Annotated in this window: 43 protein-coding genes (2 of these 43 cut by a window edge); 2 read left to right on the plus strand and 41 right to left on the minus strand. The window is 52.2% G+C overall.

Features of this window, described 5'->3' with window-relative positions:
- The 6 genes from BM412_RS19505 to BM412_RS19535 all read right to left on the minus strand — a co-directional run.
- Window positions 1–2,686: the 5' portion of a beta-galactosidase, LacZ type gene (locus BM412_RS19505; RefSeq protein ID WP_177245938.1), read on the minus strand. The gene continues 434 nt to the left of window position 1, outside the view; 2,686 of the gene's 3,120 nt are visible here — the first part of the coding sequence; it begins with the start codon at window positions 2,684–2,686; its stop codon lies off the left edge, out of view.
- Between the two features lie 154 nt (window positions 2,687–2,840).
- Window positions 2,841–4,013 (minus strand): ABC transporter permease, encoded by a 1,173-nt coding sequence (locus BM412_RS19510; RefSeq protein WP_091222043.1) that lies wholly within the window; start codon window positions 4,011–4,013, stop codon window positions 2,841–2,843.
- Entirely contained in the window at window positions 3,979–4,710 is a 732-nt protein-coding gene (locus BM412_RS19515; protein ID WP_091222046.1) for an ABC transporter ATP-binding protein, read from the minus strand. Before BM412_RS19515 ends, BM412_RS19510 begins: the two co-directional genes overlap by 35 nt.
- Window positions 4,710–6,131, minus strand: a complete 1,422-nt coding sequence (locus BM412_RS32185) for an efflux RND transporter periplasmic adaptor subunit (protein ID WP_091222048.1) — start codon at window positions 6,129–6,131, stop codon at window positions 4,710–4,712. Before BM412_RS32185 ends, BM412_RS19515 begins: the two co-directional genes overlap by 1 nt.
- Complete coding sequence (locus BM412_RS19525) at window positions 6,128–6,844, minus strand: hypothetical protein (RefSeq protein WP_091222051.1); 717 nt, start codon at window positions 6,842–6,844, stop codon at window positions 6,128–6,130. Before BM412_RS19525 ends, BM412_RS32185 begins: the two co-directional genes overlap by 4 nt.
- Before the next feature lie 1,164 nt (window positions 6,845–8,008).
- A complete protein-coding gene (locus BM412_RS19535) occupies window positions 8,009–8,788 on the minus strand; it encodes a phytanoyl-CoA dioxygenase family protein (RefSeq protein ID WP_091222056.1) in 780 nt (259 codons plus the stop codon).
- A 143-nt stretch (window positions 8,789–8,931) separates the two neighbouring features.
- Here BM412_RS19535 and BM412_RS19540 point away from each other — a divergent pair, with 143 nt between their 5' ends.
- Window positions 8,932–9,816 carry an AraC family transcriptional regulator gene (locus BM412_RS19540; protein ID WP_091222058.1) on the plus strand — a complete coding sequence of 295 codons (885 nt, stop codon included), beginning with the start codon at window positions 8,932–8,934 and terminating at the stop codon, window positions 9,814–9,816.
- A gap of 57 nt (window positions 9,817–9,873) precedes the next feature.
- On the opposite strand, the gene BM412_RS19545 is transcribed toward BM412_RS19540, so the two are convergent.
- The 4 genes from BM412_RS19545 to BM412_RS19560 form a co-directional block, all read right to left on the minus strand.
- Window positions 9,874–10,626, minus strand: a complete 753-nt coding sequence (locus BM412_RS19545; RefSeq protein WP_091222061.1) for a response regulator transcription factor — start codon at window positions 10,624–10,626, stop codon at window positions 9,874–9,876.
- Window positions 10,627–10,658: 32 nt separating this feature from the next.
- Window positions 10,659–11,489, minus strand: a complete 831-nt coding sequence (locus tag BM412_RS19550) for a carbohydrate ABC transporter permease (protein WP_091222064.1) — start codon at window positions 11,487–11,489, stop codon at window positions 10,659–10,661.
- A gap of 3 nt (window positions 11,490–11,492) precedes the next feature.
- Entirely contained in the window at window positions 11,493–12,377 is an 885-nt protein-coding gene (locus tag BM412_RS19555; protein ID WP_091222066.1) for a carbohydrate ABC transporter permease, read from the minus strand.
- A 94-nt stretch (window positions 12,378–12,471) separates the two neighbouring features.
- The gene (locus tag BM412_RS19560) at window positions 12,472–13,830 is read right to left on the minus strand and encodes an ABC transporter substrate-binding protein (RefSeq protein WP_091222069.1); all 1,359 of its coding nucleotides are present in this window, start codon (window positions 13,828–13,830) and stop codon (window positions 12,472–12,474) included.
- Window positions 13,831–14,059: 229 nt separating this feature from the next.
- Between BM412_RS19560 and BM412_RS19565 the strand changes: the two genes are divergently transcribed.
- Window positions 14,060–15,004: a glycoside hydrolase family 113 gene (locus BM412_RS19565; RefSeq protein ID WP_091222957.1), complete on the plus strand. Its 945-nt coding sequence runs from the start codon at window positions 14,060–14,062 to the stop codon at window positions 15,002–15,004.
- 48 nt (window positions 15,005–15,052) lie between these two features.
- Here BM412_RS19565 and BM412_RS19570 read toward each other — a convergent pair whose 3' ends face one another.
- From BM412_RS19570 to BM412_RS19720, 31 genes are all read right to left on the minus strand, one after another.
- Entirely contained in the window at window positions 15,053–16,444 is a 1,392-nt protein-coding gene (locus tag BM412_RS19570) for a sugar phosphate nucleotidyltransferase (RefSeq protein ID WP_177245939.1), read from the minus strand.
- 46 nt (window positions 16,445–16,490) lie between these two features.
- Complete coding sequence (locus BM412_RS19575) at window positions 16,491–17,612, minus strand: glycosyltransferase (RefSeq protein WP_091222074.1); 1,122 nt, start codon at window positions 17,610–17,612, stop codon at window positions 16,491–16,493.
- A complete protein-coding gene (locus BM412_RS19580; protein WP_091222077.1) occupies window positions 17,609–18,424 on the minus strand; it encodes a DUF6492 family protein in 816 nt (271 codons plus the stop codon). The genes BM412_RS19575 and BM412_RS19580 overlap by 4 nt, the downstream gene beginning before the upstream one ends.
- Before the next feature lie 156 nt (window positions 18,425–18,580).
- Complete coding sequence (locus BM412_RS19585; protein WP_177245940.1) at window positions 18,581–22,219, minus strand: glycosyl hydrolase; 3,639 nt, start codon at window positions 22,217–22,219, stop codon at window positions 18,581–18,583.
- 52 nt (window positions 22,220–22,271) lie between these two features.
- Complete coding sequence (locus BM412_RS19590; RefSeq protein WP_177245941.1) at window positions 22,272–23,117, minus strand: carbohydrate ABC transporter permease; 846 nt, start codon at window positions 23,115–23,117, stop codon at window positions 22,272–22,274.
- Window positions 23,107–24,039 (minus strand): carbohydrate ABC transporter permease, encoded by a 933-nt coding sequence (locus tag BM412_RS19595; RefSeq protein ID WP_091222084.1) that lies wholly within the window; start codon window positions 24,037–24,039, stop codon window positions 23,107–23,109. The genes BM412_RS19590 and BM412_RS19595 overlap by 11 nt, the downstream gene beginning before the upstream one ends.
- A 106-nt stretch (window positions 24,040–24,145) precedes the next feature.
- Window positions 24,146–25,471: an ABC transporter substrate-binding protein gene (locus BM412_RS19600; protein WP_091222086.1), complete on the minus strand. Its 1,326-nt coding sequence runs from the start codon at window positions 25,469–25,471 to the stop codon at window positions 24,146–24,148.
- Between the two features lie 124 nt (window positions 25,472–25,595).
- A complete protein-coding gene (locus tag BM412_RS19605; protein WP_091222089.1) occupies window positions 25,596–26,378 on the minus strand; it encodes a response regulator in 783 nt (260 codons plus the stop codon).
- On the minus strand, window positions 26,375–28,210 hold the full coding sequence (locus BM412_RS19610; protein WP_091222091.1) for a sensor histidine kinase: 1,836 nt from the start codon (window positions 28,208–28,210) through the stop codon (window positions 26,375–26,377). The genes BM412_RS19605 and BM412_RS19610 overlap by 4 nt, the downstream gene beginning before the upstream one ends.
- A gap of 160 nt (window positions 28,211–28,370) precedes the next feature.
- Window positions 28,371–29,198, minus strand: a complete 828-nt coding sequence (locus tag BM412_RS19615; RefSeq protein ID WP_091222094.1) for an ATP-binding cassette domain-containing protein — start codon at window positions 29,196–29,198, stop codon at window positions 28,371–28,373.
- Complete coding sequence (locus tag BM412_RS19620; RefSeq protein WP_091222097.1) at window positions 29,168–29,965, minus strand: ABC transporter permease subunit; 798 nt, start codon at window positions 29,963–29,965, stop codon at window positions 29,168–29,170. The genes BM412_RS19615 and BM412_RS19620 overlap by 31 nt, the downstream gene beginning before the upstream one ends.
- A 12-nt stretch (window positions 29,966–29,977) precedes the next feature.
- Complete coding sequence (ssuD, locus tag BM412_RS19625; RefSeq protein WP_091222100.1) at window positions 29,978–31,123, minus strand: FMNH2-dependent alkanesulfonate monooxygenase; 1,146 nt, start codon at window positions 31,121–31,123, stop codon at window positions 29,978–29,980.
- A 35-nt stretch (window positions 31,124–31,158) separates the two neighbouring features.
- Window positions 31,159–32,187, minus strand: a complete 1,029-nt coding sequence (locus BM412_RS19630) for a sulfonate ABC transporter substrate-binding protein (protein WP_091222102.1) — start codon at window positions 32,185–32,187, stop codon at window positions 31,159–31,161.
- A gap of 1,009 nt (window positions 32,188–33,196) precedes the next feature.
- Window positions 33,197–34,972, minus strand: coding sequence for an alpha-L-fucosidase (locus BM412_RS19635; protein ID WP_177245942.1), 1,776 nt, complete (start codon window positions 34,970–34,972; stop codon window positions 33,197–33,199).
- A gap of 78 nt (window positions 34,973–35,050) precedes the next feature.
- On the minus strand, window positions 35,051–36,796 hold the full coding sequence (locus tag BM412_RS19640; protein WP_177245943.1) for a type 2 periplasmic-binding domain-containing protein: 1,746 nt from the start codon (window positions 36,794–36,796) through the stop codon (window positions 35,051–35,053).
- Between the two features lie 66 nt (window positions 36,797–36,862).
- The gene (locus BM412_RS19645; protein WP_143111662.1) at window positions 36,863–37,771 is read right to left on the minus strand and encodes a carbohydrate ABC transporter permease; all 909 of its coding nucleotides are present in this window, start codon (window positions 37,769–37,771) and stop codon (window positions 36,863–36,865) included.
- A 26-nt stretch (window positions 37,772–37,797) separates the two neighbouring features.
- A complete protein-coding gene (locus tag BM412_RS19650) occupies window positions 37,798–38,736 on the minus strand; it encodes an ABC transporter permease (RefSeq protein ID WP_091222110.1) in 939 nt (312 codons plus the stop codon).
- A 214-nt stretch (window positions 38,737–38,950) separates the two neighbouring features.
- Window positions 38,951–40,777, minus strand: coding sequence for a cache domain-containing sensor histidine kinase (locus tag BM412_RS19655; protein WP_091222113.1), 1,827 nt, complete (start codon window positions 40,775–40,777; stop codon window positions 38,951–38,953).
- On the minus strand, window positions 40,758–42,392 hold the full coding sequence (locus BM412_RS19660) for a response regulator transcription factor (RefSeq protein WP_143111663.1): 1,635 nt from the start codon (window positions 42,390–42,392) through the stop codon (window positions 40,758–40,760). Before BM412_RS19660 ends, BM412_RS19655 begins: the two co-directional genes overlap by 20 nt.
- A gap of 132 nt (window positions 42,393–42,524) precedes the next feature.
- On the minus strand, window positions 42,525–43,634 hold the full coding sequence (locus tag BM412_RS19665; protein ID WP_091222118.1) for a nucleotidyltransferase domain-containing protein: 1,110 nt from the start codon (window positions 43,632–43,634) through the stop codon (window positions 42,525–42,527).
- A gap of 16 nt (window positions 43,635–43,650) precedes the next feature.
- Entirely contained in the window at window positions 43,651–44,589 is a 939-nt protein-coding gene (locus BM412_RS19670) for a GNAT family N-acetyltransferase (RefSeq protein ID WP_091222121.1), read from the minus strand.
- Between the two features lie 400 nt (window positions 44,590–44,989).
- Window positions 44,990–46,378 (minus strand): ABC transporter substrate-binding protein, encoded by a 1,389-nt coding sequence (locus BM412_RS19675; protein WP_256256459.1) that lies wholly within the window; start codon window positions 46,376–46,378, stop codon window positions 44,990–44,992.
- Window positions 46,375–48,255 carry a cache domain-containing sensor histidine kinase gene (locus BM412_RS19680; protein ID WP_091222123.1) on the minus strand — a complete coding sequence of 627 codons (1,881 nt, stop codon included), beginning with the start codon at window positions 48,253–48,255 and terminating at the stop codon, window positions 46,375–46,377. The genes BM412_RS19675 and BM412_RS19680 overlap by 4 nt, the downstream gene beginning before the upstream one ends.
- Before the next feature lie 614 nt (window positions 48,256–48,869).
- Window positions 48,870–49,601, minus strand: coding sequence for a nucleoside phosphorylase (locus BM412_RS19685; protein WP_091222126.1), 732 nt, complete (start codon window positions 49,599–49,601; stop codon window positions 48,870–48,872).
- The gene (locus BM412_RS19690) at window positions 49,601–50,275 is read right to left on the minus strand and encodes a sulfite oxidase-like oxidoreductase (protein ID WP_091222129.1); all 675 of its coding nucleotides are present in this window, start codon (window positions 50,273–50,275) and stop codon (window positions 49,601–49,603) included. Before BM412_RS19690 ends, BM412_RS19685 begins: the two co-directional genes overlap by 1 nt.
- A 36-nt stretch (window positions 50,276–50,311) precedes the next feature.
- Window positions 50,312–51,235, minus strand: coding sequence for an ABC transporter permease (locus tag BM412_RS19695; protein ID WP_091222131.1), 924 nt, complete (start codon window positions 51,233–51,235; stop codon window positions 50,312–50,314).
- A complete protein-coding gene (locus BM412_RS19700; RefSeq protein WP_256256460.1) occupies window positions 51,219–52,289 on the minus strand; it encodes an ABC transporter permease in 1,071 nt (356 codons plus the stop codon). Before BM412_RS19700 ends, BM412_RS19695 begins: the two co-directional genes overlap by 17 nt.
- Window positions 52,286–53,782 (minus strand): ABC transporter ATP-binding protein, encoded by a 1,497-nt coding sequence (locus tag BM412_RS19705; protein WP_091222134.1) that lies wholly within the window; start codon window positions 53,780–53,782, stop codon window positions 52,286–52,288. The genes BM412_RS19700 and BM412_RS19705 overlap by 4 nt, the downstream gene beginning before the upstream one ends.
- A gap of 76 nt (window positions 53,783–53,858) precedes the next feature.
- The gene (locus tag BM412_RS19710) at window positions 53,859–54,911 is read right to left on the minus strand and encodes a BMP family lipoprotein (protein WP_091222136.1); all 1,053 of its coding nucleotides are present in this window, start codon (window positions 54,909–54,911) and stop codon (window positions 53,859–53,861) included.
- 286 nt (window positions 54,912–55,197) lie between these two features.
- Complete coding sequence (locus BM412_RS19715; protein ID WP_091222139.1) at window positions 55,198–55,800, minus strand: sigma-70 family RNA polymerase sigma factor; 603 nt, start codon at window positions 55,798–55,800, stop codon at window positions 55,198–55,200.
- Between the two features lie 107 nt (window positions 55,801–55,907).
- Window positions 55,908–57,671 carry the 3' portion of a discoidin domain-containing protein gene (locus BM412_RS19720; protein WP_177245945.1) on the minus strand. The gene runs 996 nt beyond the window's last position, so only the last 1,764 of its 2,760 coding nucleotides appear in the window; its start codon lies beyond the right edge, outside the window — the gene reads right to left on this strand; its stop codon occupies window positions 55,908–55,910.

Genomic DNA, 57,671 nt, shown 5'->3' on the forward strand with positions numbered 1-57,671 from the left:
TAACGAGCATCATGCCGATTTCCGGAATTTCCGGAAGGCCCTCCCCCGGCGCCAGCTGCTGCAGCACTTGAATCGCACCGTTGCCCATGACCGTGTACGTGATGGAGCAAGCCGATTCCACTGTCGTCGGCAGCAGATACTCCGCATGCACGATTACGCGGTCGGCCAGCGCCTCATAGCGAAGCGCATGCAGCACGCGTTCTTCGCCGGCACTCCGCCAAGTCGCGCAACGTTCATGATGCTTGTTGCCGCGATCATTGTCGGTGTACGCGCGCCAGAAGTTAGGCGCAAGCGCGCTCTTCAGCAGCTCCGTTCCACCAACCTTGTAGGATACGAGGCTGCCGGTTGTTTGATCGAAGCATGCAGAGAAACCGGCCCCTTTCACTTCCAACACATCATCGAGTTCTTTCACTTCCACAGCACCGCTGCTCTCCGCGCGTACAGAGCCCGCAAGCGCCTGCTTCGAAGCGGCAAGGACAAATTGCTCGAACGCCACTTCATGACCGGCAGCGGCCCATTCTGCAGCCGCTGTCGTGACGAAGCTGATCGTTAGGACAGCTTCCCCCGCTTGATTCTCACGAACCGGCAACGGAAGTGTAATCTCCCCAGCTTCGCCCGGCGCCACGGATACAATCAGGCTGCCCTCAGCTGAACGTACACCATCAATTGCAACCAACCACTGCAACGTATAGGCATCCAAATTCGTGAACAAGTTCTTGTTCTGAATCCGATACAGCCCTTGTTTGCCGTCCACTTCGGTAATAGCAATATTTTGGTAGCATTTCTTCACTTCCAGCAGTTTAGGCGAGATGGAACGATCCGCGAAAATCAACCCGTTGCCGCAGAAATTGCCGTCATGCGGCTGTTCTCCGAAATCTCCTCCATAAGCCATATAGGAGACGCCGTCTTCGCCGGTCGTCCAGATCGCTTGATCCACCCAGTCCCAAATAAATCCGCCTTGCAGCACCGGATGCTTGTCGAACAGCTCCGTGTAAATATGCAAGCCGCCGCAGGAGTTGCCCATGGCATGACTGTATTCGCATAGAATATAAGGCTTCTTCGGACGGTGATCGTGAGCATACTCAGCCAGCTTATGCGGCTTCGCGTACATGAAGCTCTCCATATCCGTCGCATCTGCCGATTCTCTCCACATGGTTACGCCTTCATAATGAACAAGACGCGACGGATCTGCTTCGCGAAGGAAATCATGCATTTTGACAAAATTGTCGCCGCCGAAAGATTCGTTCCCGAGCGACCAAATGATGATGGACGGATGGTTCTTATCCCGCTGCATCATGGAGTTGGCCCGATCCAGCACATTGGCTGTCCATGCCGGGTTACTGGCCGGCACGTTGTGCGGCAGCAGCTCCATTTGATCGTATGCCCAGCTGCCGTGCGTTTCAAGATTCGTCTCGTCGATAACGTACAACCCATATTGATTGCACAGCTCATACCAGAGCGGATGGTTCGGATAATGCGAAGTGCGGACAGCATTGATATTATGAGTTTTCATCAATTTGACGTCCGTAATCATATCCTCCAGCCCCAGCGCACGGCCGGTATGACAAGAGAATTCATGACGATTGGTTCCTTTGAACACGATGCGCTGCCCGTTAATGAGCATGAGCCCATTCTTGATTTCAAACTTACGGAAGCCTGTTTGGGTGCTGATCGTCTCGAGCTGCTTCTGCTCGGCATCCTTCAGGCTGATGACAAGCGTGTATAGGTTCGGCTGCTCTGCGCTCCACTTGAGCGGATTGGCCACTTGCACGGAGGCTTCGATCTCGACTTCCGCTTCGCTGCTGCCAAGCGTTGTGGTTACCACGATAGGCTGTGCCAGAACCGGCTGTCGCTTGCTGTCATACAATTGCGCTTCGACCGTTACCGTCCCGAGATCCGCTTCCCAGTAGTTCATGATGGTTGCTTTCAGTTTCAGCTCGGCATCGCGGTACGCATCGTCAAGCTCTGTCGTGACGAAGAAGTCGTAGATATGCGCTTTCGGCGTCGTATACAAATATACTTCACGGAATATCCCGCTCATCCGCCAGAAATCCTGATCCTCGAGCCAGCTGGCATCGCACCAACGATACACTTCGACGGCCAGCTTGTTGTCGCCCGCACGCAGATAAGGCGTAAGATCGAACTCAGCAGGCGTAAACGTATCCTCGCTGTAACCGACCAGCTCGCCGTTCACCCAGACGTAGAAAGCCGATTCCACACCTTGGAAGCTGATAAATACAGGCTGGCCCTGCCATTCGTCAGGAACCGAAAAGCTGCGTACATAAGAGCCGACAGGATTATATTTGGTCGGGGCAAAAGGAGGCTTCAGGTCCGGCTCCGATACTTCCCACGGGTAACGGATATTCGTATACTGCGGGTAATCGTAGCCTTGCAGCTGCCAATGTCCCGGTACTGCGATTTCGTCCCAGCTGCTCGCGTCGTAGTTCTCTTCGTAGAAGTTGGCGATTCGCTTCTCGGGCGTTTCGGCGAAAGCGAATTTCCACTTGCCGTTCAGCGATAAGCTGCTGCGAGATGCATGGCGATCGCCGTTAAGTGCTTCTTCTATAGAATCGAAGGGCATCAGAGTAGCATGCGCCTTCATTCGGTTCAGTTCAAAAATTTCGGGATTATTGTTCCATTCGGGGTAACCGTTAGCCGGCGGTGTATAAGTGAATTTCGATTTCAACGCGAGCACCTCTTTCTAGTAGTAGACATCCATAAGGCTACTTTATCGGAGTTGAATCCCTATCGTAAATATAATAAATAGGACGGTGAGGATATAAAAAAGAGGAGCGCAGACGAGAAGGCTTCCCCTCACACCTGCGTACTCCTCTTGTGAGCTATTCAAATCGCAGTGCTTCAATCGGTCTAAGATTAGATGCTTTGTTCGCCGGAAACAGGCCGAACACCACGCCGATGAAGACCGAGAATCCGAATGCCAAGCCGATAATCGGCAGCGACAAGACGACCGTCATGCTCATCGCCTTGGATAACAGCTGCGAGGCTCCGACACCGATCCCCACACCCAGCAAACCGCCTAGACCACTTAAGGCGATGGCCTCGATCAGGAATTGAGTCAAGATATCCTTTTTCTTCGCGCCAATCGCTTTGCGTATGCCGATTTCCCGCGTCCGTTCGGTGACGGACACGAGCATAATATTCATGATGCCGATGCCGCCAACAAGCAGGGAAATGGCTGCAACGCCGCCAAGCGCGAGCGACAGCGTATCCGAGATGCTGCTGAAGGAATCAAGCAAATCCTGCTGGTTGAAGACGCGGAAGCTGTCCGTATCGCCGCGGAACTTCTTCGTCAGCGCAGTTTCGAGCTCCGTCACGACTGCATCCATTTTGTCCGCATCCGCCACTTGCACGTTGATCGTCTTGACCCCTTTGGACTTAAACAACCTCTCCGCCGTTGTAATCGGGATTACGACAACCTCATCGTTTGAGCCTGTCAGCGAGCTCCCCTTGGAAGCCAGCACGCCAACCACTTTGTACCTGACCCCGTTGATCAGAAACGTTTGGCCGACCGCGTTCGTCGTACCGAACAGATCCGTCGCCGTCGTCGATCCGAGCACCGCGATTTTCTGATAATAATCGAGGTCGATCTGCGCTACGAACCGTCCTGCCGCTACTTGATATTCCTTCACGTCCAGGTAGTCTTCCGTCGTGCCTACTACGCTGACCGACGTGCTTTCGCTACCGTTCTTAACGGTTGCGTTCGACTGATTAATCGGAGCGGCGAATGCAATGTCATCCTTCGCCGTAATCTCTTCCGCTTCCGTATAATCCACGGTCGTCTTGGAGCCTCGCCCCGTAATATTGACCGTGAGCAGGTTGGTGCCTAAGCTCTCCACCTGATCGGTGACCTGCTTCGTGGTCCCTTGGCCGACACCGACCAAGGCAATAACGGCCGCTACCCCGATAATGATGCCCAGCATCGTGAGCAGCGATCTCATTTTATTGGATAGGATGCTTTTAGCCGCCATTTTGAAGGCTTGACTGACGTTCACGTCTCTCACCGCCTTCTTCACTGATTTGACCATCTTGAATCCGCACAACCCGCCGCGCTTGCTGCGAAATCGCCGTATCATGCGTAATGAGGACAATGGTATGTCCTTGCTTGTTCAATTCCTTCATCAGCCCCATAACCTCGATCCCCGTACGGGTATCAAGTGCTCCGGTCGGCTCATCGGCCAGCAGAATCGGCGGGTTGCCCGCCAATGCTCTTGCAATGGCTACGCGCTGCTGTTGTCCGCCGGACAGCTCGCTTGGTTTATGCTTGACGCGCTCTTCGAGTCCCACCTTGGTGAGCGCCTCGATAGCCTGCTCCTTGCGCTGCTTGGCCGGAATGCCACGGTAGATGAGCGGAAGCTCCACATTTTCAAGCGCCGACAGCTTATTGAGCAAATTGAAGCCTTGAAAAATAAACCCGATCTTGCTGTTGCGAATTTCAGCGAGCCTGTTCTCCCGAAGCCGGCTGACTTCCTCGCCATCCAGCCAATACTTGCCTTCGGTCGGCGCATCCAAACAGCCGATAACGTTCATCAGCGTCGACTTGCCGGAACCCGATGGTCCGATGATGGCGATAAAATCGCCATAGTCGACCTTCAGCGAAATGTCGCTAAGTGCGTGGACGGTTTCCCCGCCCATTTTGTACAGTTTGGACAAGTTCTCGATATGAATGAGTGGCTCACGGTTTGCTTCCATTAGCGTGATCCTCCGCCGCCGGTGCCTCCACCGCCTCCGCCTTGCGTACCTCCGGCACGCGTCTGAGCTCCGCCTCCGCCTGCTGCGCGTTCGACTCGAACACCGCCGCCTCCGCCGAAGCCGCCTCCGCCGCCAAACCCGCCGAAGCCTCCTGCTGCACCTGCGAAGCCTGCTTGCGCCCCGGTTGTACCGGTTGAAGCTACAACGGTTGGTACCACAACTTTGTCTCCTTCTTTAAGTCCGGACAAAACTTCGATAAAGTCTTCATTATGAATGCCGACTTCAATCATTTGCGGAACGCCGTTGCCGAAGCGGCTGTTTGCGCCGTTTCTGCCGCCTGCGCGACCGGCGAACTGACCTCCGCCTGCTCCTGCTTGGCCGCTGAATTGGCCTCTGCCCTGACCTTGGCCCTGCGTTTGCTGATCGCCGCTAGTGCCCGCTTTATCCGTCGTCGCATCTGTTTTAACGTCGCTTGGCGGGGTTTGCCCGCCTGCAGCACCGGTACTTGCCGTTTGCGTTCCGGCCGGGAGCATAACCATGTAACGTTTGCCTAACGATTGAACGGCATCAATCGGCAGCATCAGCGTATTTTCTTTCTTCTCGATCTCGATGCTGGCTTCCGCGGACATGCCGCTCTTGAGATTTTGCGCTTTATCCAAGGCAACTGTAACGTCAAATGATGCTACTCCGTTGCTTGCCGTACCTTCGTCAGCGATTTTGACCACTTTGCCTGTGAAGGTCTGATCAGCCAATGCTTCAACGGATATTGTTGCGCTTTGGCCTGCTTTCACCTTGGCAATATCGAGCTCGTCGATGCCAACCACCATTTGCAAAGATGCATAATTCGCGATGGTTAGAACTTCGGTCGAAGGATTCAAAGAGTCCCCTGCGGCAATCGACAACGTTGTAACTGTGCCATCGATTGGCGCTGTCATGGTGCTTCCTTCTTGGCCATCCTCCAAGTCGGCAATCGATGTTCTGGATTGCTCGATCGCCAGCTGTTGTTTCTTCAAGCTCAGTTTAATGTTGGAAATGTCGGCTTCCTCTGTCGCTGTTTTCAGCTTGGACTGCGTATCCTCCAAGTCTAGCAGCTTGCTTTCGAGGTTGAGCTTTTCCGATTTGATTTTGTCGGAGTTGTCGACGCCTTCGATTGTGAGCAATACATCGCCTTTCTTGACGATGTCGCCTTCTTTCACGTTAACTTTATCGACCGTACCTTGCTCGGACGCTTTAACCGTTTGTTTGTCGAGCGGAGCCAAGCTGCCTGTTCCGCTCACATGGACCTCAATCGTACCTTTAACTACTTGGGTCGTGGATTGCACCTGTGCCAACGGCTTCTCCTTCGTTCCCATTTTCATATAAACCACTACTGCGGCCGCAACTAGCAGCACACCGATTCCGAGCAGCCACCATTTTCTCATTGCCCGTTTCCTGCCTTTCCTTGGGTTCCCGGATTGAACCGGAGCGTGATATACTGCGCCGTCTTGTTATCGGAGGACAGCCATACGGTAAGGATGTCGCCTTCTTTGAGATCAGCGGCTTTGAGCGCTTTGGTAGTCATGCCATCTTGACCGCGGCTCATCGTTACGATCTCCGTGTCGGCATCCACCGCTACCGTTGTCTGCGCATCTTCGAATTTCATTTGATCCATGAAGCCTGCGCCGCTTCCGAATCTGCCGCCTTGACGCTTGCCGCCTTGTGCGCCGTCTGCGCCGGCGTTGCCTTGAGGGGCATCAGCCGGGGCATCGCCTTGCGATGCGGTGCCGTTGCCGGCTGGGGGAGCTTCCCCCTCAGGTGCCGTGCCGTTGCCTTCTCGGCCTTCGCCGGATTGGGCTTGCCCGTCCCGATTCGGACGTTGGCCAACGCCGCCTCCGAACCCGCCACCGCCGCGCGGCATATCCGCCGGAGATAACGTTGATTTCTGCACGATAATCGATTCGCCTGACACCTTCACCACTTTAGCCAAAAAGTCCGCCGTCCGATCCGGCTGATTCACACCGCCGCCATTAAATCCGCCGACAGCCGCTTGTCCGTTATTAGTCGGCTGCTGCTCGTCGTTTTGCGCGCCGCATCCCGTCAGCATCGCCGTCAGCAGCATTGCTGCGGCCATTAATTTCAAACTGGAACGATCCATAAGGTTAGGATTCCACCTCTCTATTTGTTCTCCGCTATTCACAATAGCACGCATAAATGAAGTCCATGTGAAGAGACATGAACTGGTGGTGGCGCGTTGGGGGATGGTTTCCGGACTCTCGGTCACGGCTTGCATGCGCGGAATGGGTTGGTTTGGTTGCTGAGAGTTCTGTTTTGAAACTTTCAGCTTCTCTTTCGAGTGTTCTTGCTGTTGAGAGTTCGGTTTTCGCACTCTCAGCATTCAACGAGCACGGCATTCGGTTAGTTTGGTTGCTGAGAGACGGATTTCCCGACTCTCAGCTTGTTTTTGCAGCGGATTTGGCACTAAGAGTCGGGTTTTCCGACTCTCAGCCTCCGGCGCTGACAGGATTCAGTTAGTTTGGTTGCTGAGAGACGGATTTCCCGACTCTCAGCTTGTTTTTGCAGCGGATTTGCCGCTGAGAGTCGGGTTTTCCGACTCTCAGCTTGTTTTTGCAGCGGATTTGCCGCTGAGAGTCGGGTTTTCCGACTCTCGCGAAGAAATAACCTCGAGAATGGAGCGAATCTGGCAATATTGCGGGACTGTTAGCGGTATATCCGCTTTCGAACTCAAGACGTGTTAGTTTGATCTCAAAATGCGCTATATTCGCTTATTGGAGTGAAAAATAGTAAGGCTAGAGTGAAATTGAAGGTTTATGAGGTCCGGTGTGCGGGGTGCGAGGTGCCGGATTGACGGAGGAAAACGGGAGTCACGAAGGTTTGCGGTCGGTGTGGATATTTGCTGCGATTGAAATGTTGGTGGGTGTGGTGGGTGTGGTGAGTGTGGTAGGTGTGGTGAGTGTGGTGAGTGTGGTGAGTGTGGTGGGTGTGGTGAGTGTGGTGGGTGTGGTGGGTGTGGTGAGTGTGGTGGTACGGATCTTGCTGAAGTTACGAAGGTTTGCGGTCGGTTCGAAGGTTTGCTGCAGTTGCAGTGTTGGTGGGTGCAGTTGGTGCAGTTGGTGCAGTTGGTGCAGTTGGTGCAGTTGGTGCAGTGAGTGTGGGTGTGAGTGCAGGTGTGCAGTCGGTGCGGATATTTGCTGCGGTTGCAGTGTTAGTGTTTGCGGGTATGTGTGGGTGCGGTCGGTGCAATAGGTACTGCGGAGGACACAAAAAAACCGGACAGGATTCCCTCCTGTCCGGCCGCTTATTAAATAGAAATAACCGAATATTCCGGTCTTGCTTTGTTGAAGTTCGGGTTCTCGCCGCATACCATGAGGCCCATGCCCCAGTTGATATGCTCTTGTTTGGATGGGAAGTCTGTCGCGCTGCGGTATTGGAACAGCACGTTGCGGCGAGTGCGCTCGCTGCGGTTGGCCGGTGAGCCGTGGATCGTCAAGTAGTTGAAGAACAGCACGTCGCCAGCTTCCGCCACACATGGCACGCCATCGGATACCGGATATTCCTTCGCATTCAGGTAATGTCTGCCCATGTGAGGCAGTTCGCCCCATTTGTGCGAGCCCGGCATAACGTGCAAGCAGCCATTTTCCAAGTCTGCATCGTCCAGGTGGACGCTTGCAGCCAGCATCGTGTGCTGCTCATGCGGGAAGTACGGGTGATCTTGGTGCATTGGGAACGCGGCACCGTTTTCCGGCGGCTTCACCAGCATTTTGGAATGGTGCAGCTGCACGTTCGGTCCGATGATTTGCGACAGCACATCCGTCATGTTCGGGTGCGACAAAGCGCGAAGGAAAGATGCATCATGGTAATGCACATCATGGAAGCCTTTCAGAACGAGCTTCTTCAATTCTTCGGCCGGCAGGAAGTCACCTTGCCACTGCGCATTGTGGTCCATATTCGCTCTTGCCGCGCGATCGATAATCCCGTCCACCGCTTTACGCATCTGTACGATTTCCTCTTTGTTGAATACGCCTTTCACTAGCAAATAACCATTTTCTTTGTAAAATTCTACATCCTGAGCTGTTATCATGCTACAATCCTCCTATGAATGAATTCGCTTTCCTATGACCTTATTGTAGTAGAATCAAGGGGTTTCGGTCTTTAGCCGTTGAAGCCAGCTTTTTGTCTTTTCACGCCATTCAATATCAACCTGTACGGAGGTGCCTGTTTGTCATGTATCTGTGGGAAGAAAGCGACACTTGGCTGAATCAATACGCCTTGCGGCTTAAAACAGCCGAAGCGACATTTACCGTTCATTACTGGGGCGTGCACGAGCGCCATACTTCCAATTTTCTGCATAAGCATTCTTTCTTCGAAATTTGCTATGTGCTTGGCGGTAAAGGCTCCTATCTCGACGACGGCATCACCTACCCGCTGCAGAAGGGGACGATGTTCTGCTCCCGCCCCGGCATCACGCACTTCATCCAAGGGGAGCCGGAGAACAGCTTGCTCTTCGTAGCCTTCGAGCTCGACGAGAAAGGAAGCTCTGATGCGATACGCGACGCTTTCCAAGCGCTTGCGGAAACGGAAACCTGCGTCGTCCAAAACACCGACGATATGCCTGCCGCCGAGCTGTGGCGGTCGCTGCTGAGACGCCCCGGAGATTCGCCCTCTTTGCCGGATTCGGTGCTCCCTCAGCTCGCGGCCTCGCTTCTGCTTGCCTTGCCCGGCGTATTCTGCAAGCCGTTAATGCAGCCCAACTTGCCGGCCATGCCGCGCCGAAGCTCTACAGCACTGCTGAAGCAGGCGAAGCTCTTCATCACCGATAACTTAAACGATGACGAGCTGTCGCTCGATAAGGTCGCAGCCCAGATCAATCTATCGCCGCGCCACCTGTCCCGCCTGTTCTCTTCAGGCGTCAACGAATCCTACACCAATTACGTCCGCCAGCAGCGCGTTCGCCGAGCAGCCGAGCTGTTGCGCTACTCCGAGCTGACGATCAAGGAAATCGCGGAACGGACCGGCTTCGGCTCTGTCCATTATTTCACGCGTACCTTCCACTCGCTCATGCATGTAACGCCGGCCAAATTCCGCGACGATTCACGCTCCCATGACTAAAGAAGGCTAGCCGAACTCAATCGTCCGGCTAGCCTCCACTAATCAAACATCGCTCCCCTATGGCCAGCGATGCTTGTCTTTATAATCCTTCGGCGTCACGCCGACCATTTTCTTAAACAGCTTATTGAAATAAACCGGATCGCTGTAACCGACGAGATGCGAAATCTCGTAATTTTTCAAATGCGGATGATCGGCCAGGAACTGCTTCGCCTTCTCAATGCGGAGCTGAATCAAATAGTCCGTAATCGTCATCGACGTCTTATGCTTGAACAGCCTGCTGATGTAGCTCGCATTCATCCCAACGCTGTCAGCCAGCCGCTCCAGCTCGAAGTTCTTATCATATTCCCGGTCCAGAATATCCTTCATCTGTTCAATAATATAATGGTCGCTTTCCAGCTGCGCACCGTCTTCCGCCGAAACCTCGCTCACAGCGCTCTTCTCCAAACGGATTTTCCCGAGCAAGTCGAACAACGCACTCTTATCCACCGGCTTCAGCAAGTAGTCTCTAACCCCAAACCGCAGCGCAGACCGGGCATATTCAAAATCGCTAAAACCGCTCAGAATAATAATGGTAATGTTCTTGTATTTCTCCCGCACAAGCTCGCTCAGCTTCAGCCCGTCCATCATCGGCATCTTAATATCCGTTATGAGCACATCCGGCTCTTGGCTCTCATGCCCAAGCAGGAAATTCCACGCCTCCTGACCGTTGCTGAAAGAGCCGATCACATCATGCGTTTCATCGCTCTTCGAAATGATTTTCTCGAGGCCAAGACGGATGAACTGCTCGTCGTCCACGATCATGATTTTCATGTCTTTTCCTCACCGCCCAAGCGAAAGTAGCCTTATTTTACCGCACCGCTCGTCACGCCGGCAAAAATATATTTCTGCAGGAACAAGTACAGCAGCGAAGTCGGAATCATGATGATGATAATGGCTGCCGAGATGCTCTGCCAATCCCCGCTGTTTACGCCGAAGAATCGCATCAATGAGGTCGATACAACGACCAACTCCGGCGTCGGCATATATAGGAATGGCGTGTAAATATCGTTATAAATGCTGATCGTCTTCAGAATCACGATCGTCGCCGTTGCAGGTGCCAGCAGCGGGAAAATAATCGTCGTATAGATTTTGAACAGTGACGCTCCTTCGATCATCGCACTTTCATCCAGCTCATACGGCACATTGCGAATGAACTGCAGATAGATGTAGATTTGCAAAATATCAGCGCCAATATAGATCAGCATCGGTCCCATCAGGTTATTCGTCAGATGAAGCGATTGAATCGTCTTGAAGTTGACGACCTGCGTCGTAATCGAAGGGATGACCGTCGCCATCAGAAACAGACCGACGAGGAAACCTTTGAACCTGAACGTGAACCGCCCAACCGCGTAACAGAACGCCGAGCCGAGCACGATATTCAGAATCAGCGTAACCGCAACAATAACCAGTGTATTGCCAAAAGCCTTCGTCATATTCGCCTGCTGGAACGCATGCACGAAATTGCCGAAATGGAAGAACGAATCCGGCAAGGACATCGTCGACTTCGTCTGGAACTCTTCCTTCGTCTTGAAGGCATTCACGATAATGACGTAAGGCGGGAATACGATTATGAAAGCCGCGAACAGCAGCGTCAAATATTTCACAGTGGATGCAACCGGATTGTGCGTGCGCATGCCCTAGTCCCCTCCTTTGCTGAAGAGCAGACGCTGAATCGATAGCACAAGCACTACTATTAATAGAAGCACGACGCTCATCGCCGATGCCAGGCCGTAATTATTGAATTGGAATGCCGTTGCAATGATTTTGAACACATAGGTCTCGCTCGCGCCTGCCGGTCCGCCGTTCGTCAACACAAACGGAAGGTCGAATACCTCAAGCGCTCCGGTGACGGTTAGGAACAGGTTAAGCTCGATGATTTTATAAATATTAGGCAAGGTAATGAACAGAAATTGTTTCCACGAGTTCGCCCCGTCGATTTGCGCCGCCTCGTACAGATCCGATGGAATGGACTGCAGCGCCGCCAAATAGATGACCATGTTAAAGCCCATAAACCGCCAGAAGCCGATCGAAGCCAGCGTGTAGTTGACGAAGGATTCGCTGCCGAGCCAGCTGGTTTCGCCGCTCAGGCCGATCGCAGCAAGCAGCGTATTAAGCGAGCCTTGCGTCGTGTCAAACACATAACCAAACAGGTATGCCACCGCCACGCCGTTTAGGATATATGGTAAAAAGAGCAGCAGTCTGAAGAAATACCGTCCCTTCAGCTTGCCGTTCAAGACGATTGCAAAGTAAATGGCCGCAATGTTCTGCACGATCCCTACGGCGAAATAGGCAAAATTGTGCTTAAACACGCCGAAGATATCGGGGTCGGTGAATACTTCCTTGTAATTGTCCCAGCCGATCCATTCTTTATCCGGGCTCAGCCCATCCCAGCTCGTGAAGCTAAGGTGAAACAGCTCCAAGGTCGGATAATACGAGAAAGTCAACAGCAGCAGCAGCGGTATGATCGTGAAGGATGTAATGATAATAATGCTCTGTTTCTTAAAAGAGAGGTTGCTTAGCATGATGCGATCATTCCTTTCCGCATTTCACCTTAGGCGGACGGCCCCCGACCTGCGAGAGCCGCTCCACCCAGGCAAAATCGCCCTAGCTTAACGATTATTTCACGATTTGTTTCTTCGCTTTCGCCCACTCTGCATTCACTTTATCCAGCACGGCTTGCGGGTTTTTGGAGAGTACGAACTCTTGAAGAACCGCATCCTGATCGATTTGCGCTTTATTCAAAATTTGCGTCGCTACGTCGTCGCCGGCTACAGCTTCAAAATAAGCCGGGCTGTACGTGTTGAATTCCGCCAGCTGCGCAAGCTTCGGTTGTTTGTCCTTCAAGGTCGGAATGAAGCCTGCGAACTCATCGTAGCCGGACTCCTCGATCATCCATTGCACGAACGCTTTAGCTGCTTCCACGTTGCCGTCTTTATTGACGCCATAGAACCAATCCGGGTTAAGAGGTGCTTTCGCTTGACCGGAGTTGTCGGCAGGGAATGGGAAGAAACCTACATCTTCCGCAGGTGCGCCGGCATCGATAACTTGGTTAATGACCCAGTTGCCAAGCAGGTACATCGCGAAGTTGCCTTGGGCTACATCCTTCTTGGACTGCTCCCAGTTCGTGGAGTTTACGTCCTTCTCAAGGAACCCTTTCTCTTTCAGCTCGCGGACGATGCTCCATGATTTGCCGTAAACGTTATCCATTGTGAATGGCGTGTCGGTGTCTTTACGTTTGTTCTGGTGATCTGCAGCCCCGCCGATAATCGTCGGTACATCGCCGGACCAAGCGCCAAGCGGCCATTTATCCTTGAAGTTCGATGCGAGCGGCACGATGCCGGCATCCTTCAGTTTCTGGCAGGCTGCCAGGAATTCATCGTAGGTTTTCGGTACTGCGGTAACGCCTGCTTTCTCGAAAGCTTTCTTGTTGTACACAATCCCCACCGTGCTGTTACCGGAGGAAATGCCGTATGATTTGCCTTCGAAGGATTTGAAATCTTTGAAGTAGATGTCGCCGGAGAACTTGATATCATCCAGCGGCGCAAAATATTTCGGGTAATCGGAGTTAGGAATCAATCCGCCGAGCAGCACGACATCCGGGTAAGTGCCGGAAGCGATGCGGATTTTCTCGTTTTTCTCATAGTCGGTAATGGCTTCGAATTGCAGGTCTACGCCGGGATATTTCGCTTCGAACCGTTTCTCGTAATCGTTGTACTCCTTGTCGACCATATCCGTACGGTTCGTTAGGAACACGACTTTGCCGCTCAGTTCCTTCGTGTCTCCGCCATCGTTCGACGCTGCCGCGTTGTTCGTGGTTGCATCGTTCGTAGCCGCTGCGTTATTCGTAGTATCTGCATTTGCCGTGTCCGTTGCCGCGTTAGCGTTCGTGTTTGCGCTTTCATTATTGCTGCCGCAAGCAGCCAGCGAGGTGACGAGAAGAAGTGAAATCATCGTGTACGAGATCGTTTTTTTCATTTTGTTCCCCCTGTTTCGGTTATGATATCGCTTACATGTGTAACTATATGCCAATCGCGAAGGGGGTAAAATGGTTTCAATTGTGATTTGTAGTCTTCAATTGACTTTATGGCCGGCGCCGATAAATGTCTATTGACTGCACTCCCTCGCATTTGTTTTACTGGAGCAATGAAGCAGGAACTACTAGGCTGCGAACCAAAAAGGAGACTGAGACGGCGTGCAGAAGTCGATGAACTACTATGGCGGAATGACCTGGGGCTGGACCGGAATTAGAGAAACTTGGAAGACCGAGCAGGCGGAACGCTCGATGGAGCTGATGAAAGAAGGGCTGGCCGTTAACTGGACGGCAATTACCTTCGCGGCGCTGCAGGCGCATCCGCAGGCAACGGAAATTAAGTACGAGGACGCGCCTACCGTGACGGATGAGGAAGTACGCTGGGCCATTGAGAAAGCAAAATCGCTAGGTCTACAGGTCTGTCTAAAGCCGGTCGTCAATTGCGCGAACGGCACTTGGCGCGCACATATTAACTTCTTCGATGCGGATGTCCCGTGCGAGCCGAAGTGGTCGGAATGGTTCGCTTCGTATACCCGCTTCATGCTCCATTACGCGCAGATCGCGGAAGAAACCGGCTGCGAGATGCTGTGCATCGGATGCGAAATGGTGCAAACGGATCGGCGGGCTGCGGAGTGGCGCGCTTTAATCGCGGAGGTAAGACGTGTCTACTCCGGCGTCATTACGTACAATTGCGACAAATACCAAGAGAACCAAGTGAGCTGGTGGGATGCGGTGGACGTTATTTCGTCCAGCGGCTATTATCCGATCGACACTTGGGAGGAGCAGCTTGACCGGATCGGGGCTGTCGTGAAGCAGCACGGCAAGCCGTTTATGTTCATGGAAGCGGGCTGCCCAAGCCGCGAGGGTTCGCAGCATCTGCCGAACGATTGGGGATTGCCGGGCGAAGCTAGCGAGGATGTTCAAGCGCGGTATTACGAAGCCATGTTCAGCCATTGCGACAAGCGGGACTGGGTAGAGGGCTTCATGCTGTGGGATTGGCCGGCTAAGCTGTACAAGCCGGAGGACGCAGCGGCTAACAAGGACTACTGTATGTACGGCAAGAAAGCCGAAGCTATCGTCCGAAACTACTATAGCGCGAAGACGGTTATTTATAGTTAATAGAAAGGGACCTCGCCTGCGAGGTCCCTTTTGCCTTTTGTCGCTCCATCAGCCATTCGTGCACAGCCTGATCGTATCCTTCCACGTTACTGCGATACGCCGGACATCTTCCTCGGCCAAGCCGGTGCCGATCTGGATGACCATATATTCGAGCCGCGTAATCGCCAGAACGGCATGTTTCGCGCCTGCGGGAATTTGCAGCACGTTGCCGGAACGAATCGGAGCTTGCACGCCCTCCAATATGAACGTTCCCGTGCCGGAGAGAATGACCCACGTTTCCTGTCTGCTCGCGTGAAGGTGGTAGCTTGTATGCTTCCCGGGCAGCATGTCGATCTTCTTCGTTAACGTTTCCGAAGCGGCATCTGTCTTGGAATGATCCAGAATGTGGTAGGTTCCCCACCGTTTCTCTCCGGACCTCGGCTGCTCCGACCCGCTCAGCAGCTGTTTGATCTGATTGGATTTCCCTTTATCGGCTACAAGTATGCCGTCCGTGCTCGCCGCTACTATAACATTCGAAACGCCGATGACATGAATCGGGCAGTCCAGCTCATTCACGATATGCGATTGCATGCAATCGCCCGTCAGCTCTCCAAGGCCGATGACGCTCCCGCCAAAATAATCCGGAAATACCCGCCAGTCCCCAAGATCCTTCCAGCCTTTATCATACGGAATGACCACCGCTTGCGCCGTTGTCTCCGCAACCTCCACATCGAAGCTAGCTTCCGGAAGCTGCTCGTAGCAGCCCAGCAGTTCTTCGTACCCGGTAGGCAGCCCTTTGTTCGTCAAGCATGCAAGCATGAAGGATAACGGAAACGCGAAAACGCCGCAGTTCCACATCGCATGACTGTCGATCAGGCCGGCGGCAACCTCTTCATCCGGCTTTTCCACGAACCTGGCTATGGAGAGAAACTCGCTTGAGCTTGCGACCGCCGCAGTGCCATCGATCGGATGTGGAACGATATAGCCATATTGACTGGAGGGATGGCTGGGAGTCGTTCCGAGCAGCGCCAAATTCGTGCCCGACTGCGACAGGACCTCCGGAAACGTCATGAGCTGTTTAAAGAAAGCCGACTCGACATAAATATCCGCCGGCATCACGCAGATCGTTTCGCTCGGCGCAACCTGAAGCTTGTCATGCAGATAGGCAGCTGCCAACGCAACGGCCGTGAAGGTCCCTCTTCTATAGGGCTCGGCAATAAAGGACAGCTTGTCGCCGACTTGATTGGCCGTAATTTCCGCTTGGTTCTCATGCGCGACAATCGTGGTAGCCGAAAGCAATCCCGCTTCTTCCAACTGGCTGCATACCCGCTGGATCATCGATTGTTTTCCGCCGTTTCCGCTCTCGTCCGGGAGGAGCTTCAGAAAGAGCTTTGACCGGACTCCGTTAGATAACGGCCACAGCCGCTTCCCTGAACCTCCGCTGAGCAGTATAACTCGCAAGTCCATCCCCCCTCGAACATACAATGAAGCCCGCGCGAGGCGAGCCTTATTTCCGCTTCCGAATCACCCTCTCTATTGCTTGCTTCAGCATGCGGCCCGACCGATCCCACGAAAGCTTTCGCGCGTCCAACCTCCCCTGCCGGCCTTTCTGCCTGCACAGCTTAGGGTTCTTATAGGCGGCCCTCATCTGCTTCTTTAAACCGGACATATCGGCCTCGGCCCAGCGCTGTCCCTTCTCCGAGAACAAATGGCGAAAGGTACGCGAGATGGAGGAAGCACGCCTCATGCTGTTGACGGGAGCTCCCAGCTTATAAGGGACCAGAAAGGCATTGCGGCGGTTCAAAAAATCCATCTGCCCGCCCCAGCCGGTCGCGATGACCGGAAGCCCGCTGGCCATCGCTTCCATAAACGGCATTCCAACGCCTTCCCCTCGGGTGGGAAGGACGAAAGCATGGCCCCGCGTGTACAAGCCGCGCAGCTTCTTCGGGCTTAACTGCCCGGCCATTATGATGACCGGAGCTGTCTTTTTGCGATGTAGGCCCAGTCTTTTTTTATAAGTGGAAACGCGGCTCCTAATCCATTTTGCATGCTCATTCTTCGCGTACCCGCTTGTTTTGATCACCAGAAGCACCTTGTCTGAGGCGGAGAATGCCTCCCAGTAGGCGCGGAGCAGCGCTTCGGGATTTTTTCGGTGCTGAAAGCCGAAAACCGATACGAAAATAAACCTTCCCTTTGCTCCTTTCACGTGGAGCTTCTTATTGCGGGGATGGAATGACCGAGCATTCACGCCATGGGGGACGATGTGGATCGGCGTTCTCACGCCGCTGTTTATCAGAGCCCGCTTATTCTGTTTCGAAGGGACGCAAACGGCATCAGCCTGATTAAGCGGCACCCTCCACCGCTTCGGGATTCGGGTTGTCTCCCAAACCGTATTCATGATGATAGCGTCGAACTGTCTTCTTGCGCGTCTCATGTTGATCGTGTTGGGAGAGAAATGATAGATTAGTATCTTCTTTCCCCGCATCCTTAAAGGACGGCCTCTTCTCGATGCTTCGACGGTGACGCGGACGCCTCGTCTCCTTAATGCCCGGACATATTCCCTGCTCGCAATGCCAAGACCGGAAGCCTTCTTGACGGGTCCGCGCCAAACGACGCTATAACGCTTCATTGCTTTCGTGTCCTGCGCGAATAGCCTTTGCGCTTATGGAACGAGACCGAACGGAACTTGCCGGCGAGCGACCTGGTCCGCTGCGGCGATAGCTGGGTCACGCTCATATTCAAGCCTTTGTTCAGCGCCTTTCTGATGCCGACGCCGCCGGGATTTCGGGAGTAGAGATAGTTGCCGTAGGTTTCGAATTCCGAGAAGGCAAACTGCTTCGTTTTGTCCATGCTTCTTAGGATCGCTCTATACCAGCTTGTGCCGTGCTTCGCCGCAATCGTTCGCTTCATCTGGCGCAGCTTCGATTTCTCGAACAGCATGTAGTGGGTGACGAAGGAGGCCGGCCGAGGCGCCTTCCTCCCCATGAGCTTGCTATAGGTGCGAAAATATTCCGGCTGGCTCCAGTTTCGGCAGTAGAAAAGCGTTTTGCCCCCTGACCGGAATACATGCGGCCGAATGAGCACGGTATCCGCATCGATGGCGAGAAAATAGTTCGACGAACAGACATTGTCTCCGCCCAGCTTCAAGAGCTGCTGGAACATCCAGCCCGAACGCTCCCATTTCTTGGAGCGGTAATTGATATGCTTCTTCGTAATCGGCAGCACGCGGTTCTCGTTGACGAACCTGCAGCCCTTGCGCCTGCACAGCGCTTTAATGCGGGTGCTGTTCGGCGATACGATGTTAATCCGGCCGATCGGATGCTTTACCTGTTTTCGAACGGCATTAATGACATAGGGGAGCGTAACGAGATCCTTCTCGATCGCCGGGATTAACACATCTATTTTCACCTTGCTGCTTCTGATCCGCGTGAGGCTTGGCATCGCTTCAACTCCCGTTAGCAGTAATGTGATCATGATATGCAGGCAAGGGAACGAGAAACAGGGCTTACGCCTCAGTAGGGTTAAACCAAAAAATAACCGTGCAAGGATATCCCCCGGCAACGGTCATTTTTCTCTTCGAACACTTGTTAAATTGGGCTATTCTTCATCCCGATCATATGTGAGTCTGACCGGGCCTAACAACCCCGAAGTCAACTCGCCTCTATAACGAGTAGGTATCGTAACGTAATGATTGGCCAGCGTATTATACACCGCAACTTCGATTGCATTCTCGCCGGGCTGCATCCATTCTGAAATATCCGCTTTCCATGGAGGTGCCACAAGGGTCCGAACCGGCTTCCCGTTTATGATCATTTCCGCAGTAGCCGAGACGTCTCCCAAATCCAGACTTACCTTTGCTTGCTTAGGATGCTTGGGCGACCTCCAATTGAACGTCTTCCGATATACAGCTCCTCCCGAATAACAGGTTAAGCCATCAATTGTTGACCAATCCCCTGCCGAAATCATGCCATCACCGCACCGGAGCTTGATTGGCTCCGGCACTGCAGCCCCCGCATAGCACGCTTTATCGTAATGGACTTGAATCGCCACTACGCTTACGCCGGAGATTCGATCATGCAGGGTGATTTGATAGCGGGTAGAACCATCATTGCCTGTCCCTGCATGTGCTGCCTGATATTCCATCCCGTCCACCCAAACCCGAACAGCCCCGTGGACATTGAAATCCAGCGCCTCGAGTCCCGGAGGAGCCGTAAATCGATAGCACCCTGAGGACCTGTCAACGCTGCCGGGGAACGCATCATATGCAAACATATTCGGATTGTTATGCCATGACATGGCGAGCGGCAGTCGATTCCCGCCTACCTCGATGAAGTCGGTCCGCTCGAACACGACATGTCCTCGACCCGTGCAATCATAGCGCATGAGAACCGCATTCATGCCTTGCCGAACCATTACGATATCCGCTTCATTCTCTACGGCTCGACCGTTCAACCACAGCTTCGCAGGAAGCATGCCTCCCATGCGCAGTCTGCCCGACGTCTCGCTCCCGGCATCAAAGGTTGACCATAAATAGGTTACCGTTCCCGCATCCTCCGGCTCATAGCGCGTATCCGTCATCGTGTACGCTGGTTTACCCAGCACGATAAAATCATCCGACATTTCCGCCTTCAATCCATGGTAGCCTTGATGGCCCGCGTCTCCCTCGATCCCGTAACGCGTTGAGAACTCTACGGTATTCCAAATCAGTTCTACGTCACCGGCTCTCACTACGCCGTCTGTCGGCGCCTCTGACATAGTCGCCAGCAAGGCTTCCAGTTCCTCCGAGCAATGTTCGATCGGTAAAGGTCCGGTCTTCCAGAGATAGGGACCGGTTCCATGCGTAGCCCGCCTCCACCCTGTATCATCGAACAGAGGGCTCGTCCAGTCCTTAGCTGCCGTTCGGCTCGCCCATGCAAAACGAAATTGACGGGCTTCGGCACCGATGAAGCTGCTCTCCGGCGGCTGCCGAAAATCGCCGAATCGGTTGTCCATCGTCGGCAGCAATCGGAACTGCCAGCTACCGTCCAGTTCAATGGTTTGCTGCTCCGCATCGTGATTGTCGGCATCCGTTAACGCGGGAACCCGTTCTTGATCGCTATGATCAAAAACGACCAATTGCATTTGATGGCGGCCCAAAGGCAGCAGGAGATAGGTTCCTTCCCCCGTAATCCGCTCCGCCTGAATGGGTTCTGCCGAACCATCCCATGGATTCCACAATTGAGCATGACCCTGACAGCGAAAGAAACACTCGCCGCCTTCGGGAATGCCATAGAGCGCATAGACATCCCGATTGCCGATTCTGCGATGCATGACATAGGGAAACTCATCCCCCGTAAACACGGAGCTGCAAGCGAAGTCGCGCGGGAAAGCATGACTGATAACCTCGGCTGCGGCGGCAAAAGAGCGAACCGTATGGGCCGTACCGCCTGCTGCATTCTTGTGCGTGCGACTTGCGGAAACCGACTTGGCGTCGGCAGCCGACCAGCCGAAGAGGGCTTTTACCTCTTCATCAAGTACAGGGTCAGCAGCACCGCTGCGATCGCTCGCTTCCGGCAGCCGATCGAGCGCAATGATCGTGCCGCCTGCTTCATGGAAGGCAAGCGCCTTCTTAAGCGTTGAATGCCGCACCGCGCGCATAGCCGGAAGTATCAGCACCCGATAGGTTTCTCCAGCTACATGAAGCGCTCGATCTCGAAGCTCTGCTCTGCCCAAGGATTGAAAGTCGATAAAATCGAAATCGATGCCTTGCTTGTACAGATATTCGCCTATGCCGAATGCCGCTTCGACCGAAGCCTCTCCGTCTAACCCTGCTTCCATCGCCTCTACGGGATACAAGACGGCAACGTCACATACATGCGTGCCTTGGCTGAGCAAATAGCTTAACCGTTCCGTGCAAGCGAGCAGCGTCTTCATGTGCGCCCAGTACGGCATGCGGAAGTGATTGCATGGCGGGGCCCACTCCCACCACCCGCCGATCGTCGTATAATAAAGCCCGTGAAGCGTAAGCAGATTATGTCCCGATACGTAATTTTTAAAAATAGCATCCGTCAGCCCGGCTGTAGTTGTTCCCCATCCGGAAGCATAGAAACCTTCCAGCCAAGTGCGCGGCCGCTCATACAGATGGGCAATCGAGCTGGCCACTTTATTCTTGATCAAATCGCATTCCAATCGGGGCTGATCGCATCCGGGTCCATGATTCCACCGTTGCGTTCGGAAGTAATCGCCGAACTCGGTAATGTCTTTGCCTCTTCCCCCGTGATCGCAGCCGAAGATCATCCCTCTTTCGTCATGCCAATCAAATACGGGCTTGAAGTAGTTTTCCTCCGAGAGCGCAACCATGACGTCTCCGTAATCGAGCCTAATCTTCGGCGTACGCGGGCCGATGTCAACGAATAGCCCGGCGAGCTCGGGAACGATATCGTACCCTTTCCGCTGCATAAACGCCTTGCGAAAGTTTTCGTTCCACAGCTTTCCTTTAATGCCGAACTCCAGTTCATCCGAGAAGAAGAAACCAAGCTTTGCGTTCGGAACGCCCTTCAGCCGGTCTTCAAAGCGCTGAAAGAAATGAGCGATCACCAATGCTCCGCTGTCCGGATGCATCGGATCGATCGATTGCGGTTTCGGATCGAAGTAAACGACGGCGATGTTCCATTCGCCTTCGGGTTTCTGCCACCTTAACTTCGAGCCGTCGGCAAAAGACAATAAGTCGATTCCTTCTTCGCCCCGCCTATAGGCCGTTATGGCAATTGTTCGCTCTGGAAGATCCCATGCGTTAACGCCGTCTTTCGCAGGCCAGTCCACGCAGGAAAGGTTCGTCCCCGAAACATCGGGACGCGCCGCGACGATTTCATCGGAATACCAGCCCTGCCCAAGCCATCCCAGCGTATAGTCGCTCAAGCTTACTGAAATACCGCAGGTGCCCGCCTTATCCGCAAACCAAGCGAAGAGCTCCCACCAAGCCTCGGAGAAGAGCGGCGGATCGCTCTCGTACGTTAATCCCCACGATGCTCCGCCCTTATCGCTATGTGCGTAATTGATCTGCAAGGAGGTAATATGGTGATCCTTCAGCTGCTCGAGCTGCCATTCCAAGCGCTCTTTCGTGAGCGTTTCGCCTTGCCACCAGTAGAAAGCGACTTCTCCATAGCCCTGCGGAGGATGCGCAAAACCCGGATAAACATCAAGCTCCGGACTCCTGCTGGGGAATCCACTGGCATTGCGAGTGGTCGTTGTTTGCATGCAGTTCATCCTCTCGATACGGAATCTCGTTTGTCGCGATACGGCGACTGTTCTACCCCTTCACCGCTCCTCCGGTGACGCCTTGGATAAAATACCTCTGTACAAACAAGAAGAACACGACAAGCGGTATAAGCACGATGCAGATCGCCGCCGTCATCGGCCCCCAGTCGGTAGCGAACTGGGATTTGAAGGAGATGACTCCGAACGGAATCGTCCGCATGCTCGTGGTCGATAAAGCGATGGATGCCCAAAGCAGCTCTCCCCAGAGACCAACGAAGGCGAAGATGGAAACGGTCGCAATCGCCGGCAGCATGAGCGGTGCCGTTACCCGCGTAAACGTCTTCGTCTCGGTGCAGCCGTCCACGCGCGCCGCCTCCAGCAGTTCATTCGGCAGCGATTTGAAGAACGCCTGAAAAATATAAATGGTCATCGGCAACGACCACCCGATGTACGGCAGGATCAGCGACAGATGCGTGCCGACCAGCTTCATCTTGCTCATCATAATGTAAAGCGGCATAATAACGGTTTCCGAAGGAAGAAAAGTCGGCAGCAGCACAAGAAACAGAACCACTTCGGCGTGCGGAACGCGAAGCCGCGCGAGCGCATACCCGGCAAGCGCGCCAAGAATTACGATGCAGACGACGCTGCTGCCCACGATGCCCATACTGGTGGTGAAATATTGCCCGATATGCGCGTCCGCCCATGCCTTTGAATAGTTCGACCAAGCGAACTGATGCGGAAGCCCCCAGATATTGACATAAAACTCTTCGGTCGTCTTGAGCGAGGTTTGCAGAACGAACAGAATGGGATAAACCGTCAGCAGCAAGAACGCGACCACGACCGAACGAGAGACATTCGCGCCTATCCACATCTTCAGTTCGGCTATCCTAATATTCATAGCTTTGTCCCCCAAGCAAACGGTTTGTGATCCAAATGAATACCGCCACCACGATGGTAAGCGTAAAGCCCATTGCGGCGGACAGTCCATATTCGTTGTAGTTAAAGGCCGTATCGATCATCTGAAGCGGGATTGTCTTGGAAATCGTACCCGGTCCGCCGCCTGTCATGATAAACACCAAATCATAGGTTTTAAATTGCATGACAAGCGTAAAGACGGCTGAAAGTTGGACAATCGGGCGAATGAGCGGCAGTACGATGGAGAAGAACTGCCTGCCGTACCCCGCGCCGTCCAGGCGGCTCGATTCAAACAAGGAGGAAGGAATCCCCTGCATGGCCGCAAAACAAAGCATCATGGTCAAGCCCGCGATCCTCCATATGCCGACCACAATAATCGAAGCCATAACCGTATGCCGGTTCTCGAGCCAAGCTTGCGTCAGCGAGTCGCCGCCGACGAGGCGCAGGAATTGATTGATAAGCCCCATCTCGGGGTTGTATACGAATGCAAACAGCAGTCCTATAATGGCCAGGGGCAGCATCGTCGGCATAAAGATGAACAGCCGGTAGACCGCTCCTTCTTTACGTCCGAGTTTAAAAATAAACGCCGCCAGCGCCACGCCGAGCAGCAGGGCAAACAGCGTCGAAATTACGGCGAGCTCCACCGAATGATAGAGCGACGAGCGCGTCAGCTCGTCGCTGAACACTTCCTTATAGTTCGCAAAACCAACCCAATTCCGCTCCAGAAATCCGTCCCATTCTTGGAACGACAGCAGCAGGTTCCATACGGTCGGGATAAACACGGCGAAAGTGATCAGCACGGCGGACGGGATCAGGAAAAGAATGCCCGTTACCACCGTCTTGTAATGCAATCTGCGTCCGGTGCGAATACCTGTCTCGGCCAATGCCCTTGTCGGCTCACTCATCTCGTTTGTCTCCCTCTTTCCAGCCTGTTCTTACACTATGGTTGCCTCATAATGAAAGGGGCCCGGCATGGCCGAGCCCCTTTCATCCTGCCGCCGATTTTCTGTGTTATTTCGCGATGGCTTCTTTGCGCAGCTCATCCATTTTGCCGAGGACCTGCTGCTCGCTTTGGCCGCCGAGAACATAGTCCGGGATGATCTGATTATTGATATAGTCCGTGATCTTCGGACTTAGGTTGATGAGCTCTCCCGGATAAATGTTCGTTGCCATTGCCGCAATCGACTTGATGAGCGGATCCGTAATTTCAAGCTTTGCGTTCGCCGTGGCATAGCCCATGTCGGCGTTTATTTTCTGTACGGCCTCACCCAGATAGGCTTTCAGCACCTCTACTGCCGCGTCCTTATTCGGCGCGTTAGCCGGGATGAAGAGTCCGTCCGCTCCGCCGAGGAAGACGTTCCCTTGGCCCATGTGAGGCCATTCAACGGCAACGGCTGTGAAGGTTTTCGAATTTGTGATAATATCCTTCGCGTTCGCCGAAACTTCCGCCAGCATCGCGACTTTACCTTGATAGAAGGCCGACTTCACTTCGTCGCGGCTGATCGTAACCGCCCCTTGATGCGGATACCAGAGATCCTTGTCGTAGAGATCCTTAATATTTTGCAGCGGCTTCACGAGAATCGGATCTGTTGCCGGCACGTTGCCGGCAGACAAGTCCTCGAGTTTGCCTGCATCTTTGCCGAGCGAGAGCATGCCGTTACGGAACAGCCAGCTTTGCAGGTCCTTCGAGATCCCGAACGGGAATACGCCTGTTTTGTCCTTGATCGCCTGGGAAGCCGTTAAGAATTCATCCCAGCTCCAGTTGCTAGGCACCGCCACTCCGGCCTTGTCGAACAAATCCTTGTTCACATAGACAACGGAGAAGTTGCTGTCGAGCGGCACATTGTAGTACTTGCCATTGAATTTGCCCATATCCAGCAGCGTCTGGTTGAAGGTATTCTTCCATTCTCCGCCGTTCGCTTCCAGATACGGCGTCAGGTCGAGTGCCTGATTCGCGTCGACGAATGTCTTCATGGCTCCCGGCCAGTACGTATACACGTCCGCAGGGGATCCCGAAGCGATACCGGTCTTAATGACTTTCTCCAGGTTGCCCCAGTCGACCTGGATCGGTTCAATTTCGAATTTATCCTGCAGCTGCTTCTGCAGCTCGGCAACCATCGGCTCACCGGAGGTATACTCGACAATCTTGCCGTAGAACGTAATCTTCTGCTTCTCGGCCGGCTGATTGGACGATGCCGCATTACTTTCGCCGCTTGTATTGCCCGTGCTGCTTGCGTTGCCTTCGTTGCCGCCATTGGATCCGCAAGCCGATAGGAGCAGCGAAGCCGTTAATAAAGCCGCCGCGACCGTTCCTGCCGCTTTTCTTCCTTGATTCATCTGATTAAGCCCCCTTTGTGGTTTAAGCGCTTGTGGTTGAGTATGTTGTATTGGTTACGCTTTCAGTTTACAAAGGAAGCGCTTTCGTCTCAATCCGCCCCAACTACGAATAGTTCCTCAAAATCTACGAATCGCCGCCTGACCTCCGATATTCGGACGGGGATACGCCCTCAAGCTTCTTGAACACTTGGATAAAATACTTATAATTGGTGAATCCGACCATTTCCATAATGCTGTATGCCATCAGGTTCGACCCTGCCAACAGCTTCTTCGCCTCCGCGATTCTGATTTTGTTCGAGAATTCACTAAAGGTCACGCCGGTCTCTTTCTTGAATAAGTGCGAGAAATAATTCGGCGAAATGTCCACATGGCTGGCAAGCAGCTCGGCGGTTAGGTCTTGCGCATAATGCTCCTGCATGTACGCGATCGCCATTGCAATAGTTGGATGGCGATGCGGCATCCGCTCCACCTTCTCTTCACTGAGTCTCTTGCGCAGCGATTCCGCTTCGCGAAGCTCTTCCTCAATGCGCTTCTCCTCGAGCACCGCATCTTTCAGCCGATCCACAAGCGCGGTCAAGCTCTTAATCTTCACCGGTTTGAGCTCATATTCGCTCACTCCGAATCCGATGGCTTGCTTGGCGTACTGAAAGTCCGAGTAGCCGCTCAATACGATAATGCGCGTTCGGTCCGAGATCGCTCGAATTTGCCGGCTCAATTCCAGGCCATCGATCCCCGGCATCCGGATATCGGTGATGACGATTTCCGGCTCGTGCGCGCGATAAAGCTCAAGCGCCTCAACCCCATTCTCCGCTCCGTACACTTCCTCGATGCCGAACTCGCTCCACGCGATGCCTTCCCGAAGCCCTTCACGAATAATATGCTCATCATCCGCTATCAACAATTTCATAGATTGTCCTCCTCATCGATGTTCGTGTCGCTGACAGCGCGGTTCGTATCTGTTTTGTCATAGATAGGCGTTTCAAACGAAACCCGTGTTCCTTGACCAGGCTTACTCTCGATGTGGAGATCGAATTCCGGGCCAAACTGAAGCCGCAGCCGATCCTTCACGTTCTTGAGGGCAAAGCCGCGGTGTCTGTCATCCGGCGCATCCAGCAGAGGCTTGATATCGTCCAATACCATGCCCACGCCGTCATCCTCTACGACGTAGAATAGCTTGCCGTCACCCTCCCGAATGGAGAGCTTCACCGTTCCTTTCCCCATCTTCGGCTCTAAACCGTGAAAGATCGCGTTCTCCACCAAAGGCTGCAGCAATAGCTTCAAGGTTTGCCGCTCTCGAATCTGTTCCGGCACTTCGAGGCGAAAAGCGATTTTGTCACCGAACCGTTTCTGTTGGATGCTCATGTAGTTCTCCAAATGCTCGAGTTCCTCGCCGATGGTGATGACCTCTTGCCCGCGATGAAGCATATGGCGGAATAAATCGGACAGCGCCTCCAACTGCTCGCCTACCTCATAATCGCGGTTGCGCACCGCAAGCCACCTAATAGAGTCGAGCGTGTTGTATAAGAAATGGGGGTTGATTTGCGACTGCAGCGATTTCAGCTCTGCTTCTTTCTCTTGGATCTGGCTCTTGTAGACCTTATCGATCAGTTCTCTGATTTGGTGAATCATGCTGACGAATGTAGCCGAAACGATTCCGATCTCATCTTGTCCGCGCGCTTCCAGACGGACGTCGAATATACCGTTCTTCACCTTGCCCATCTCCTTGGCAAGGCTTTTGAGCGGACGCACAATCGTTCGGTTCTGGATGAAGGTAAATACGATACCGAAGAGGAGGCATATCGCAATGCAAACGAAGATGAATAGATTAAGGGCACCGAGCCGCTTCGTCAGCTCGGACTTCGGTATGGTCTCGATAACCTGCCAGCCCGTTGCGTCCAAGCTGTAATGGAATACCTCGCTTCGCTGCCCGCCGAGCTTAACGTCGAAGGTGCCTTCTCTGCTCTTAAGCGCCTCGCGTACATCGGGCTCCTTGCTTAGATCCAAGCCCAGCATCGCCTTGTCCGGGGAAGACAGCACGCGCCCCTTCGCATCGATAATGAAGATTCTGCCCCCTTTCCACGTATGGATGCCGGAATAAGCCGTCGATAATGCTTTCTCGTCGAGCGAGATACGTCCGGTCGCGATCGGTTTGCCGCTCTCAAGGGAATTGACGACGCGGATGAGGGAGATCACCATTTTCTCGTATGGGGCCTTATATAGGTGGCTTAGCTTATAAACCGGAGTCCACAGCACCTTTCCTTGCAATGCCGCGGCTTCATTGTGGAATCGCGTATCCTCGAGCTGCACATTGTTGCCGAACTGAAGAATAATCTCGTTCCCCCTCGAAATGGCAACGGAGTCGATATAAGGCTTGGAGCTCATCACCGACTGAATGGACGTACCGCCCCAATTGTGCTGCAAGGCGGACTTGGAGCGCTCGATATCCAGATAAGACTTTTTCTCGTAAAAGTGAATAAGGTCTTGAATGTTCTCGTCCGATAGGATCGAGTAGGACAAATAATCCGACTCCCTGATCATATCCTCGAGCGTAAACTGCGTCTGCTTCAGGGTCTGGAATAAATTTTCCTTCGTTTTCTCCGTCAGCGTGCCCGAGGCAACGGCATTGATGATCGCGGCAGCCACGACCAGCGGCAGCACCACGAAGAGAACAACGTACAACATGAGCTTCTGGCCCAAGGAGAAGTCTCGGAATCTTCTTAAATACAGCGATAGGCGCATGAGAGCGACTCCTTTTGGTTCTGGTTCTGGTTCGACATAACTCAACAGTATTATATTTGAATTGAAAATTGTAGATTTATATTTTTAGGCGGGCGATTGACAACAAAAAAAACTGACCATGCGAGTTTGCACTCCACATGGCCAGTCTTCGGATGATTCGTTAAATCGAGAATCCGTTGCGATCGCCATCCGGCGGCCGCCTCGCAAGTACGCGATTTAATATCGTATTCTCATAATGGGTAAAACCGCTGTCCTTCTCGCGCGGGCGTGCCAAGGCGATAGGGACGTCCTGGGCGATGGTGCCGTTCTCCACGAGCACCACTCGATCGGCAAGGGCGACGGCCTCGCTGACGTCATGCGTCACGAGAACGGCAGTGAACCGCCTTTCCCTCCACAGTCGTTCTATCAATTGCTGCATCTCGATGCGAGTGAGCGCATCGAGCGCACCGAGCGGCTCATCGAGCAGCAGCAGACTCGGGTCTCCGACGAGCGCCCTGGCCAGCGAAACGCGTTGCTTCTGACCGCCTGACAGCACGGACGGCCACTCCTTCGCACGATCCGCGAGTCCAACGAGCTCAAGAGCATCCAAGGCTTTGCCTCGGTCGCCTCCTGGCACGCCAATTCGAACGTTATCGAGCACGGATTTCCAAGGCAGCAAGCGAGCATCTTGGAACATGACGCGCACATCCGAGCTTAGTCCGGACGTTGTTTTGCCGCCAAACGTTACCGAACCTTGCGATGCGGCTTCCAATCCGGCAAGCAGCCGCAGCAGCGTGCTCTTGCCGCAGCCGCTTCTGCCAACTACGGCTAAGAATTGTCCGGATGGGATGGATAAATCCAAATCACGCAGAACGGCGAGATCGCCGAAGCGAACGCCGGCATTCCGAACGTCCACTTGAAGACCGCGAGGCGCCTCATGCACAACCAGCGGCGTCTTTTCTTCGGGTTGTTCCGTGCTTATTTTCCTGGACGGAAGTGCGAATGCCATTTCAGCCAGCTCCTTTCCATAAGCTTTGCCAGCCAATCCGAAAGCTTGCCTAACAAAGCATAGATGACGATGCTGAGCACGACGACATCCATCTGGAAAAATTCACGGGCATTCATGGCCATATAGCCAATGCCGCTATTCGAGGATATCGTTTCGGATACGATCAGCGTAATCCACATAATGCCGAGCGCGAATCGAAGGCCTACCAGGATAGAAGGCAGCGCGCCCGGAAAAATAATCGTACGGAAAAGGGAATACCCTCTTAAACCGTAGGTCCGGCCCATCTCAATTAAGCCGGGATCGATAGATCGTATGCCGTGGAGCGTATTCAGATAAATCGGAAAAGCCACCCCCAGCGCGACGAGAAAAATTTTGCCTTGTTCGCCAATGCCAAACCAAGCGATGATGAGCGGAATAAGAGATAAGTGCGGGATTGTACGGATCATTTGGATACTGGAATCCGTCAGCTTCTCCGATAGCGGAAGCAAGCCGTTTAGAATCGCCAGTATAAAACCGATGCCGCCCCCAATGGCGAAACCGATAAGCGCACGCCGTGTACTGTCCCCGATATAGATGAACAAATCCCCGCTTCGCATGAGCTTAGCGCCTGCCTCAATGACGGATACCGGCGTCGGCAAGATGCGGGAGGATATCCAGCCCACGCTGCCCAGCCACTGCCACAGCAGTACGATCAGAAGCGGAATAACCCATTCAAGTCCTACGGATAGCGTTCTGGTTTTCCACTTGTTATCTGCTGGACTTTTCATTTGCTCCCCCTCCTAGCTCACCGGCGCGCGTTCCGACGGCTTGATCGAGTTCGCGATAAGTTCGCCGAACGGACTGGTCGATGTCGGGCCTTGCACCGTTGCTTCTCGATTTAAGGGTAGGAGCGGGAATACCAGATCCGCGAATTGATACGCTTCTTCGAGGTGCGGATACCCCGATAGGATGAACGTATCAATGCCGAGATTGGCGTACTCTTGCATCAGTGCCGCCACTTCGGCGGGGTTGCCTACCAGCGCTGTTCCGGCTCCCCCGCGGACAAGGCCTACGCCTGCCCAGAGGTTCGGATAGATTTCAAGATGGCTGCGATCTCCGCCATGGAGACGCGTCATTCGCTGCTGCCCTTCCGAATCATAACGGGCAAATACCTTCTTCGCAGCGGCTATCGCTTCATCATCAACCTTGCTGATCAGGCGATCGGCTTCTCTCCAAGCCTCCTCTGACGTTTCACGAACGATGACATGAAGGCGAATGCCAAAACGAACCTCACGGCCACGCTCAGCGGCCAATTGCCGAACGCGATCAATCTTCTCGGCTACTTCCTGCGGAGGCTCGCCCCAAGTTAGATAGACGTCGATGTGATCAGCTGCAACCTCCTGCGCAGCCGGCGAAGATCCTCCGAAATAGAGCGGTGGATAAGGCTTTTGCACCGAAGGATACAGAACTTTGCCGCCTTCCACTTTCAAGTGAGTGCCTTCGTAATCAACGGTTTCTCCCGCGAGCTCTCTGCGCCACACTTCCAGAAACTCGGACGTTAGATCGTAGCGTTCATCGTGTCCGAGGAATAAACCGTCTGCCGCCAGCTCTACCGGGTCTCCTCCGGTCACGACGTTGACGAGCAGTCTCCCGCCGGAAAGTCGATCGAACGTGGCTGCCATTCTGGCCGATAAAGTCGGTGACATCAAGCCCGGTCTCAGCGCAACGAGAAATTTCAATTTCTCCGTAGCCGAGATGAGCGAAGAAGCCACTACCCATGCATCTTCGCAGGAACTTCCTGTCGGCAGCAGTACACCGCTGTAGCCCAGACGATCCGCTGCTTGCGCGATTTGCCTCATATAAGTTGCATCAACGGCGCGCGCCCCTTCGGCAGAACCCAGATAACGCCCGTCTCCATGTGTCGGAATAAACCAGAATACTTCCATTTCAATCACCCTTTCATCTACATTCGAATGTTCGATTATTTCAATGTGGCATCCTTGACGGTAATTTCTTTCGGGATCAACTGCAGGTCGAAGAAGGTATCCGCAATCTTCTGCTGCGCTTCAATAATGGCATCATCGATTGGCAGAACGCCGTAATCTCTGCGAGCCGACGCAAGCTCAAGCGATGGAATGTCGATGCCCAGCTGCGGTGACAGGAGCGCCGCCACTTCCTTCTGGTTGGCCTTGGACCACTCGTCAACCTTGTTCAGCTCGTCGATGAACGAATCGATAGCCGGTTTATTCGCTTCCGCGAATGTACGCGAAGCCAGATAGAATTCGATATTCGATACGAGGCCTTCTCCATCGGTAAGCAGCTTCGCTCCGGTTGCCGTCTGAGCCGCGGCCAGGAACGGATCCCAGATGACCCAAGCATCTACGCTTCCATTCTCAAACGCTACTCGGGCATCACCCGGCTTCAAGAACACCGTCGTAATATCTTTGTAGTCGACACCGGCTTTCTCCAGTGCCTTAACAAGCAGATAGTGAACATTGGAGCCTTTGTTCAGGGCAATTTTCTTGCCCTTCAGATCGGCAAGTGTCGCGATCTTGGAATCCTTAGGTACGATTATTCCCTCGCTCTTAGGGCTAACAGGTTCATGCGATAAATAGACGAGCGGCGTGTCGGCTGCCTGCGCGAAGATCGGTGGCGCTTCCCCGGTATGCCCGATGTCGATGCTGCCCACATTGAGCGCTTCAAGCAATTGCGGTCCGCCCGGGAACTCCGTCCACGTCACTTTATAGCCTTCCGATTCAAATCGTTTCTCGAGTGTTCCTTTGGCTTTGAGAATATTAACCGTGCCGTATTTCTGGTAGCCGATCCGAATTTCTTTGGATGCTTTAGGAGTATCATTTGTTGTCTCAGCAGATGCCGTCGTGGATTTGTTCCCCTCCGCAACCCCGTTGGAATTGTTCTTGCCGCATGCAGATAGGATAAGGACGAAGCTTAGAAGCGAGATCGTGAGCAGCGTGATGGCTCGAAACGATTTAGAAGTTGTTGTTGTCATCTTTCAAAACCCCTTTTTTCTTGGATTCCATACGAAAAACCGGAGGTTTCCACAATCCAATCCCCAAGAAGGAGTATCGGTTCTGGAAACCTCCGGTTGTCCGGTAGGCTTCTTGCTATTTGTTGTTGGTTTTATAATAAGCATATTAATCCGATAAGTCAACTATGAATTATCAGTGAGCAAGACTTTTTTTCGAAAATACAGGAAAATTGAAAAAGCGAAATCATGCATCCACATTACTTGCGGCTTGCTGAGTGCCGCATTCGCTTCCCAGTTCCTGCTTCTGGCTTCTGGCTTCTCGCTTCCACTCTCCACTTCTCACATCCCACTTCACACTTCGGCTACCTCTTCCCGCTTCCTGCATCCCACTTCACACTTCTCGCTTCCTGCCCTCACTTCCGCTTACCACTTCCCACTTCACGCTTCTCGCTTCCTCTTTCCACTCCTCGCTGCCACTTACCGCTTCCCGCTCCCACTTCCGCATGCCACTTTTCGCTTTACACTACTCGCCGCTTCCCGTTCCCCATACTTCCGAAAATCTAACGAATCGTAGAAGCCTTATTTGGCCGGATTTGTCGCCTCCGAGAATCTAACGAATCGTAGAAGCCTTATTTCGGGAAATTCGGCTCATTAATAGCCCTAAACAGCCAAATAGGACCTCCACGATTCGTTAGAATTTTTTTGGGGCTATTTAGGGGCAAATAAGCCCTGTACGATTCGTTAGAGGTTTTCGCGGCTCGCATTCCGCGTGCCGAGTCGCTCATGTATAGGCTTAACAGCAAAAAACCGAGTGTGTCTCGCACACATCTCGGTTCTGGGTCTCGCGTCATGCGCGCCTCTCGGCTCTCCATTCGCGATCAGCGAATCTCGCGCCTCTCGGTTCTCCATTCGCGATTAGCGCATCTCTCGAATTTCTCGAACCTCTCGCATCGCTCGCAACTCTCGAATCTCTCTCATCCCTCGCATCCCTCACGCACCTCAGTTCCAGCTCTTCCCGCTCTGCTCTTGACTAAACATGCACCAACCGCAAACTGATCAGTTGGAATGTATCGGTGCCGCCGTGATTGCTCAGAGCAGTCAGCCTGAGAAACGTCGCTCCGCCGACCGGTTGGAAAGCAATCATCTGCATGCCGCGCTGATTATGCAGCTCGCCGCAAGCAATCGGCTCCCCCCAATTGACGCCGTCTTGGCTGACGTGAAGCTCATAAGCCTTGAGCCGTTCGCCAATCGGAGCTGCGTAACCCCCTTCAAGGACCGCGCCGGTCTCGGGCTGTGTGACACAAAGTCCCATCCATTCGTATTCAGCGGCACCCGGAGTCATCCGCAAGGTTAACGTCTGCGGCCATGCCCGCATCGCCGGCCCCCTGAAGTAGGATTCGTAGTTATCATTCAGCACATTGACAGCCGAAGCATACGGAAGCTCCGAGCTGGCTTTGGCATCAAGCAGCGCGGTTGGGACAATTCGAGCATGAGGAGCAGTCGTCAGTTTAATCACCATGTCCCCCTCAATATGCAACGTTTCCCATGATCGGACGTCGATCATCACATGTCCGTCTTTCTGCTTGAACGACAGCAACTCGCCCGTTCTCAGATCTTCAGCCGCAAGCACATCATAGCCTGCATCTTGCAAGACCAGAAGCTGGCCGCGAGGCGGAGTAAGAACATGCAGATAATGCGTCTCTCCTCCCGGAACGACCGTCGTAACCCCATACGCCCCTTCATTCCAATGGCCCGGCGGAAATCCTCCCTGATCATAGCCGCCTCCAACCGTGCCATAGATCGACTCCTCAGCCCAAGCCATGAAACGGTCAAAATGATTCGTGAAGCTGTCCAGCACTTCCGGAAATTCCCCGCCGATCTTCGGACCGTATCCGAGATGGGCATTCCATGACGTACCTGCGACCGTTACGATCTTCTTCACAAGCGTTGCATTATCCGGAACATTCGCATAGTTCTCCTCAAAGCCGCCCCATCCAGCGTTTCCTTCCCCCAAGTACCACCAATCCCATTTGGCCTTGAAGGCAAACTCCTTATCCCCCGGTCCAACCCATGTACCGCTTGCCCAATCATAGTCCGGATGGCATACCTTGCCGAAATCCTCCAATGCCATGGCATCCTCATCCTCAACGGGCCCTTTGCTGAAATCATTGTTGATGAGAACGATATCCTCCCGCTTCCGATGGAGCCTTGCAAAAACTTCCTGCGCTTCGAGCTTGTCATGATAGCCATCAAACCAGAAGCCGGCCACGCGCGGGTAACGATCCAGTAACTCTTCCATAACCTCGATGCTGTAAGCCAAATAGCCGTCACGAGCCGTAATATCAACCGTGTCATCCTTCTTAAAGGACCGATAAGCTTCCTTATTCAACCATTCGATTCCGCCGTGAATCGCGTTCTTCGAATCCCTGTTTATATACACGATGATTCGGATGCCTTCGGCTTCAGCCGCATCGAGCATTTCCCGCAAATAGTCCCGCCCCGTGCTCCGACTTCCGGGCACATCCGATTGCCATATTTTCAAATACCCCTGCTGACAATGAAACGTAGCCAGCGTTATATACTTGGCACGAAGCTTCACCGCCGTACTAACCCACCGCTGCGCATTCCAACCCGCCTCTTCCACAGCCTGATCGAAGGCATCGACCGTCTCGTAAATGTATCGAAAATCCGGTCCGAACGGATCCGTCTTGTGCTCCCCCGTGTGCATGCCCCAGTGCAAAAACAAGCCAATACGCGCATCGCGGTACCACTGCTGCAATCTCTCATCTTTCTTCAAACTATCCATTCCGATCCCCACTCTCCTTTTCATCAAACGGGGCACATCGCCGCGTCATGCTTAGCGATGTGCCCCATGTGCGGCTAATTATTGATTGACTGCGGCTTTCGTCTCATCCCATGCCTTAACCCACCATGCGTTGGAGGTTTCGACTCCGTTAGCTTTCAGATCATCCAAAGTTTTTTGCTTAATCTCATCAAAGTCAGCGTCGGAATCCGCCATTATCGCTTTCGCGACGGCTTTGATCATCAACTCTTTCAGTTTGGCATCAATTCTCGCAATATCATCCGGCGTGCTCGGAAGCGCGGCTGGGATACGAGTATCCATGTTTTGCTGGTTGATCGACTTGCCGGCTTCTACGTTCTTGAGGAAAATTTCAGCCGGGAAGGATACGCCGTAATGATCGCTGAAATCCTTCGTAAGCGGATCTAGCAGACCGTTAAACGATTTTGCGGAGCTGAACAAGTCCACTTCCGTCTTATCTTCCGGATTGATAACAAAGTTACCCAACCCATTATAAATCCCGGTTTGCGCGGCACGAACGCCCGTGTTTCTGAACGCATCGCCGTTCTCGATCTTCGCTTTATTCATCGCCTCGCTGATCGTCGGAACGCCTGATACCAAATCCCAATCCGTTCCTTTGACACCGCTGTAAGCCAGTCGCGAGCCTTCATAGGACCACAAATAGTTCAGCAGATCCATAGCGCGATCCGGATGCTTGGAGTTCTTCGTTATCCCGAGCGACTTGTCAAACCAACCCAATTGGTTGGCGCCATTCCACTGATGACCCCATTCCAGCGGGATAGTAGCATAGCCGACTGCATTCGCATTGTTCTTGCCGTTGAAACCACCGTTAAACCAGCTCGCAGGAGAATATAGAATCGAGCCGTTCGCCATTTTGGCGCTGAAGTCACCGGATTGCATCGTTAAGGAGTCCGGATCAAGCAGCCCCATTTTTCTGGCTTTGTAGTAGAAGTTTACCGTTTTCCACAGCGGACCTTCTGTATCCGTAAAGTTGTTTACAAGCTCGTTGGTATCGGATTTGACGACATAACCGTTGTTGCCCCAATCGGCATAACCGTACAGAATCGCCATCGGCATGTAATAGCTCCACAATCCCCAGTCGTTCCACGCCGCTACGCCGTATGTTTTGTAGCCTTCCGGCGTCTTCGGATGCTTATCCTGCATTTGTTTAAGAATGTTAAGCAGTTCGTCTTCGCTTGTAATCGCAGGATAACCAAGCTCTTTATAGTAGTCCCATCTCGTAACCACACCAAGGCTCGCTTCAAAACCCATCATATCCGGCCCGGAGTTTACCGGCATGAAGTACAGCTTGTTGGAGCCGTTACTGCGGAACTTTCTCATGAAATCCACGACTTCAGGTACGTTGTTCAGTATATTTTGGCCTTTCGTTTCGATCATGTCATCCATGGCAATGACTTGCCCGCCCTCGATAACGCGCGCTTGATCTTCAGGCTTAAGCATAATGATGTCCGGGAGATCACCCGAAGCAAGCAGCACCTTTATTTTCTCGTCTTCGGCGACTACCCACTCCACTGTGATGCCAAGCTTCTTCTGAATCTCTTTGCCGACCTCCGTTTCAGCAAACGGAACTGCAGGCGCTTGGTTGACCAGCATCGTGATCGTAACCGGCTCCGGAGCAGTCTCAGTCTCAGTCGTTTCCTGCGAATCCGACTGGGTTGATCCCGTATTCTCCGATTCCGCTTGGTTCGAGTTTCCATTGTTTGACCCCGAGCATGCAGCCGCCGAGAACAAGAACAACAAAGCGAGCATTGCCATCAAAGTACCCCTGATACCCTTTCTTCTCCTCACTTCGTTTCCTCCTAATTCAATATTGATTATCAGTACGCATCGTACCGGGTAATCCATCCTTAGCCTCTAGCCCTTAATTGCCCCCATCATAATGCCTTTTACAAAATACCGCTGCATAAACGGATACACGCAGAGTATCGGCAATGTGACCACCATCGTGATCGTCATGCGAACCGTTTGAGGCGTCATATAGACCGCGGTGGCACCGCCTCTGTTAATCTCCATCCCGGATTGCCGAGATAGAGAGGATGCTTGCGTAATGTACTTATACAGCTCATATTGCAGCGTCTGCAAATTTTTATCGCTGACGAGGATGTAATTGTCGAACCAGTTGTTCCATTGATCAACGGCAGTGAATACCGCGATCGTAGCCAGAATCGATGTTGAAATCGGCATAATGATTTTCCAATAGATCGTGAAGTAGCCGGCGCCGTCAATTTTAGCGGATTCCTCCAACGATTTAGGCAGCTGCTCGATGTAGGTTTTGATCAAAATGATATAAAACACATTGATCGCACCTGGTACGATGTAGAGCAGGAAGTTGTCATTGAGGTGAAGGTTCTTCATGAGCAAATACCAAGGAATCAGTCCCGCGTTAAAATAGAGCGTGATAACCAGAAATCGATAAAAGAACTTCCTCATCGGGAACTGCTCGATCGTCATTAGGTAAGCAAACAGCGAGCATAAGAACGTGGTCAGCAGCGTACCAAGAACCGTTCTTGAAACGGATATAAACGTTGCATTCAAGATGCCGTCAAATTCGAACACCTTGCTATAGGACACGAGCGTGAATCCTTTGGGAAACCAGGTTATCCCGGTCATCGCCTCTTGCGAGCCGCTAATGGAGTAGATAAAGATATAGTAGAACGGATAGATACACAACAGCATAAACAGAGTGAGGATCGTATAATTCGCGATTTGGAAGCCTATATTGGACAAGCCGGTTGATGATTTAGATGGGTTTAACGTTTTCATTCTCTCTCTCCTTGTACCAAGCTAAGCTACACGATTCCGTACCCTCTGATCCGTTTGGCAATGCCGTTGGCTGCGAAGAGCAGAATAATGCTGATGAAGGTTTTCGACATCCCGAGTGCCGTCGAGTAGGAATAGTCGGCGTTTAATATCCCGGTTCGGTACAGATACAGATCCAGCACCGTTATTTTGTCAGCGACCAATCCATTATAGAAGACCAGGTATTGTTCCATCCCCACCGAGAGTAAATTGGACATGCCCAGAATCATGAGTACGATAAATGTCGGTGCTACACCGGGTACAGTGATATGCCAGATTCTGCGGAATCGCCCTGCTCCATCTACATGTGCGGCATCATACAGCTCTTGATCGATCCCGATAATCGCTGCCAAGTAAATAATCGTTCCCCAACCTAGCGACTTCCAGATCCCCAGCATCGTTTGGAAGATCCAGACGGCGTCGCCGTTACCAAGCAGATTCGTCGGTTCTTTAATCAGGTGCAGATTCATCAGCAGCTCATTCAGCAGGCCATCATTGGAGAAGACCGAGAACGCCAGTGAGAAAACGATAACCCAGCTTACAAAGTGGGGGAGCGTGATGATCGTCTGCACAACCCGCTGAAAGCTGGTATGCTTCACTTCCGATAACAGAATCGCGAATATGACCGGCAATGGACTTGTAAGGAGATTCAAGAAGTAGAAGGCAAGCGTGTTCTTCAGCGCATTCAACAGGTCGTTCCCGCTTGTCGTGATCAGCTCAAAAAACTTCAATCCGACGAACGGTGTCTTAGCAAGCGGGATGCCCGGTTTGTAGTCGAAGAATGCCAATACCCAGCCGGCCAGCGGTATATATTGAAAGATGAGGACTAACAGAATGATAGGCAATCCGAGCATAAACAGCTTTGTCCGGTCGGATAAAATCTTCTTCCTCAAGGAAGCCGCGTACGATACTCTGACCTCTGTTTTCATGTGTTTGTTTCTCCTTACTCATTTGATAAATTAACTATACAAGGGCAGGAATCGAGCTTGAATAGCGGATTTAACGGATTTATGGTAATATTTGATCCGCTTTGGAGGCAGCAGAGGGCAAGTTGAACATTTTTACGATAAAATTGCATAATTGTTAGAAAACATTAAAAAACAGCGGTTCGACAGATTCCCGACCGCTGTTTATGTCATGCCGCTATGATCCCATCGACTTGGGCAGTCTGATGGTAACCTCTGTTCCTTCTCCTTCGCTGCTGTCTATGGCAATCCCGTACTTCTCGCCAAAGTTGAGCATGATCCTCCGGTTGACATTGCGCAGCCCAATCCCGGCCACTTTCTCCTTCTCGCGATTGAAGATCGGCCGATGCAGACCGTTCTTGATGCCGGCCAGCTTCTCCGGCGTAATCCCTATTCCATTATCCGAGACATGGACAACCAGTTCGTCTCTGATTTCTTCCATCTGAATGACGATATCGATTCGGCTGACCTGCTTAGTCAATCCGTGCACAACCGAGTTCTCGATAATCGGCTGCAAAATAAACTTGATGATTGGATCGTCCATCAGATGCTCCGGGATATCGAACCGATAGCTGATTTTGTTATTAAACCGCCAGTTCATTATTTTCATGTAGTTCTCAAGGTAGCTCATTTCTTCTCTGACGGCGCACATCGGCTCGTTGCTGCTGTAGAGCGGGTGCAAAATATTCCCTAAGGCAACGACGCTGTCGACGATGTTGTCCGCTTTGTTGATCATTGCCATCCACTTGATCATGTTCAGCGTGTTATATAAAAAATGAGGATTGATCTGATTTTGCAGCGCTTCAATCTCCAGCTCCTTCTTCTCGCGTTCCACCTCGGTATTCTTCGTCACGAGCTCTTGAATGTTGAGCGACATCTCGTTGAATCGCATAATAACAAGTCCCAGCTCATTCTTAGGGATATTCGGCAGCGTGATCCCCAGATTCCCCTTGCCCATATCCTTCATCTTCCGCGCCAGACCGCTCAGCGGGTTCGTAATTCTTCGCATGGAGAATACAAAGACGACAACGATCAGAATTAAGCTGATGACAAACACGAAGATTACGACTTGCTGCAGTTCAATAACATCGCTTTGCAGCAGTTCCAATGGGAATTCCCTGATCACATACCAGCCTGTCTCTTGGATGCGATAGTAGACCACCATCTTCTTGGTCTGCCCTTCCGTAATGTTGATGCTCTTGAAATCGACGCCGGGTTCCGGCTTGAATAACGCTTTCTGGCCGAGATCCTTATTCCGCGTGCTGGAGATGATCATTCCGCTGGCATCCATGATATACATATAATCGTCAGGCGAGCTGATGAACTTGGAGTAAGTTGAGCGCAGCTCCCGTTCGTCAATGTTGAGCACAACGACCGAGGACAGCTTGGATTCCAGCAGCGCACGCGCGCCCATCACGAAGCTGACGACATAGCCGGGATCCTTCGTATCTTCGACAATATCGTAGTACCAATTCTCCGTAATGCCGCCGTACCAGACCGGATTCGGGTACGTTTGCAGCGCTTGGTCGTACAGACCGGACGTGATGAGCTTGTGCTCGTTCCCATGGCTGTTGACGACGCTCCTCGTCTTGCTGCTGCCGATGATGCTGTTTTTCGTGAAGACATAGATAGAATTGAGGCTGTTATTATAGCTGTTTGTAAAATCGCTGATTTTCTTAAATACATTTTGCTGCCTTTCGATCGATTCGTAGGTGGACTCGATATTGTCCGCTTTCAGAAATTCCTGAACCTCCGAATCGACCAAGAAGATGCGATAGATTTTCTCGACCTCATTTTGCAGCGTCTGAATATTGTATTCGGATTGCTTAAACTGCTCGTAGATGTACTTCTCGCTTCGCTTCTGCAGAATATGAATCGACGAATTGTAGACGAGATAAGAACCAAGAAGCATGACGATCATCCAGATCGCAACGAAGTAGACAAGCAGCTCAAACCCGATACTGCGAAAAAAGCCCCTTCTGCTCTTACTGATCGATAATTTCACTCTCCGGTTCCTCCGCCTGCTCCACAAGCCATTGTTTTCGATATTCACCTGTCGTCATGCCGGTTACTTTCTTGAAGATTTTGCAGAAGTAGGTGTTTTCTTTGAAGCCGACGCTTTCGGCAATTTCATAGGACTTTAAGTAGGAATCCAGCAGCAGCTCTTTCGCTTTCTCGATTCGAATCTCGTTCAAGTAATCGACGAAGTTAATATTCATCTCTTTCTTGAACAGGCTGCTCAGGTAACTCGGGCTTAAATTCACGTGGGCAGAAGCTTGCTGAAGGGACAGATCGCTGCTGTAATGGGTCTCCATATAATCTAGCGCCAGCCTAACTTCCTTGCTGACCACTTTCCTCTTTCTCTTGGCCGCTGCGATCCGCGAGAGAAAGTCATATAAGCTCCGATGAATCTCATCCAGCGTTTCGCTTTGCCGAATCGATTGAATGACAGCCAGAATGACCTGCTCGCTGCCTTCCTCTTGGAATTTCAAGCTGTTCACCGTCCACTGGACAAGGTGACAGAATTTCTCCAGCACTTCTGCCCTAAAGTGAGAGGGCTCTCTCATAATAGAGCGGAAGCGGTCGCCGTATTCTTGAAGGAAAGCCGGTGCCATGCCCGGTACTCGCTCGCACATGTTCAATATTTCTTCTGTTTTCTCATTCGTTACCGTGCGTCTGTCAAAATCAACAAATCGACCATAGATCCCTGTACCGCCGAAGAACTTGTCTTCCAGTGCATTCAGGGCTTGGTCATACATGCTCCGCAGCGATGCATAACCGGATCGAATTTCGCTTACACCGAAGGAGACGGTTGCATTGAAGTAGGTTTTGAAAGGGGTTTCAATTTCCTTTAGCATTTGCAGTACTTCTTCGCGGATGATGCGCTCCTCAGTCATCTTGTTGTAGCAGAAGATAAGGATATACTTGGCGCCGTCATCGCAGAAAGCTTCGCCATTGCGGAAATTAACAAACATCTCGTCCAGCACGTTCAGCATCGTATGCTTGACCAATTGGCCGTTCGTATCTTTGAACAGCTTTTTGATTTTGGCAAAATGATCCATTTCAAGCACGCACATGATCATGCGTTCCGATTCCAGATGGAAGTCATATTGTGCAACCAACGCTTCGAATTCGCGTTCCGAATAACCGTTGCAGAGAATATAGTCTTTCATGATCTTTTCTTTGATCACGTGCCGATTCGCATCGCTGATTTTGGGGAGCGACGGCTGCCGGCTCTCGTCGGACGACAGCTCTTGCTGCATTTTGCTCAGAATCACATGGATTTGATCGATCGTCATGGTGAGCTTAAGAATATAATCGGACACGCCTAACTGAAGTGCCTGCCTGACGAGGTCAAACTCCTCCATACAGGTAAGGATGACAATTTTGGTGGTTTTGTCTTTCTCCCTAATTCGGGTGATCAGATCCATGCCGCTCATGCCTGGCATTTTCAAATCCGTAATGATCAAGTCAGGTTTCTCTTTCTCGTAAATCTCGAGCGCAGACTCCCCGTCGGCCACATCTGCAACGACACACATGCCAAAGCGGGTCCAGTCGATCGCGTTCTTCAGTCCCATTCTGACTAACATCTCATCTTCGACGATCATGACTCCGTACAAAATGACCCCTGCCCTCTAGTGTGGAATATGCCCCGGTACAACTTTAAGCTATATTCTATGCCCCCGATGCATACCTGTAAAGCAATAAAGCATGCCGATTGTGGCATGCTTATCGTTCGTTGGACGAGTTATCTAAACTCGCTCATTCAGGAATTGTTCAAACTGAGCGAGATCGTTGAAGCGGTTAATCGCTACCCCTTTGGACTGAAGGTACAGCTCGAGAAGCTGATCCAACCGCACGACAGCTTCATGAAGCGGGACTAGATTAAGCGGGTCCAGAAGCGCCGGTAAGTCGGGTAAGCCTGCTTCGTGATAGAAGGAGTGATAGGTTGCGCCAGCCTCCAATGAACCAGGCCAAAGCCCCGTTTCGAAATAGCAGAGAAACGCAGCGACTTCATCCTGGACGCCGATTGACCAGTAGGAAGCCGTGGTATAATCGTTCTTCTCGCACGCCGTACGGATTTTATCGAAGATCCCCTTTACCTCTTCATAGAATCCCTTCGCCCGATCCGGATAGGAAGGGCCGCTTGCGTGCGTCTTACGCTGCTCCATTACTATGGCAACTGTATCCACTGTTAGCTGCTCGCAGGTTTTCCTAATTTCTCTGCATGAGCTGGCCCTCAATATTGTTTCGATCTGTTCCTCCAATCGAGCCGGTCGCAATGGGAAATTCAGCAGCTGCTCGCGATTCTTCCCCCAGCCCCTTGTCATATACGTTCGATTGAGTAGAGCCAACGTGTATACCAGCTTATTTAACACACCATGTGCCTCGGTCCGGCAGCCGGAAATGTCGTCCTCCTGCAGCAGACTCATTTTATAGAGATGCACATAAACCTCGCGCAGCTGAGATTCAGCCTTTGCGATAAACGTCTGTGCCTGCTCAGGGAGCTCGGCGATAGTTTTGCGCAGTTGCAGAAAGCGCGCTCGGTCCTCCTCGGATCGTACATACAGGATTTCGCAATCGGCGATAATCGTCGTGTTCTGCTCTTCGAATTTCGCCATTCGTTCCGCGCGTTCCCAGCTAATTGGCCAGAAATCAAAGCTGATATCATGAAGCACAAACTGAACGCTGGCCTCGCTGCCTCGCTCCGAGGCGGGAATAAAGAAGAAATCCAAGTCCGATCGGGGCGTTGCCGTCCCTTGTGCGTACGATCCGTAATAGGCAATAAGTGCAACATCCTCTGAGTAACGCTCTTGTATGTGCGTGACCAGCGATTGTGCAACATCGAATACATTGAGCATGGTATAGCCTCCTTCGTTATGGTTGGGATTCGGTCGTTCCGGGAAGTGCAGGAATATGACAAGTTTGAACTTCCAGGGGACCTGTGATGAAACCAAGCTGATGATAAACAGACTCCGCATCGTTGCCTTGCATCACATATAGGCGAAGAAGAGGGTAATCTTGCTGCTTTAATGCCGTCAGTGCACGTCGAAGCATCTTCGTTGCGATCCCTTGGCCTTGATGCGATGGAGCAACCACGATGTTATAGACCGCCGGCATTTCGTCTTGTGACGAGATCAGGCAGAGACCGACTAACTGCGATGCTGCGCGATCATAGACTAGGCTCGAAGCCCTCAGCAATCGTTCATTCGTTTGCCCGGGATAATGCTCCATCCAAGAATCATAATCTTCGCGTGAGGTCTGCTTTCTTCGCACGCCGTCTATTGTTTCCCGATAGGTTCTGTAAGAGAGCTCATTAATTGCTTCCGCGTCCCTGGTTAATTGAGGCGAAGTTACCTCCAGCGTTTCGTCCCATTCGGTCGCCAACACTTCGGTCGGTCGCTGCATCCAGCGGCATCTGAATTCCCCCGGCCAGAAGCCTTCTCTGGCAAAAAGATCGATTTGATTCGGTAAAATTTCGTAGGCCGTTATCGGTTTCGATCGATCTGACCATGACAGTAGTGCTTGCTTGAGTAATTTGAACACCTTCGTCTCCTCATGCAACGGCGGAATGAAGAATAGGCCAAAAATAATGTTAGGCGCAATTACAACCCCGCCAACCTTCGTATCCCCTTTAGTAATCCAGAATTTCCTTCGACCGTTGTCCATCGTCAAGCCTTGGTCTTTAAAGAAACCGTTATATTCCATGTTGTAATAGACGGAATAATAGATTCCCCAATCTTTCGTATCCGCTTGCTCTAAATAGTAATGCTCATCCAGTTGAAACCTTGGTACGTCTGCGGACCATTCGATCATGTTAATCCTCCCGGTTATGAAATCTAGTTTGGGTAACGTAAAGCGCGGAACAGAAACGACAAAAAGCCGTGAATGAATATTGCTCATTCACGGCTTCTCGAATATAGACAGCCCTAACCAGAGGCAAATAACGTCTCTCGCCAGAACGATCCACAAGGAGCGGTGATGATCAATAGGTCCGATCTAGGCAACCACGAACGACCGCACAGCAAATCTAACCTCACTCTGCAGGAGGTTAGCCACCACGCTCGTTCATGATTATTCAGTTCGCTATGAAGCGATAACTGCTGCCTTGGAACCTATGCCATCAACAACGCCCTAATCCCACCATTCCTTTAAGTTACCCCCATTATAGTAAACGAGGGAAAATATTACAATTTATTTATTGGCGAGACTGCTGCTACTTCTTCTTATCCGATACTGCAGCAGCTGCATTGTTCGCCGATTGCTCATACGACTGCTTCTGATTCGACGCTTCCAAACCAAGAACAAGTTTACGCGCTTCCGCCCATCTCACATTGTAGTTCTGGAAGGAAGTCTTCAGATCCGGCGCTGCAATCCACTCCTGGATGTAGTCCCCGGACCAGAAAGCCATCTGCGCCTTCGCCGAGATATTCAAGAAATCGTCGCTCGGCGGCTGACGTTCGACAAACGTCGGATCGAAGGTGAGAAACTGCCGAATTTGCGGCAGTTGAGACGTCTTCGTCGTATCTACCGGCAGGAACCCGGAATCGTCCACATAACCCGACTCCTTCACGAAGAAGTTCACCCACGCCTCGGCAAGCTCTTTATTTTCGCTGAATTTGCTAACGCCTAGGAACCAATCCGGGCTAAGCGGCGCATACCGCTTCGGCGTATTATCATACGGGAATGGGAAAAAACCGAGATCCTCAGCGCTTCCGCCAGCTGCAATAACTTGATTGATGACCCAATTGCCCAGGAAATACATGCCCGCATTTCCTTTAGCCACCTCGCCTTTGGACAACTCCCAGTTGTTTGTGAACAAGTCCTTCTCGACGTAGCCTTTATTGATTAGTGTTTTGACAATCGTAATCGTCTGCCCCCATGGATTCTCCTTGGTGAACGGCTGATCGGATGCTGTCATCTGATTCAAGTAATTCGCATTCCCGGTCATGTAGCTGACTAAATTCTCACCCCAGGAGGACATTGGCCACTGCGCGCCATAGTTCAAATAGATCGGTACGATGCCTACCCGTTTCAGCTTGGCGCACGCCGCGTAGAACTCCTCGAGTGTCGCAGGTACCTTCGTAATGCCGGCTCTCAGAAAGGCCGTTTTGTTGTACACAATCCCGTCGGTTGAAGCACCCGTTGCAATCCCATACCGTTCACCGCGATAGGACTTAAAATCAGCAAACCGCGTGTGCTCGAAGAGACTGTCATTCAGCGGCTCAAAATAATTGATCAAATCCTCATTTGGCAGATTGTTCGGCAGCAGCAGCACATCGCCTAAGCTCCGCGTCGACAGTCTGACGATAATGTCGCTGGCATAATTGGTCAACCCTTCAAACTCAACATGCGCACCGGGGTGTTTGGCTTCAAATTTGTCCGCGTATTTCTGAAAGACACCGTTCTCCACAAGGTCGATCCGATTGGTCAGCACCGTAAGTTGTTTCTGTTCCTCGGTATTCTCCTCCTTCTGGCTCGGAGAAGGCGAAGGGATCTTGTCTGTGGTTTGGAGGGATGCACAGCTTGTCAGCATGGAGCTGCAGAGCGCAGCAGCTGCCAAGGTGTAAATGATACGTTTGGATGTTAGCACAGGCATCTTCATTCCTTCTCTCCTCCCACGATAGGCAGCTGCAGCATCACTTGTGTCCCCATGCCGGGCTGACTCGTCACCTGAATACCGTAGTTTGCACCGTAATGCAATTTAATGCGTTCATTTACATTCCGCAGTCCAATTCCGGTTCGATACGAATCCGAATCATTGCCCTCTTGTGAAAGCACGCCGTTCAAAGTACCATTCAACCGCTCCAGTGTCTTCTCGTCCATCCCGATTCCATCGTCGGTAAGCTGAACGAAGACAGCCTGCTCCGTCTTCCATGCCGATGCTTCAATGACCATCTTCGGTTTGTTATCGTCCATGCCGTGATAGATCGCGTTCTCAACAATCGGCTGAAGCACCAGCTTAATCAGCGAATAGTTCAGCAGCTCATCCGGTGCGTTTACCTTCAGCTCGAATCGGCCCGGGTAACGGTAATTCAGAATGTCTACGTAGTATCGGATATGATTAATCTCGCTGCCAAGTATGACTTCTTCATTGAGATCGCTGATGCTGTAACGCAGCAGCTTCCCGAGAATCGCCAGCATATCTGCTGCATCCGTATCATCATTGAGCTCCGCGGCCATCCGAATCGACTCCAGGGTGTTGTACATGAAATGCGGATTGATCTGGCTTTGCAGCGCATGCAGCTCCGCTTCCTTCTTCTTCGTTTCCATCAAGTAGATATCTCGAATGAGATCATCGATGCGCAGAATCATTCGGTTGAATTGATTGCCGAGCTGTCCGATTTCATCCCGGTGCTTGACTTGGAATTGCACGCTAAAATCGCCTTCTTGCACCTTCCTCATCAGCTTCATCATTTTCCGCAGCGGCTTCGTCAGCGCGAAAGAGAAGAAAATCGAGATCAGCAGCGCGATGCCGATCGTCAGAAACGTAAGAATCCATGTCACGTTGCGGATAACAGCCGTATTGCGCGTCAGCTCCTTCACCGGGATGGACGTAATTACCTTCCAATCCGTATGCGGGGAAGTGGTAAAGATGTAGAGATGTCTCTCACCATTTTCCTCCAGATAGAAGCTCCCCTTCTCCCCTTGCGCCATCTTCACCATCGGCATGTCGCTGACATTCGTGGCCAACAGCTTCTTATCGCTGTCATAGATCACATTGCCTTGCGTATCGAATATGAACGACTTGCCATGCGTGACCCCATCGAATTTGACGATTTGATCCTCGATCACGTTAATGTTGGCATCCACGGCGATAAGGCCGATATCATGCAGCGATTTGTCGATGATTTTGCGGACGACGGTAAACGCATAGCGGGTGCTCTTCAAATTACTCGTATATTTCTGCGTGCTGATCAGTAGCGCTTCCCCTTTGGAATCGGCCGCACGCTCCATCCAGTATTGATAGCTTTCCTTAATGTTCAAGCGGATGCCGCCGGACTTCGTCGAATAGTAACCGTTTCCATATTGATCGAAAATATAGACCGACGTAGCGCCCCGCTTGATCGTATTGATGAACGAAATATTCCCTTCAATGCCGCGCTGAATCGCCAGCAGCAAATCAAAATCCATCGGCGGCGTGCCGCTGTTCTCATCCGAAGAATATTGCGCGCGCTGCTCATGGTATTTCCCGGATTTGATCAGATTTTGCTTAATATCATCCTGATAGGCGGGAATGGATGAAATCCGGCTCATATCGTCGATGTAATCATCCACGCGGTCCATCATGTTGCCCAGCATCGTAGTGGAATAGGCGATGGTGTTCTGTTCGATCGAATCGGAATAATTGCGAAAGGAAACCGCCCCAATGAACGTAAGCGGCAATGTAATCAGCACCAGGAAAACAAGCAGCAGCTTGCGCTCCATCGGCATATCGCTAAATGCGGAGAATAGTTGTGAGAACCGCCTAATGGGATTCATGTATGCGCTGACCGCTCCTTCTGTTTCACATCTTGATGCACCGCCTCACTCAATATACCAGAGAGGGAAGGAAGCGGACAAACAAAAGATGAACAAGAGAAATGCCGCGCGGAACGTGTGCTCAAGGTGGATCTGCATACCCGGTAACCGGCTACTTCAGTGGAGACCCAGCCAGCAGGTGCTGCCAAGGCTAACTGTTGCTGCCACGATATCGCTCTAACGAATCGTGGTGGTCTAATTTGGGGGAAAATGACCATTTTTCAATTCTAACGAATCGTAGCGGTCTTATTTAGGGAAAACGGGGCAGAATGAGGCGGTTTGAGACCAAATAAGACCTGTAGGATTCGTTAGATTTTCAAAACGAGCCATTTGGTTGAAATAAGACCTCTGTGATTCGTTAGCGTAAACACGACCGCTTTTTCCCCTCTTCTCCGCGATATCTGCTGAGCGGGGATCAACGTCGAGGTCTACTGGGGGATCTTCCGCGAAGCTTGCGGGTGAAATCACCATCGAAGCCTGCCCGGGATCACCAGTGAACACATCGCACGCGACGCGCGGGCAGCAAAAAAGCCGTCTCAAAAGTCGCACAGCGACCTTTTGAGACGGCTTCCGTCTTACTTCTGCCCCGCCAGCATCACAACGGCGCGCAGCGCCGCGGCGATCTCTCGCTCGACGGCATCCGCTACCACGTTCGTGTGCGGGTCGTACACTTCCGCGAGGTCGGCGTCAGCGTAGCCGTCCAGCGCAACGATGGCGCCGGCACGCGCGCCGCGAAGCGTCGCGACGACATACAGCGCCGCGATCTCCATCTCCACGGCGAGCGCACCGGCTTGCTTGTACTTGCGGTGCGGAATCTCTTCCACCCCGGTGAAGAACGCATCCAGCGAAACGGTGATGCCTTTCTTCACAATGCCTTCGCTCTCCTGTGCCGCGGCATACAGAGCGCTGACAACATCGCTGTCGCCGACGGCAGGGAAGCCGTCCGGCACCAGCTGGCGAGTCAGTCCCTCTGCACGCACCGCAGCGGTACTGACGATGAGGCTGCCCGCAGGATGGTCAGCCGAATACGAACCGGCTGTGCCTACGCGGATCAGCGTCTTCACGCCTGCGCGGATCAGCTCCTCGAAGCAGACCGCTGCTCCGGCGGAGCCCACGCCATGGCTTGTAACCAAGATACGTACACCGTCGATTTCACCGGCGAACGTCCGATATTCACGGCTAAATGCCAACTCTCTGGCAATGTCCAGCTTCTTTGAGATCAGCTCGGCGCGCTTGGGATCCCCGCATACAATCGCGTAATCCGCCGCATCCTCGCTATGAATTTGCAAGATAGGCATAAGTGTCATTAGTCGAAGTCCACATCTTTCCACAAATCTTCCGGGAGACCTAAATCTTCCCCGGAGAACCGTTCTTCACGGAAGGGGTCCGCGACGTTATGGAAGCCGTTCCGCTCCCAGAAACCCGGACGATCTTCTTTCATAAACTCAATCCCCGTAATCCACTTTGCACTCTTCCAGAAGTACAAATGCGGTACAACAAGGCGGAGCGGGTATCCATGCTTTGGCGTCAGCGGCTCTCCATCAAACAAGAAGGCGAGCAGCACATTGTCGTTCAGCATATCTTCGATCGGCAGGTTCGTTTCATAGTCATTATCCGCATGGATCATGACATAGCGCGCTTCCGGCTTCACGCCGAGCAATGGCAGCAAGTCCTTGAACAGAATGCCATCCCATGTCGTATCGAACTTCGACCAACGCGTCACGCAGTGAATATCGCACAGCACTTGAGATTGCTTCATCGCTTGCAGCTGCTCCAGCGAGAATTCCATCTCTTTCTCCACTTCACCGAAGATCCGCAGCCTCCAGTCCGGCAGCGAATAATTCGGCACTTCCCCTTCGTGCAAGATCGGGAAGCGCTCAGTCAGCGCTTGGCCCGGCGGCAGACGATGCGCCAGCGCAGCATCTACTTCCACTTGCGTGATCGGTTTCGCTTTCTTCAAGCGTTCTGCTTTCTTGTTCACTTGATAACCTCCTTGAGCCTCAGCCATTCGATTTCATTAACGGGAGCTTTCATTCGCTTTGCGCGCTTCCGCAAGATAGCTCTTATCCTTGAAGAAGAACATCATCACAAGCGTCACCACATAAGGCAGCATCATTGTAAAATGAGTCGGCAGCGCCAAGCCCTGCAGCCGAATGCTGATCGCATCCATAAAGCCGAACAGCAAGCTGGATGCACCAACGCCAATCGGATTCGATTGACCGAGCATCGTCGCCACAAGCGCGATAAACCCTCGGCCAGCCGTCATATTTTCCGTGAACATCGTCACTTGTCCAAGCGACAGCTGTGCGCCGGCTAATCCGCATAGTATGCCGCAAATCAGGACAGCGCCGTATTGAATCCGTTTGGACTTGATGCCAATGCTGCGCGCAGCAACCGGATTCTCGCCGACAGCCAGCAATCTAAAGCCGGATACCATTCTGAACAAGAAATATTGAAAAACAAAAACAAGCAGGAATGCAGCATACACGAGCGGCGAATGACCGGATAGAACGTCACCGAGCCATGGTATATCTTTAATTAAGGGTATGTCCACGGCCGGCAAACCTTGCATGTTCTTATCGTAGTAAGCGCCTTTCACATTGAAGATTGCGCGCAGACTGAACGAGGTTAAGCCCAGCGCCAAGAAATTCAGCGATATCCCGACGATGATGACATTGGCCTTAAGCTGAATGCTTAAATAAGCAAATATCATCGAGAACAGCATGACGCATACGACCGCAAAAGCAACAGCCAGCCATACATTGCCCGTCAAGTAATTACCGACGATTGCGAAGAAAGCGCCGAACAGCACGAGCCCTTCCAAACCTACATTAAACAATCCAACGCGCGAGCAAATCGCGCCGCCGAGTGCGGCAAGCAGAATGGGGGTTACCATTCGCAGGGCAGAATTAAACAGTGAAGCATCAAGCAATTGTTCCACCTTGAGCCCTCGCTTTCCTGCGTTTTAAGAAGCCGTAGCTTAATTTAGCTGATACGAAGAGGATCAGCGTAGCTTGGATGACGCTTGCAATCTCAAGCGGCACCTCCGTATTGCGCTCTACGCCCATACCTCCGGTTTGCAAGGCAGCGAGCAATAACGCTGCGAAAGCCGTGCCGAGCGGATGCGAGCCCGCGAGCAGCGTCGCCATAATCCCCGACCAGGCATACCCCGGCGTAGACAATGAACCGTCCAAATAGCGGTATTGCGTGCCGAGAACTTCTACTGCACCGGCCAAACCTGCAAAGCCGCCGCTGGCAATCATGCTGTAGAGCATCAGCTTGCCGCGCTGCACGCCGCCATAAGCAGCGAACAGCGGATTGTTGCCAAGCATGCGCGTCTCGTAGCCGCTCACCGTATATTTCATGTACAGATACAGCAGTACCGCGCCGAGAATCGCAATAATAAATCCGGCATGAAGACTCATGCCTTGAAACAATTTAGGAAGCCAGACGCTCTGATCAATCATCTTCGTTTGCGACATCGCCGCCGAGCCGGACGTATCCTTAAGCGGATATGCCACCAAATAACCGGCAAACAAGGAAGCAATATAGTTGAGCAGCAGCGTCGTTATTAGCAAATTCATGCGGAATTTCGCATCCATCCAACCGGCAAAAGCAGACCAAATCCCGCCTGCCAGGATACCGGCAACCAGTGCCATGATAAGCTTGTACCAGCCGGGACCCGGAACATATAGAGCGATCAATGCCGCACTAAGCCCGCCAAGAATCATTTGTCCTTCTGCGCCGAGGTTGAAGAACCCCGCCCGGAAGGCAAGCGACGCGCCAAGTCCGACCAAGATAATCGGCGTGGCGCGGGACAGCGTATTCGTTACAAAGTAGAAGCTTCCGAATGCACCTTTCCACATCTCCGAGTAGGTCTCCATAATGGATCCGCCAACAAGCGAGATGGCAATGGCACCGATCAGCAAGCCAAGTATGACAGCAATCACCGGCTGGAAGAGCGAGCCTGCAAATTGGGTGAGTTTACTTTTCAAGCCTGCTTACCTCCCGCCATCAATAAACTAATCCGTTCTTCTGTCGCTTCCTCTGCAGTCAGCTCGCCAACGATCCGGCCCTCATTCATGACCAGGATACGGTCAGACAGCTTCAGAATCTCCGTCAGCTCCGACGAAACGAGCAGAATAGCGCCTTTCTCATTCCGTTTCTTAATCAGCTCGCCATGGATAATCTCCATCGCTCCGACATCGACGCCGCGCGTTGGCTCTGCGGCGATAAGAAACGGCGTACCTTGTGCCAGCTCTCTGGCTACGATCAGCTTCTGCAGGTTACCGCCCGAGAGAAACTGCGCTTTCGTGTCCGACGAACCGGTCTTAATCTCAAACTGTTTGATCCAGCCTTCCACCATGGAGCGAATACTCCGTCCACGCAGAATGCCGTAGCGCTGCTCTCTGCGAGCATGTCCCATTACGCCGTTCTCAACGACGGTCGCGTCCTTTGCCGCTCCCCATTGATAGCGATCTTCCGGGATATGCGCAAGTCCAAGCTCCCGAATCTTCCGAACCGGAGCTCCGGTAATTTCCTTGCCTGCGAGCATCACTTGACCGCTGCCGATATCCACGAGTCCCGCGATCGCCCCGATCAGCTCCGATTGACCGTTGCCGGAAATCCCGGCAATGCCGACGATTTCGCCTGCTCTGACCGATAGATTGACATCATTGACAAGCGGCTTCCCTTTATCGCCATTGACCGTAAGCGACTTTACTTCAAGCACAGCCGCGCCAAGATCCGGCTCAGTGCGGGTCATTTCCACCAAATCGCGGCCAACCATCAGCCTTGAAATCTGTTCAACGCTGGTATGCTTGGCATCGACCACACCGGTCACACGGCCATCGCGAAGCACCGTAATCCGGTCCGCAACATCCATGATCTCTTGCAGCTTGTGGCTGATGATGATGAAGCTTTTCCCTTGTGCCGCAAGCCGTTTAATCGATATGAGCAGTTCCTTCACTTCAAGCGGCGTCAGTACGCCTGTCGGTTCATCCAGAATAATAATGTCCGCACCTTGATGAAGCACCTTCAAAATTTCAACGCGCTGCTGAACGCCAAGCGAACAAGCCGAAGTTTTCTTACGGGGATCAACGGGCATCCCATACAAACGCGACAACTCTTCAACCTCGGCTATCGCTGCTTTGCGGTTAAAGCCGATTCCGGAGCTCGGCTCCCTGCCGATGACGATGTTCTCGGCTACCGTGAAGGAGGGAAACAGCATGAAATGCTGATGCACCATCCCAATTCCGCTGCGAATGGCATCCGATGGTGTGGAGAACGACTGCTCGGCGCCGTTAATCTGAATGGAGCCGCTGGTCGGTTTCTCCATGCCGTAGAGAATGCGCATAAGCGTAGTTTTGCCGGCGCCATTCTCGCCGACGAGCGCATGAATTTCACCTTTGTTCAGCGTAAAATGGATATCGGTATTGGCTTTTACAGGACCGTAAGCCTTCGTAATATTCTCCATGCTAAGCAACATTCGGCCGTTCTTCTCCTCTCATACCGTCTAAATAGGAAGAAACCGGCTGTATGATCATACAGCCGGCAGGGTGACATTATGGGTTCAGCGGGTTCTTAACAACCAGTTTACCGGATACGATATCATCTTTGATTGCTTTTACTTTATCAACGGTTGCTTGTCCGATGAACGGGTTCAGAGGAGATTGGCTGTCTCTTGTTACATAAGTAAGACCAACGCCGTCTTCCTTCAAACCGTAATCAACTGCTCCGTATGCAAAGTTGCCTTCTGCAAAAGATTTAACCGTTTCATATGCAACTGTGTCCGTACCTTTCAGCTGTGCAAGGACAACGTGCTCCGGGTCAACGCCGGTATTATCGATGTCTTGACCGGAAGTGTAGAAGCCTTTCTCTTTAGCAGCCTCGAACACGCCAAGGTCGCCTACAGCCGATGCGCCGGCAATGAAGTCAGCGCCTTTGGAGTATTGAAGCAATGCAAGCTCTTTCGCTTTCGCCGGATCCGTAAATCCGCCTACAAAGTTGATGAGCATTTCTGCATTAGGGTTCGTGTATTTCAAGCCTTGTGCAAAGCCTTCTGTATATTTCTTCAGCAGCGGCGCGTCGATTGCAACAACCATGCCGACTTTATTCGTTTTCGTGGAAAGACCTGCAGCTGCGCCCAAGAGGTACGATGCTTCGTACTCGCGGAATACAACGCTGCGTACATTCGGAAGGTCTACTACCGTGTCGATGATCGCGAACGGTTTGTCCGGATTCTCAGCAGCAACTTTCTTCAGTGCATCTTCCGCTTGGAAAGTAGCGGTAATGATCATATCGTAGTTCTCGGCAACCGTCGAACGAAGGTTCTGCTCGAATGCGGCAGGGTCGGTCGATTCGATCGTTTTTACTTCAACGTTAAACTCTTTGCCTGCTTTCTTGAAGCCCTCGTCCATTTGTACGAAGAAGGCGTTAACGCCGATTTTCTCGGGAAGAACAAGTGCGACTTTCTTCGTAGGAGCTTGTTCACTTGCATTACCCGAATTGCTCGTGTTCGTCGAGTTATCGGCCGTGTTGTTCTCTTTCTTGCCACATGCGACAAACAATGAAGACATTAAAATAAGTACTACAGCAAGCAGAATCCCTTTTTTCATCTGTTTCTCTCCTAGTCTTATGTGTAGTCTCTCTCTAAATTGCTATCAAAAATCGACAATTTTCGCGCAATCTGTATGGATATTATACCGCTATGTACCAGAATTGGCTATCCATAAATACGACTTTCTGATATGTAAATATTAAGTAATCCAGGCGAAAAGCAACCATAGTATCCCAGAAGTGGATGCCCGTTATACAAATGGTTCGTTTTCACACCTCTACCCCGCACCATACCAACAAAAAAAGCGTGCGAATGAGTCGTTCCATTCAGACACGCTTTATCGTTTAGAAGAAGCTAAACAACAGCAGAGAATAGATGAGAAGCGTCTTGCCCCAGCGTTTCTTCATAAAATCTTTCCCGCGATGGATGCGCGACTTCACTGTATTAACCGGTATATTATTCGCACGGCCGATATCCTCCATCGACATCTCCAGCACATAACGCTGATAGACAACGCTTCTATACTTATCAGGCAGTTTATCGATGAGCTCCGCCATCTTCGACGAAAGCTCGCGTTCGATCACTTCACCTTCCGGAGAGAGCGATGCATGCGGAATGACATCATGGAGAGAGAGCGCCTGATCGGACTGAGCTAAGACAGGCTGATCCAGCGGCAGTGGAGGGGTTTTGCGGCGGCGAAGAAGATCCAGACAAATGTTCTTCCCGATATGGAATATCCACGTCGAGAATCGTTTATTCTCATCAAAGCGGTTCAGGTTCAAATACACCTTCAGAAACGTTTCCTGAACGACATCCTCGGTATCCGTCTTGCTGCGAAGGATCCGATGCGCCATACGGGATAATTTATCCTTGTAGAGCTCGACCAATTTGTTAAAGGCCGTTTCATCGCCTTGCCTCGATAACATCACTAATTGCGCTTCATTCACGGCAATTCTCCTTTGCCACCCGTCATCCGTCTTATCTCTTATTATAACAGGAAAAAGAAGAAACGCATCTGTAAAAGCATGCGTTTTTGTGACGATATCTGACGATTTCACGGCCCATACACTTCAAATTCGGAAATTTGTGCCGCCGGCCAGCCCGTATTGCCCTCCACGACGAGCTTCACATAACGAGCGCTCACGGAATCCATCGCGATTTCAACCGTATTCTCCTTCGCAGGATCGAAGGTATAGGTGCTCAGCGCTTTAATATCGGTATAGCGCTCACCGTCTTCGCTGCCTTGCATCGCAATGGACTGATCGCGCGCTGCCCACGCATCTAGCGGCGGCAGCTTCAATACGATTCGCTTGATCTGCTTCGTGTCGCCCAGATCAACGGACAGAGATTGAGGAAATTTGTTCGAGACGCTTTCCCAATACGTGAATGGGTCGCCGTCTCCTGCCAACTTCGCGGTCAGCTCCGTATTCGTGTTCGTACTAGACTGAAGCTCATGCCCCTGCGCAAGATTCTCGAGCACCCTCACCTTCTTGAACGGCGAATCCTTAACCGGACTCACATTATCCGAAGGGGTAAGCGAGACATAAGCTGTTTTCTTGCCGCCTATGTCGGCAATGAAGTCAACCATCAGCCACTCTCCCGCTTCAGCTACAGGCAAATCGGCGATCTTCGTGCCATCTGCCTTGTAAGCAGCAGCAACAGCATGCGTCCAGCCTTTCATCGGCTTAATCCGCAGCGTTGTATCGGCACCGATTGGCTGATAGACGCGAATATCCTTCTTATCCCGAATCTCGGCCAAATAATGCTCGCCCGGATCAAGCTCGAAACCGTTATATCTCGCATAGCTGCCGGCCCGTACTTCTCCGGACACCGAAGCAATATCGAACCCGCCCGCTGTGAGCGTCGTCTGCTCATCCATCGCATAAGGTTTCTGGGAATCCCAGTTCGCCGTGACGATATGCGTCCCGAAATCCGTCCTCGTTGTAGTCGCATCAACTTCATCATATCGCTGAACGAGAGCATCTGCATAATCCGCGAGCACGTACTTCTGGAATACACCAATCAAGCTAATCCATGGATTCGTCGTTCCGGTGTACAAATCGCTGCTTAAGCTGTAGCCCATCGCCGCATTCCAGCGGAGCATATCCTTATTGTCCGTCATCGTCTCCGCAGCAAGGTCATGCTGATAGAGCAGCACCTTATCGCGCAGCAGCATGCCTGCAAGCGGATAGTAGTCTGTATAAGAAGCGGTATTTTTCCGGTAGCCAAGCAAATCCCACAAGTAGTTCGTGCCCATGAATCCGATGCTGTTATCAGCGAGGACGTCAATGCCGTCTTCGGTATACATGCGATGCTTGGAGGAGGCAAAATACTGCCGAACCCCTTCGAAATAGGCTGACCAGGCGTCGGTATCCGCAGGGCGTACGCCCCCGGCTACGAATGGAGCATTACGAATCCCCCACTGATCCTCGAAAATCCCATCCACGCCTGCATCAATCAGCTTCTGATGTTCCTCTGCAATCCGCTTCGTCACGAAGGGATGGTTTATGTTCATTACATAACCGCTGTGCTCGCCGTAATCTTCCTTAAGCAGCGTACCATTCGCCTGCTCCACGACGATGTCCTCCAGCTTCACGCCTTCGGGCAATGCCGCCAGCGTCGGAGAATGCACGCCCCACCAAGAAAAGTTCGTATACGGCACGACTTGATTGCCTTTGGCTTTCGCATCCTTAATGAAAGCTTCAAGAGCATCCTCGCCGCCCCACTTCGGATCGGCAGGCAAGAAATCCGGATAGTTCTCATCATGACCGCCGCTCTGAAAACCTACGAGATGCAGCATGCCGTTGTACGGCAAAGC

The organism is Paenibacillus sp. BC26 (genome assembly GCF_900116125.1).
Classification (GTDB): Bacteria; Bacillota; Bacilli; order Paenibacillales; family Paenibacillaceae; genus Paenibacillus_Z; species Paenibacillus_Z lignilyticus.

Bases quoted from the DNA above. Each gene is read 5' to 3' on its own strand.
- BM412_RS19575 (WP_091222074.1), bottom strand. From the start codon at position 17,612: ATGAAGCGTTATAGCGTCGTTTGGCGCGGACCCGTCAAGAAGGCTTCC.
- BM412_RS32185 (WP_091222048.1), bottom strand. From the start codon at position 6,131: ATGAGAAAATGGTGGCTGCTCGGAATCGGTGTGCTGCTAGTTGCGGCC.
- BM412_RS19705 (WP_091222134.1), bottom strand. From the start codon at position 53,782: ATGTTGCTTAGCATGGAGAATATTACGAAGGCTTACGGTCCTGTAAAA.
- BM412_RS19600 (WP_091222086.1), bottom strand. From the start codon at position 25,471: ATGAATCAAGGAAGAAAAGCGGCAGGAACGGTCGCGGCGGCTTTATTA.
- BM412_RS19610 (WP_091222091.1), bottom strand. From the start codon at position 28,210: ATGCGCCTATCGCTGTATTTAAGAAGATTCCGAGACTTCTCCTTGGGC.
- BM412_RS19595 (WP_091222084.1), bottom strand. From the start codon at position 24,039: ATGAGTGAGCCGACAAGGGCATTGGCCGAGACAGGTATTCGCACCGGA.
- ssuD (WP_091222100.1), bottom strand. From the start codon at position 31,123: ATGGAAGTATTCTGGTTTATTCCGACACATGGAGACGGGCGTTATCTG.
- BM412_RS19615 (WP_091222094.1), bottom strand. From the start codon at position 29,198: ATGGCATTCGCACTTCCGTCCAGGAAAATAAGCACGGAACAACCCGAA.
- BM412_RS19545 (WP_091222061.1), bottom strand. From the start codon at position 10,626: ATGAAAATCATGATCGTGGACGACGAGCAGTTCATCCGTCTTGGCCTC.
- BM412_RS19535 (WP_091222056.1), bottom strand. From the start codon at position 8,788: ATGATAACAGCTCAGGATGTAGAATTTTACAAAGAAAATGGTTATTTG.
- BM412_RS19560 (WP_091222069.1), bottom strand. From the start codon at position 13,830: ATGAAAAAAACGATCTCGTACACGATGATTTCACTTCTTCTCGTCACC.
- BM412_RS19550 (WP_091222064.1), bottom strand. From the start codon at position 11,489: ATGCGCACGCACAATCCGGTTGCATCCACTGTGAAATATTTGACGCTG.
- BM412_RS19565 (WP_091222957.1), top strand. From the start codon at position 14,060: ATGAACTACTATGGCGGAATGACCTGGGGCTGGACCGGAATTAGAGAA.
- BM412_RS19605 (WP_091222089.1), bottom strand. From the start codon at position 26,378: ATGAAATTGTTGATAGCGGATGATGAGCATATTATTCGTGAAGGGCTT.
- BM412_RS19620 (WP_091222097.1), bottom strand. From the start codon at position 29,965: ATGAAAAGTCCAGCAGATAACAAGTGGAAAACCAGAACGCTATCCGTA.
- BM412_RS19685 (WP_091222126.1), bottom strand. From the start codon at position 49,601: ATGACACTTATGCCTATCTTGCAAATTCATAGCGAGGATGCGGCGGAT.
- BM412_RS19680 (WP_091222123.1), bottom strand. From the start codon at position 48,255: ATGAATCCCATTAGGCGGTTCTCACAACTATTCTCCGCATTTAGCGAT.
- BM412_RS19675 (WP_256256459.1), bottom strand. From the start codon at position 46,378: ATGAAGATGCCTGTGCTAACATCCAAACGTATCATTTACACCTTGGCA.
- BM412_RS19555 (WP_091222066.1), bottom strand. From the start codon at position 12,377: ATGCTAAGCAACCTCTCTTTTAAGAAACAGAGCATTATTATCATTACA.
- BM412_RS19670 (WP_091222121.1), bottom strand. From the start codon at position 44,589: ATGATCGAATGGTCCGCAGACGTACCAAGGTTTCAACTGGATGAGCAT.
- BM412_RS19590 (WP_177245941.1), bottom strand. From the start codon at position 23,117: ATGAATATTAGGATAGCCGAACTGAAGATGTGGATAGGCGCGAATGTC.
- BM412_RS19665 (WP_091222118.1), bottom strand. From the start codon at position 43,634: ATGCTCAATGTATTCGATGTTGCACAATCGCTGGTCACGCACATACAA.
- BM412_RS19710 (WP_091222136.1), bottom strand. From the start codon at position 54,911: ATGAAAAAAGGGATTCTGCTTGCTGTAGTACTTATTTTAATGTCTTCA.
- BM412_RS19645 (WP_143111662.1), bottom strand. From the start codon at position 37,771: ATGAAAACGTTAAACCCATCTAAATCATCAACCGGCTTGTCCAATATA.
- BM412_RS19580 (WP_091222077.1), bottom strand. From the start codon at position 18,424: ATGCCAAGCCTCACGCGGATCAGAAGCAGCAAGGTGAAAATAGATGTG.
- BM412_RS19585 (WP_177245940.1), bottom strand. From the start codon at position 22,219: ATGCAAACAACGACCACTCGCAATGCCAGTGGATTCCCCAGCAGGAGT.
- BM412_RS19650 (WP_091222110.1), bottom strand. From the start codon at position 38,736: ATGAAAACAGAGGTCAGAGTATCGTACGCGGCTTCCTTGAGGAAGAAG.
- BM412_RS19635 (WP_177245942.1), bottom strand. From the start codon at position 34,972: ATGGATAGTTTGAAGAAAGATGAGAGATTGCAGCAGTGGTACCGCGAT.
- BM412_RS19540 (WP_091222058.1), top strand. From the start codon at position 8,932: ATGTATCTGTGGGAAGAAAGCGACACTTGGCTGAATCAATACGCCTTG.
- BM412_RS19630 (WP_091222102.1), bottom strand. From the start codon at position 32,187: ATGACAACAACAACTTCTAAATCGTTTCGAGCCATCACGCTGCTCACG.
- BM412_RS19515 (WP_091222046.1), bottom strand. From the start codon at position 4,710: ATGGAAGCAAACCGTGAGCCACTCATTCATATCGAGAACTTGTCCAAA.
- BM412_RS19525 (WP_091222051.1), bottom strand. From the start codon at position 6,844: ATGGATCGTTCCAGTTTGAAATTAATGGCCGCAGCAATGCTGCTGACG.